Consider the following 57,671-nt stretch of genomic DNA (forward strand, 5'->3'; position numbering starts at 1 on the left):
ATTCTGCGCCGCAATAAAGCCTTGCTGGATAGCATCGGCAAAGACTTGTGCTGGGCCACTCAATGGCAGCAGCAGGGCAATCTTCGCGGTAGAGGCTTGGCTGAAGTTACTGATCTGGGTTAATGCTGTTGGCAGGTTTTTGGCTGCCGGATTTTGCGGATAACGGTTTTGCCAATCTTTAATGCCCGCTTTCAGCAGGTCGGGATCTTGCTTGTTATCCTGATACACATGTAGCAAATCCAGCCAGCCTTGCAGGACATTTTCGTCTGCATTAATCACTATGTTGTTCAATTCTTGTGGGGTGAGCTGGGCGAGAGCTTGCCAAGTGCCATCAATATTATCTTGATGTGCTTTATCTTTCAGCAAGGGTTCTTGAGCAATAAATGCCCGAATCAGCGGTAACGTTGCTTTACCCTGATTGGCGGCAATCTGTGCCTGATAGAAACGAACCTGTTGGTTGGCTGAGAGCTGAGTCGCATCCAGCTTGCTAAGAATATCGGCTGCGGCAGGATTATTTTTCTGTGCCACCAATAACTCAGCAGTCAACAATTGCTGTTCCTGGCGCTGGGTATCGCTCAGATTAGCGGGTAGCGTACCGAGCTGTTCTGCTGCCTGAGGGATTTTCCCTTCACGTAACAGGGCACGAATGGCAAGTAATTGCCAGTCAGCCTTGTTATCATCACCGCTCTGTTGCAACTGTTGCAGATAATAGTCAGAGTTAGCGCTTGCCTCATCCTGTATATTTACAGGTGGCGACGTCTGTGGTGCTCTGCTTGAACAAGCTGCCAGTATCAACGCAGCCAGAACAACAGGGACAAGCCCTGCTTTGGAACGAACGAATGTTGAGGAAAGCATACTGTATCCAGTGATGTTTTTTTCAAGATGCTCAATATTAAATCGGTAATTCGGATGAAACAATGAATCAACCAGATCGAGCAGTGATTTCTGCATCTACGCTTTATGTGGTACCTACCCCAATCGGCAATTTAGGGGATATTACCCACCGGGCGTTAGAGGTACTGAAAGGCGTTGATTTGATTGCGGCAGAAGATACACGTCATACAGGGTTGCTGTTACAACATTTCGCGATCAACGCCCGCCTATTTGCACTTCATGACCATAACGAACAACAAAAAGCCGAACATTTGCTGACAAAACTGCAAGAGGGCCAGAGTATTGCACTGGTTTCAGATGCAGGAACGCCACTAATCAACGATCCGGGCTACCATTTAGTGCGCCGTTGCCGTGAAGCTGGCATCAGAGTAGTGCCATTACCGGGTGCTTGTGCGGCGATTACTGCACTGTCTGCCGCCGGTATTGCCTCAGATCGTTTTTGCTACGAAGGCTTCCTGCCAGCGAAAACCAAAGGACGTAAGGATACTCTGCAAGCGCTGATTGAGGAACCTCGAACACTGATCTTCTACGAATCCACACATCGCTTATTGGAAAGTTTACAGGACATGGTAACCGTACTTGGCCCACAACGCTATGTGGTACTGGCCAGAGAGCTAACCAAAACCTGGGAGTCTATTCACGGCGCACCGGTGGGTGAGTTACTGGCTTGGGTTCAAGAAGAAGAAACCCGCCGCCGCGGTGAAATGGTATTAATTGTCGAAGGGCACAAAGTACAGGCCGATGATGCCTTGCCAGCCGCCGCACTGCGTACTTTAGCATTGTTGCAAAAAGAGTTGCCGCTGAAAAAAGCAGCGGCTCTGGCTGCAGAAATTCATGGTGTGAAAAAGAACGCACTCTATAAGTATGCTTTGGAACAAGACCTCCAAGAGCAGAGCGACGACGAAGAAGAAGAGTAAGCGGCTAACACCTGAGGCCGGATAGCCAGCCTCAGGTGAGTTTATCAGCCACGATGGTGCCAGCCATATTGTGGGTGGTACCAACCCCAATTATGCCCTTCACGATAGCGCCACTCATAACCCGGTCCGGGTCTTGGGTAATGCGGCGCCACATAGACGACTCCCGGTGGGATGATGACATCGGGCTCGATGACCACACCCGGTTCGACCACCATTCTTGGTTCCGCATATCGTGCCGGTTCAACGACACAACCACTTAATAATGCAACAGAAAGGAGAGGGATAATAAAACCAATGGAACGTTTCATGGTGGAACTCCCGAGCAAGAATAAAGCACGCCATTATTTTTGCTCTATTGGCAGTAACTATGTTTAATGCTAGTCAATGAATCTTATCTATGCATATGACTTAAAAGAAAATTATTGTAAATTTATTTACAATAAACTTTACATTCATCAAACTGCATTGAAGTGAAAATCAATAATTTTTCGGGCTAAATATTTGTTGTCGGTGAAAGATGACATTTAACTGTAATGTGACTATAATCCGCCGCGGAGTTGACTAGACAGTCGCCGCTTCGCTGCCGTCCCTTTCGGGGGAGACAGGTGAAGGGGAGGAAAGTCCGGGCTCCATAGGGCAGGGTGCCAGGTAACGCCTGGGAGGCGCAAGCCTACGACAAGTGCAACAGAGAGCAAACCGCCGATGGCCCGCGTAAGTGGGATCAGGTAAGGGTGAAAGGGTGCGGTAAGAGCGCACCGCGCGGCTGGCAACAGTCCGTGGCATGGTAAACTCCACCCGGAGCAAGGCCAAATAGGGGTTCACATGGTACGGCCCGTACTGAACCCGGGTAGGCTGCTTGAGCCAGTGAGCGATTGCTGGCCTAGAGGAATGACTGTCCACGACAGAACCCGGCTTACCGGTCAACTCCACTCCTCTTTAAAAACAACGAGTTGGTGTGTCCCGTCTGTATTTCACGTTAAGTGGGATACATGATGGGATACATCAACTTTTGTTCTCTTCCTTATACGCTCCGCCGCAATGGTATTTTCTACCTCTACTTTCGTTTATCGAATAACCGCTTTTTTAAGTCATCTTTGGCATGCACTGAGATAAAAAGGGCGAGATTTCTCACATCCAGACTGATGTTTTTCATTTCATTGCTGAAACTTGGTAGGATAGAAAATAGCCAGTTACAGACGATTGTGAGAAAAATGAGACAGTTAACACAAAGTGATATCGATGAATATCTACTCGAAGTTCAAACTGAAATCTATGACGAAGCCCGTAGGACTAAATTTGAGGCTAACGCAGTTAGATTCAAAGTTGGGGGCTTAGGCCCCAGCTTCCTCTTAGAACACTTCTAGCGAAAGTCTTTCATTGTGAACTTGTAAACTCCTGCTGCGGTGCCGCCACAAATTTCTCCCGTAGTTCCTAGGGTGAAACTACCAACTTCAGTATCTAAGACAGATGGTTAGTGATATTTGAGAAAGATCGGCGCTAGGTTTTGTACTCTATGGAAACGGCTAAGCGGCACTGAATAGCTATTGAAAATGAAAAGCCACTATGAGTGGCTGTTGTTGAGTGATGAAGAAATTACCCGAAATAGCATTTTTTCAAGCATAACTCTTCGTTGAGAGCATACTTGGTTGCCATACCGGGCATCCAGCCTGATGGTATGCCCTGACAAGCTACATATCCTCTTTTTTCAAATTCATTTATAAAATAAAATCTGAACCCTATCTGAAAAATAATAGACGTAAGAAAGCAGAAGACAATAAATCTAGATACAGGCTTTTGGATGGAATCGGGTGCTTGACGACCTAAAAAAATAGGGGGAATAGAAAGAAAGGTAAGAGGGGTAAGTATAAGAAAACACGTAATTCCATATATGATAAAAGATGAGAAAACGATAATGTCAGGAAATGATAAATACTCATTTATGGTATCTAAAGTCAGATATACACCTCCTACGCTTAAAGGTATAACTAAAAATAGCACACCCAAAAACATAGATACTCTTCTTTTTAATGTGAGTTCGTACATTAAAACCACCTAGTATTAAAGTTACTCAATACTTCTTTGATATAGTTTCTGACTTCATACTCAATAACGTCTTTACCTTTATCAAGCATCTTATCTGCATACATTACCCCCAAATCCCAAATCCCAAATCCCCTGTTCCACCTCGCGAGCTTTTTCTACAAATTCTTGCTGTGCACCTTCAATGCACTTAACAACTTGATCTGTAAAACCAAATTTATCATCTAAATAGTTTAAACCAATTGCAGAAACCAACCCAGCGACAACGACTACAACCAAAGGAACTGCAACGGTAGAAACAACGCCTAGAGCGATTGTCCCAATCCCCCAACTAACAGCCGACGCAATACCTATTTTCACCACATCCGTTGCCAAAGAACCGATAAACTCAGCCAGTGACGTGGCATCATTCAATATAAAATCAAGCGTTCGGTAAGCTGCCGCCACATAGAACGTTAATCGTGCACCACTGATAATAGAGTTTTTCAGCCCATATTTGCCGATACCCAAATCAACTACCTTCGGATTTTTTAATGCAAACACCGGTGCGGTTAATACTTTTCTGATACCCGCATAGCCCGTCAGTTTGATTAATTCAGTGCCTTTATGGTTAATGTAGACCGTGGCTCTAATTCCGAAGTCACCCAATCGAGCGATAATCATCGAGGTGGTGACAACATCCTTTCCATTCACACCGTAATTAACCATTACTTGCCCGACATCGGATTGAGTGGTTTCCACCCAAGCTGTTTTCGCGCCTTTCCAGCCCTATTCATTCTACAAAACCCCGCTTCGGCGGGGTTTTTGCTTTGTAGGGCCAAGAGGCTGCTAATCATTACCGAATAGTCTTTCCAAATGATAGCAATCATTATCTAACGTATAATAATAGCAACGCACTTAGGAATAACCCGACTAACCCAATAAATAAAAGATAGAATTTTATTTTTATCCATCGCGTAAATTGGGAGGGGAGGTTCCTTATAAAGTCGTAATGTTCATCGGGGATATTTCTTACAGGCCAAGAATGTTTTTTAAATGTCAGAATTACATGGAAGTATGTGTCTTTTTGAAAAGTAAACATAAAACCCCCATTTCTATAGGGCAAAATAGTTTCTGGTAAAGAACCGAACCTATCCGAGAACAGCTTGCATAACTTTATATGGCTATTCTTTTTAAGAAATGAATAGAAGAATGAAAAGTATATTAAAATTGCCGATAACACAGCAAATAGCAAAATCAGCTGTTTAATTAATTCTTCACTCATTGCTCAAATACCTTATATACTTCATCGCCAACCGCTTCGCCTAATGCTCCACCTGCCTCACCTCCAGCATAACCCATAGCTCCCCCCACAATTAGGCCACATAGTAGAACCCCTGCGCCCAGTGTTTGTGGCCCTATAGCTAGACTACAGGCCCACATCCCTGCAGCGCCACCACCTATTCCTCCCGCAGTACCTAAAGTGAAATTACCCGCTTCGGTATATTTTTTTCTGGTACATTCGTTTTCTCGCCCTACAGAGCAGGCTTCATTAACTTCATTTATTGAGTGTAGAGCGCTGAATCCAATAGCAGCATATCCTGTGTAGCGCATCGCCTTAATGAGTTTTGCAGAACGTTCAATATGGGTTGTGTAGCCTTCAATATCACCAACACCACTCTTACCCCATTCATGCATTATCGATGATGTTGATAGGCCAAGAGCATTTTTAATTTTGGTATATTCACCTAATTTCAAACTTTTCCCAAGAAATCCATTTTTAATGATTTTATCTAGCTCATTAAATAATTGGCGACGCTCAACAAAGAATTGTTCGCCAATTAATGTTCCTCTCGTTAAGTACTGGTTTTTATAGGTGGAATGAATTTTGTTTAAAATTTCTTCGATTTGTTGAAAATATTTACCGGCAGAGTCTGCGGCTAACCCAATGCCTTTATCAGCAATGCTCGAAAAGTTAGCGATTGTTGCATAATGCTTGTGCATGAAATTGGCTTCATCGTCAGTGAGACTGGATAAAGCGTCATCAACCCGTATTTTAGCTTTCTTTAACGATTCAATTTGGTTGGCATCTTGCTTATCTGGATCAACAACTATAACGATAGAGCCAGTTTTTAGGGGGTGGATACCGTTTAGCTGACTGTACAATTCTTTGCTGCCAGTAGGTGGTTGTCTAAACAGCCAATTCCCATAATCGCCAACCGATGAAGGGAGATGCACTACACAGAAGCCAGCATCTACCGCTTCTCTTTTAGTTTCTGTTACTACAGGTTGGGTCGGCGTTACCTGCTTTTTTGCTACTTGAGCGAACTGTTGTGGCTCAGCAACGGTAGAACGTGCTACTGCGACCGTTTGTGGTTGTCGCTCTATTATTGGATCAACCACCTGCCTCGCCATGCCGATAACAACATGATTTGGGCAGTTGCACATCACACGATCACCCGTTGCTACAAACGGTCGGTCTTCCGCCCAGTCTGACACGGTGCCAATAATTTGAAATGTACCCTTACACACCTCACACCACGCAAGATCGCCGGACTGTGCAACGGCTTTCAGACCTTCGAACCACGTCGATGACGCCGACCGAATCTCTCCGTGAGTCGTTTTGTCACCCAAACAAGCTAGCGAACGAGCCATAAACATCCCTTATTTATCCATTTGCCAATATCAATTTGGCAATCTGCCCAAAAGGTAAGGGATAATGATGGATCAGGCAAATAAAAACTGAAATTGTGTTTTATGTGTAGGAAGTGAAATAGGGCAGACAATAGGCCTCCCCCAGCAAGTGAGATACATCGTCGGGCTGCGCTAAGACAATTAGCCTGCTATGATGGGATACAAACCGAGATACACACTAACCTTTAACTACGTGTAAATGCAGCAGGAAACGGTCTTTCATTTGACTAGTTGCCTTACCGGTCAACTCCACTCATTCCATAAAAACCCCGCTTCGGCGGGGTTTTTGCTTTGTAGAATAAGCACGAGAGAATTATTGTTATCTCATTAATTAGAATTATCGCCCCATTTTAAAGATATTTCATACGCTCATGTATGAATTTTAATTTGTCCTCGTATGAATAATCTTAAATTTCATTCCATATTATTTAAAATAAAGCATATCTAATATTAATTATCTTCAATTTTTTGAAAGAAAATCATTTTAAAACATAATTTTGTATTTTCTCATCACCATTAATCGAACGGAATAGTCATTTATCATTAAAAACATTTTTATATTTTTTTAAATTATCGAAATGTATAGTGCTAGCAATAAGGAAAAATCTCTATTTAATTTAAATTCACGTATAGCTAATTTAATCTTATGTCAACGAAGTGTCTATATTTGTCAGTGAATACTTAACTCTATCTGTTTTGTTACAAGCAAATAACAGATTAATAAATATAACTAACCAAACAAAACTATTAAGTTCTACAAATAATAATAATTAGTCTTTTTTGTTAAGAAGTGGTTAATTTAATCAAATTCTGTATTTCTATATCAGAGCAGTCGATTTTAAATAAAAAAATAACTTTTGATTATTTATCACAACATTTAACTTCACCTAGGATTACAATTTTGAGCAATATTATGCCTTCCCGTCGTATGACAACCATTACATGGTTAACAGTTATATTTCAGTGTTTATTTCCACTGAGTATGGCAGTTAACCCGGTTGTTGCTGCTCAGAAAACAGCAACACCACCGCAATCATTCCCACCTTCTGAGGACAATGGGAAAATGTTGGCTGAGCAAGCCAAAATGGCTGGTTCATTGCTGAGTAGCGGCAATGCCGGTAATAGTGCCACAGGTCTGGTACGTTCAAAGGTTATTGGAGAGGCGAATACTTCAGCTCAGCAATGGCTCAATCAGTTTGGTACTGCCCGCGTACAATTAAATCTGGATTCCAATAGCAGCCTCAATGGTAGTGCACTTGATTTGCTGGTTCCTCTTTATGATGACAATAAGAATTTATTATTTACTCAATTAGGAGCCCGCCATCAGGATAAACGGCATACCGCTAATGTGGGGGTAGGTGTTCGTACCATTCAAGGTAATTGGATGTTTGGCGGAAACACCTTCTTTGATAATGATCTGACCGGCCATAATCGGCGTATTGGTGTTGGGGCTGAAATAGCAACCGACTTCCTGAAGTTATCGGCAAACAGCTATTTTGGTATTACTGATTGGCATCAATCTCGAGACTTTGCCGATTATAACGAGCGCCCTGCTAATGGATATGACATCCGGGCTGAAGCTTATTTGCCAGCATATCCGCAATTGGGTAGCAAACTGATGTTTGAGCAATATAAAGGGGATGATGTTGCTCTGTTTGGTAAAGACAATCGGCAAAAGAATCCACATGCAATCACTGCCGGTTTGAATTACACCCCTATTCCATTGTTGACTGTCGGCGCTGAACATCGGGCAGGTAAAGGGAGTAATAATGATTCCAGTATTAACTTCCAACTGAATTATCGTCTGGGAGAGTCTTGGCAGTCTCATATTGATCCTAATGCAGTCGCCGCATCTCGCATGCTGGCGGGGAGCCGATATGATTTAGTTGAACGTAATAATAATATTGTGTTGGATTACCAAAAACAGCAGTTGCTGAACTTGAGTCTGCCACCGCAATTGGCTGGCCCCGAAGGCCATGTCACGCCACTGACCGCACAAGTCACCGCAAAGTATGGTATCAGCCGAATTGACTGGGATACTGCCGCATTGACTGCTGCTGGGGGCGTGGTGACACAAACATCATTAACCACGGTTGCGGTGACTTTCCCTCCTTACCAAGTCGGCGGAAATAATAGCCATGTCATCAGCGCCGTCGCTCGTGATACTCAGGGCAATATCTCCAACCGGGCAGTGACCACCATTGATGTGGCTGGCATGGTCAATAACACCGCAACAGTGGCGATAACACTGTTGGATGACAATGCCTTGGCGGATGGGCTGGCTAACAACCGGGTACAAGTAAAAGTCACCTCGGCCAATGGGGGAGGCGTAGCGAATCAAGTGGTGAATTTTGTTGCCAGCAATGGCGCCAGCATTACCCCTTCTGCCACCACCAATGCGCAAGGGATTGCCACAGCGACTTTAACCAACCTGACCGCAGGGATTAGCTCAGTAACGTCAACTGTGAATGGCAATAGCCACAGTATCGATACTAACTTTGTGGCTAATAGCGGCAGTGCAGTGATTATCGCGGCGAATATGTCGGTGACAACAGACAATGCTGTCGCTAATGGTACAGCCACGAATGCTGTACAAGCTACTGTGACTGACAGCAATAACAACCTGCTGGCGGATGAAGTGGTGACATTCACTGCCACCAATGGTGCGTTAGTCACTACGGTGATTGGCACCACGGGAGCGGACGGTATTGCTACTGCAATGTTGACCAATACTGCGGCAGGAACATCGGCGGTAACGGCTACGCTGAGTAACAGTGCTAATCAAACAGTGAATACCAACTTTGTCGCTGATAGTAGCAATGCGACTATTTCCTCAGCGAATATGACAGTCACCACCAACAATGCTACCGCCAATGGTGTTGCTACCAATGCTGTACGCGCGATTGTGACTGACAGTTATAACAACCGCTTGGCGGATGAAGTCGTCACATTCACGGCGACTAATGGTGCGTTGGTTACCACGGTGATTGGCACCACGGGCGCGGACGGTATTGCTACCGCAACATTGACCAACACCGTGGCGGGAACCTCGTCGGTGACGGCGAAACTGAGTAACAATGCCTCTCGCTCAGTCAACACTACCTTTGTGGCTCAGGTGGCCGCGGTATTGGCTATCGCCGTAGACCAATCTACCACCAAGATTGGCGAGACTATCCAAACGACGGTCACAGCCAGAGATGCCGGTGGGGAGCTTCTCCCTGGGGTGGATGTCTCATTCACCATCGGCAATGTGATCAACCGCCAAGGTAATACTGCAAACAGTGGCACCCTGCAATTTAACGGTACGAATATCACGGCGGCGCGGAAATTCACCACAGGTGCCGATGGTACGGTAACCATTCCAGTGACGGACCCTTCAGGTACTGGTGTTCAGCGAACTATCACTGCAGTATCAGGTACTGCGACGGCTTCTACTGATGTGATTTACACGGTGGTCACCAGCCCGGATACGACGCAGGCCAATATGTGGGGCCATATGGCAGAAACCATCACTGTTGGCGGGAAAACCTTTAAGCGCCCAAGCCTTCATGTAGAAATTGCGGGCGATTTTACTCAAACCATGAGCAATGAAGTGTGGGGAACTTTTGATTATGCTTCAGCCATTGGGCGGGTTTGTGGCAGCCAGGCAAACTTGCCAGTCCGTGCTGATTTAGTTGCGCTTTACAATGCCTACCCATCAAACCAAATCAAGTCTATTTTTGGTTGGCAGACAAGCGGTGCCTACATTTCATCAACAGTATATGGTGCGACCAGCCACTCCAGCATATGGCTGGTTAATGGTAATGGCACTTCTACTGATGACTCAAATAAGAATGACTGGGTAACTTGCCTGCAGTAGATATTTGATGGTCATAACCGGCTGGGCGAATAAAACATATCATTCGTTCAGCCGGATTTAACCTTGTCTGTACCCCATCCTGTAGCTTGCCATCTTATGAATTGCTTCATTCACGCTGAAAACGTAAGGCTTCAATAAGCAGCGAGAATGCGGTGGTATGCTGTCTGCGGCTGGGGTAATAAAGGTAATAACCTGGAAATGGTTCACACCATTCAGTCAAAACTCTAACCAAACTGCCGTTGGCAATTTCAGCACTTACTGAATCCTCTGGTACGAATATCAAACCAAAGCCAATGGTCGCGGCATCAATACGTTGGCGTAAGCTGTTGAACGTTAACTGGCCATCAACTCGAACTTTTAGCTGACGCCCCTCTTTTTCAAACTCCCAAGCATAAAGGCCGCCCATAGTGGGCAAGCGCATATTGATGCAGCGATGGTTTTGTAAATCAGCGGGGGTGGTGGGCACACCATATTTAGCCAAATAAGAGGGCGAGCCAACCGTCGCCATACTCATATCCGGCCCGATTCGCACTGCGACCATATCCTTGGCAACCTGTTCTCCCAAGCGGATCCCCGCATCAAAGCGGCCTGCGACAATGTCGGTTAAGGCGTTATCAACGGTAATTTCTACATTGATATCGGGGTACTCGGCAAGGAATGACTTCAGTACCGGCCAGAGCACGGAATCAACCGCATGTTCGCCGGCGGTAATACGGATGTTCCCTGCGGGGCGATCGCGCATTTCGCTCAGTGCATCTAGCTCATGTTCAATCTCAGCAAAACGTGGCTCAAGGCTATTTGCCAGCCTTTCACCTGCTTGCGTTGGTGCAACACTGCGGGTGGTGCGAGTTAATAAACGCAGTTCAAGACGCTCTTCCAACCCGCGAATAGAGTGGCTTAATGCTGATTGAGAAACCCCCAATTTGGCCGCAGCTTTGGTAAAACTACGTTCTCTGGCAACCATAAGGAATGAAATTAAATCATTAAAGTTCTCTTTTAACATCAGGATTCCTGGCGGTGTAGCGGCGATTAACATCAAGTTTAGCTTAATTTATGAATTAAATTCATATACTCATGCGTATTTATCCATCTAATCCTCGGCTGAAGTATTTGCTACTTTCTCTGTAATCGATATTCAGTTAATGAATGTCATGTAGTGACAGACAGGAGTAGAGCAATGCAAAAACGTACACTCGGTCGCAGCAATCTGACGGTGTCAGCAATTGGTTTAGGGTGCATGGGCATGAGCTTTGGTTATGGCCCGGCAGCAGATAAGCAGGAGATGATTTCACTGCTGCATAAAGCGGTGGATCTGGGGGTGACATTCTTTGATACCGCTGAGGTTTACGGGCCTTATACCAATGAAGAACTGCTCGGCGAGGCGCTGGCACCGCTACGCGATAAAGTGGTGATTGCCACCAAATTTGGCTTTCAGGCCGATCCAAACGGCGGGCCAAAATGGGTAGGTTTAAACAGCCGGCCTGAGCATATCAAAAAGGTGGCGGAAGCTTCACTTAAGCGCCTGAAAACAGAGGTCATTGATCTGTTTTATCAGCATCGGGTTGATCCGAATGTGCCTATCGAAGACGTGGCCGGGGCAGTACAGGACTTAATTAAAGAAGGCAAAGTTAAGCACTTTGGGCTGTCCGAAGCCGGGGCTGCGACTATTCGTCGTGCTCATGCTATTCAGCCAGTAACTGCGTTACAGAGTGAATATTCACTATGGTGGCGCAAACCTGAGCAGGAAATTATTCCTACGCTAGAAGAGTTGGGGATTGGATTGGTGCCTTACAGCCCTCTGGGAAAAGGCTATCTGACCGGCCAATTCAATGAAACCACTCAGTTTGCCAGTGATGATTTTCGCCGTTCATTGCCACGATTCACTCCCGAGGCATTAAAGGCCAATCAGCTGTTGATTACCTTGATTCAGGATGTGGCGCAGCAGAAAGGCGCGACACCGGCGCAAATAGCGCTGGCTTGGTTATTGGCGAAGAAACCGTGGATCGTGCCGATCCCGGGCACTCGTAAACAGGATCGACTGGAAGAGAATATTGCTGCGGCCAATGTTGAGTTGACGGCGGCGGATCTGCAAGAAATGGATAATGCGGCAGCCAAAGTGAAATTAACGGGCGAGCGCTACCCTGAAGCACTGGAAAAACTCACCGGGCTTTGATCTCTCTTTGCCCTATCAGATACCGTCACCAGATGGCGGTATCTGATGTTTGCTTATTTGGCTATCAGCAAAAAATCCCTTGTTGCTGGATTAATGAATTTTACTCATAGCTCCTTGCACATTTTGCTATCTAGTCCTCCCCATTGATTAGCGGTAATTTTTTCCCATCGCAACTAAGCCGAGACTTATCGGGAGGGGAAAACCATGAAATGTTTAGCCACTACGGCACTTTCTTTATCGATGGCAATTTCTGGCGCGGCAATGGCAGAACCGGAGGATGTTCGGACTAGCAAAGCCGCTAGCACAGAGGCGCTGAGCCGAGTTTCTCCGGCTTTGGCTAATTATCAGCGCCAAAAGTTACAAGCGGATCTCTGGCAACGGCCAGCACTCTCACCACGCGATCGCAGCATGATTACCGTCGCGGCCATCATTGCCCGTAATCAGACGGCATTAATGACCGAGCAATTCAATCTGGCATTGGATAACGGCGTTAAGGCCAGTGAGTTGTCGGAAATCATTACACATCTGGCGTTTTATTCCGGTTGGGGGAATGCCATGTCAGCCGTGGCCGCGGCTCAGGATATCTTCCAACAGCGGGGTATTACGGCGGCCTCTTTGCCGACGGCGCAACCTGAGTTGCTGCCACTCAATCAAACGGCCGAGCAGTTGCGCCTCAATGCGGTGGAGCAGTCGGTAGGGAGTCAACAGTTCCCTGGGCTGGTGGCGTATACCACCGATGTACTGTTCCGTGATCTCTGGTTGCGCCCGGCACTGGCACCACGGGATCGTAGCCTAATCACTGTCAGTGCGCTGATTGCCGCAGGGCAGGTGGCACAAGTGACTTTCCACCTGAATAAAGCGATGGACAATGGTTTAACCCAAGAGCAGGCCGCCGAGGTGGTGACTCATCTGGCTTTTTATGTGGGCTGGCCTAATGCCATGTCTGCGGTACCCATGGTTAAAGCCGTTTTTGCCCAGCGAAATACTGATACTCCGGCCAAATCCTAGCTAAGGAATCACGATGAAATTACTCGCAGCGTCTACAGTTATCTTGTCCATGTTGAGTCCGACGGCTTGCGCCGACGTGGAGGAAAAAATGAACATTACCCAAAGTGGTTCCCAACCTTCCCGACCAGGCCCAGAAAATTACTTTACCGGTCAGGTGCGTATTGATGCGCCTTTCCAGGCGACACCTCCTGCTCGTGTCGGGGGCGCGACGGTGACATTTGAGCCCGGCGCTCGTACCGCCTGGCACACACACCCATTGGGGCAGACCTTGATTATCACCCAAGGACGCGGCTGGATTCAGGAGTGGGGCAAAGAGATTAAAGAGATGAATCAGGGCGATATCGTCTGGATCCCTGAGGGGGTTAAGCACTGGCACGGTGCGACACCGGATACCGCGATGACTCACATTGCTATCGCCGAATCGCTCAACGGCAGCCCGGTTGAGTGGCTGGAAAAAGTCAGCGATGAGCAGTATCAGAAGTAAAATATTGGAGGAGTTATGACTCAAGGCATTGAAAATAAAGTGGTAGTTATCGCCGGGGCCAGCAGTGGCCTTGGCGAGGCTCTGGCACGCCGTTTGACAAAGGATGGCGCAAAAGTGGTACTGGGTGCTCGCCGCCTTGACCGGCTAGAAAAACTGGCCGAAGAGTTATCACTGAATAAATCCGCGGTTGTCAAAACGGATGTGACTCATCCCGAGCAAGTTCAGGCGCTGGTGGATACGGCCGTCAGATTGTATGGCCGAATTGACGTGATGGTGAACAATGCGGGATTGATGCCACACTCGTTACTGGAGCGCTGCAAGATTAGCGACTGGAATGCCATGATTGACGTGAACCTCAAAGGGGTTCTTTATGGTATCGCTGCCGCACTTCCTTATATGAAAGATCAGAAAAGTGGGCATATTATCAATACGTCCTCGGTGGCGGGCCATAAAGTCAGGCCGGGCAGTGCCGTGTATGCGGCGACCAAAACTGCGGTTCGTGTGATTTCCGAAGGATTGCGTCAGGAAGTGAAGCCCTACAATATTCGTACGACGATTATTTCTCCCGGAGCCGTCAGTAGCGAGTTGGTCAATAGCATTACTGAAACCGATGTTGCCGCCGGTATTAAACAGTTTTATGACGAAGTCGCCATTTCTGCTGATGCTTTTGCCAGTGTGGTGGCTTTTGCCATCAGTCAGCCGGAGGATGTGGATATCAATGAAGTTTTATTCCGTCCGACTAAACAAGAGCTCTGAAGTTGCAGTAAGTTACCCTCTCTATTCTTGAATATTCAATCTGGCCGTTATGATTTATTGGGTTTAATGTCCTAATACCGGAGATACAACATGACAATCAAAGTTCTCGGTTATGCAGCCAAGTCAGCACAAGCTCCCCTCGCGCCACTCGAATTTACCCGCCGTGAACCGCGCCCGGATGATGTGGTGATGGAGGTGCTCTATTGCGGTGTTTGCCATTCTGACTTGCATCAGGCGCGAAATGATTGGGGATTCAGCACTTATCCGCTGGTTCCCGGCCATGAAGTGGTGGGTCGAGTCACGGCGGTTGGCAAAGATGTCACAAAATTCAAAGTGGGTGATTTTGCCGGGATTGGCTGCATGGTGGATTCTTGCCGCGTGTGCCAACCCTGTCAAAAGGGTTTGGAGCAGTATTGCGAAGAAGGCAATGTGCAAACCTACAATGGTGTTGACCGCCATGACCATACGCCAACCTTTGGGGGCTATTCGCAAGCGATTGTAGCATCACAAGATTTTGTGCTGAAAATGCCGGCTGGATTGGATCTCAAAGCTGCCGCGCCGCTGCTGTGTGCGGGTATCACCACTTGGTCACCGCTGCGCCACTGGAAAGTGGGCAAGGGGAGTAAAGTCGCGGTGGTAGGGCTGGGTGGCTTGGGCCATATGGCATTGAAACTGGCCAATGCGCTGGGGGCGGAAGTCACGCTGTTTACCCGTTCACCCAGTAAAGAAGCTGATGCCCGCCGTTTAGGGGCTCATCACATTGTGTTGTCCACCGAAAGTGCGCAAATGGCGGCAGTAAAAGGGCAGTTCGATTTGATTATCGATACCGTGCCTTATGTGCATGATATTAACCCGTATATGCCGACCTTGAATGTGGATGGCACGCTGGTGTTTGTTGGTTATCTTGGGGATCTTAGCCCGATGATCAATACCATGCCATTGATTCTGGCGCGGCGTTCGGTGGCGGGTTCCTGCATCGGCGGTATTGCTGAAACCCAGGAAATGCTAGATTTTTGCGCTAAACACGGCATTGCTTCAGATATCGAAATGATTAATATTCAGGATATTGAAAAGGCTTATGAGCGGATGCTGAAAAGCGATGTGAAATACCGCTTTGTCATTGATATGGCGTCACTGAAATAGTTAAAAATTAATATTAATCAGGGAGATAAAAAATATTTTATACTCCCTGAGTTTTATCAAGCTGGCAAATCAATCAGTAATGCTCGTAGTGGAGTTTCTGCTTTAATCACTAAATGCCGCTCTTCTTGCACAAAAGCGCCATCGCCGCATGTCAGGCTCTGGGTGTTGCTGTCCTGTGGGCCTTCCACTGCGACAGTCCCGTGAATCGATTGCAGATAAGCCCTTGGGCCATGCAAATCAATCGTATATTGCTCGCCCGCCGCTAAATCCAGATGATGTATCCACACTTGCTGGCGCAGCTTCAAGCTGCCCTGTTCACCGTCAGGGGACGCCAATAATCTTAATGGCTGGCTGCACAGTGACATGCGCTGGGCAGGTTGACTCTCCTGTTCAGGGCATGCATTGAGCCATAGCTGAATACGAGTTAACGGCTTGTCGGTACTCAGATTATGCTCGCTATAGCTGACGCCAGATTGTGTTGAAAATAACAACACATCGCCAGTTTTGCCGCGCACATGGTTACCCAGGCTGTCTCGATACTCCGCTTCACCTTGTAAAATCAGGTTCAGGATATCAACCCGTGGGTAGGTGCGTGGCTGGAATGATGCACCGGGGGCCAGTACTTCCTGATTTAAAACGCGCAGCGAAGCATAACCTAATAATTTCGGGTCAAAATAGTGGCCGAATGAAAAAGTATAACGCGCCTGAAGCCAACCAAAGTCAGCTTGCCCGCACTGTTTTGCTGTTCTGCATGTGATCATGACAATGGCCTCCTGCGGCTTGAAGTATGACGAGCATAATGTGTAAACAAATGGTAAGCGTCTGGACGTCAGATTGTTAGCCAGTTAATCTGGTCGCCATATTCAAATTTCCTGATTGAGAACATGATGGGTAAAGATCGGGCGCTAACGTTAGAAGCATTGAGAGTGATGGATGCCATCGACCGCCGTGGTAGTTTTGCTGCGGCTGCCGATGAATTGGGGCGGGTACCCTCGGCATTGAGTTACACCATGCAAAAGCTTGAAGAAGAGCTGGACGTGGTGCTATTCGATCGTTCCGGGCACCGGACCAAGTTTACCAATGTCGGCCGCATGTTATTGGATCGCGGGCGAGTGCTGCTGGAGGCCGCAGATAAGCTGACCACCGATGCCGAGGCTCTGGCCCGTGGTTGGGAAACCCATATCACCATCGTCAGTGAAGCATTGTCCCCGGCCTGGAAGCTATTCCCTCTGGTTGACAAGCTGGCGTTGAAAGCCAATACGCAGGTTTCTATTTTTACTGAAGTTTTGGCTGGAGCGTGGGAACGGCTGGAGCAGGGGCGGGCGGATATCGTGATTGCGCCAGATATGCATTTTCGCGCCTCATCGGAGATTAACAGCCGCAAACTGTACAAAGTCACCAGTGTTTATGTTGCCAGCCCAGACCATCCCATTCACTTGGAACCAGAGCCTCTTTCGGAGCTAACCCGCGTGAAATACCGCGGTGTGGCTGTTGCCGATACCGCCCGGGAGCGGCCAGTATTAACGGTGCAATTATTGGATAAACAGCAGCGGTTAACTGTCAGCACTATTGAAGATAAGCGGCGGGCGCTCTTAGCCGGTTTAGGTGTAGCGACGATGCCTTATGAGATGGTCGAAAAAGACATTGAAGCTGGGCGTTTGCGGGTTGTTGGGCCGGAATACAGTCGCGAAGCCGATATTATCATGGCGTGGCGTCGCGACAGTATGGGAGAGGCGAAGTCGTGGTGTCTGCGCGAAATCCCTAAGTTATTTGCCAATATGAATAAGTGATCGGCTACTGCGCCTTAGTTCGGCATCTAATTAAGCAAAGCGGATATCTCTACCATGTGGCTCCAGCAGGTCTTGCTGTGGGCCGATGGAGATAATCCCATAAGGATTAATTGTGCCGTGACTGCGGTAGTAATGGTTGCGGATATGAGCAAAATCCACCGTCGCGGCAATGCCCGGCATCTGATAAATATCCCGTAAAAAGCCATATAAATTGAGATAGTCGCTGATACGGCGCTTATCACACTTGAAATGCGTCACATATACCGGGTCAAAACGTACCAGTGTGGTCCATAAGCGCAAGTCAGCTTCTGTTAGTTGGTCGCCGGTCAGATAGCGCTGCTTAGCTAGAATCTGTTCCAGATTATCTAAGGCATCAAACAAGATGGTGACGGCTTCGTCGTAGGCTGCTTGCGTGGTCGCAAAACCGGCTTTATACACGCCATTATTGACCTGATCGTAAACCCACCCATTGATATCATCAATTTCATGGCGCAATGCGGGAGGATAATAATCGCCAGCTTTGGCCCCCACAGCATCAAAAGCGCTATTGAACATGCGAATAATATCGGCTGACTCATTGCTTACAACAGTTTGCTGCTGTTTATCCCATAACACCGGAACCGTCACGCGCCCGCTATAGTGAGGGTCGGCACGGAGATAGAGCTGATAAAGGTAATCGAGTTGATAGAGTGAATCGCCAGTGGCTGCTGGGAAATCATGACCGAACGTCCAGCCATTTTCCAACATCAGTGGATGCACCACCGAAACTGAGATAAGTGATTCCAGCCCTTTCAGAGTGCGCATAAGCAAAGTGCGGTGCGCCCACGGGCAGGCCAGAGAAACATATAAATGGTAACGATGGGCTTCGGCTTTAAAGCCCGCTTTGCCCTGTGGGCCAGCTTGACCATCAGCAGTTACCCAGTTGCGAAACTGTGAGGTGCTGCGCTTGAAATGACCCCCGGTAGATTTTGTGTCGTACCAAGTGTCTTTCCAGATGCCGTCAACAAGTTGCCCCATACAATCCCCTTCGTACTTGAAGTTGCAGCATTGATAGCTGCTCTCACTAGCCCGAATCACTGACCTGAGTCAGCTCATCGGGTTTTTCTCATTTGCTGCCTAGCTGCAATTCCAATGGCTTTGGGTATTTATAGTCGATATAAAAGGACTTACCACTTTTTACCCAGTAGACGGTCGATACTGAAACCGCCTGGGCCGGCGACAGCCAGTACAATAAAACCGCCAGCGATGGTCAGGTTTTTCATGAACATCAGTTGGTTAACGCCATCCGCAAAGTTAGTGTGGAAGATCAAGGCGGTCAAAATGGTGAAACCGGCAGTGAACAGCGCGGTAGTCCGGGTCAGGAAACCAAACAAAATTGCTAAACCGCCGCCAAATTCCAACAAAATAGTCAGTGGCAGGAAGAAGCCCGGGACACCCATTGTTTGCATATATTGTTGGGTACCGGCATAGGCATCACCCATTTTGCCGTAACCGGCAACAATAAACAGAATTGGCATCAGAATGCGTGCTACCAACAGGCCAGTATCTTGTAATTTGTTCATCGACGACTTCTCCAAAAAGTTGTTTGTATTAATGCCTGGCATCTGCGGGCGTTAATAGATAATAAAAATATCTGTATGTGGTTGTCTGTGGAGGTTTTTTCCACAAACGCCCTGAGTTGATGGGAGAATGTTAGTCGAGAAGTTGAGAAGTTGTTAGCAAGTAAAACTGTCGTTTTCCATCAAAAAAACTGAAATGACAGAAAATAAAAGCCTGCTTATAGCGGGAACCCGCAGAGAGCAGGCTGAGTGAAATTCTGCTGGTATTAAATATCAGTGTATAGCGGCGACCGGAACAGTCTTGGTGGGCATTAACGTAGTAAAAAAGTGCTTCTAAACAATCGGATAGTGCCCCATATACTGACAGCTCTACGTGACCAGCGGACTAACTTACTGGGGTGACGGATGCCATACAGCGCTACTATGCTCGAGCCAACCATCAAATATTTTCGCATACCGACGATTTTCGCCCAGCCACGATCATAAGGTGCGGTGACTTCAAGCCAATGCGCGGCGCTGTTAGCGAGATCCAGACGTTGCTGCTGGATCTCCTGTAACAATGCGGCTTTCTCCTGTGCTAATTGACGGCGGCTCAACGCTCTTTCTCCAATAATTCGCGGTCTATTTCCAGTTGCTTACGGGTAGAACCCAGCAAAGTGGAGCGGCGCGCTTTGGCGAGTGTCCAGATGAAACCAATTATCGCCAGTATTAATAGCACTGCCGTTGTCGATCCCAATGCCATTAAACGATAGGCAGGATCAATCGCCCATATCATTAATACTAACAGGCTCATTAAACCGAAAGCAGTGAGTAGCAGAGTAATCCCTGCCATCATCAGCAACTGAATCAGGGTTGCTTTTTCTTCTTCCAGTTCAATCGCGGCCAGACGGACACGGGTTTCAACCATGCCAACGACAATGGTGGCGATGCGCTGAACAGTATCGAGGACCCCTTTGCCGGGGCCCTGAGTTTGAGGAAGTTCAGCCATAATCAGCGGCGAGACAACAGAACGCCTAGCACCACGCCAACTGCGGCACCGATACCCACGCCATGCCACGGATTGTCATGGACATAATTGTCGGCTTTATCAGCAATTTCTTTGGTTTGGGCAGCGATTCTATCGCTAGTTTCACTCAGACGCTCGCGGGTGTCTTTCAACGCGCTTTCTGCCTTAGCCCGCAGCTTATCGAGCTCAGCTTTCGGCTTATCGGTCGAAGATTGCAATACTTCTTCCAAAGTATCCGCCAGGGACTTAAGTTCGGCGCGTAAATGTTCAGAGGTTTTATCTTGTGGCATGTAATAGCTCCTTAACATAGCTGAGGTGAATACCTAATCTAGTGAATTTCTCTGGTAGTTGATAGGTTAATAATCCTAATAAATTCCAAATAATTCACTGTTTGTGTATTTAACTGTATTTAAATATGGAGTCGCTACTTTTGCGCCTGAGCTTGTTTTAGCTCAGCTTGTGCTTGCGTTAATTTCTTCTGTTGCTTGGCAATTTTGTCAGCATCACCTTTTTGCTGAGCCTCTTTTAGCTCTTGTTTCCGCTCAGTGACTTTGCGCTGCTTTTCTTTGATTTTTTCCTGCCGCTCAGCTTTCAGGCTTTCAACAGTGCAATTATTTTTCACTTCTTTCAAGGCTGTTTCAAGACCTGCGGCGCGGCGGGTGTTGCCATGTTGTTTGGCATAATCAATCTGCTGTTGGATTTCTTTGGCTTTGGTGTCGCATTCATTCGTCTGGGCAACACTACCAAACGCGATAACAGGTAACACCAACAGGAGAAAGGCCCGTAGCGAAAAAACGGTACGTAACAACATAGTATTGCTTCCTTTTACAGCAAGAATCAGGGTGAAATAGGCTGCCGTGAATGACTAAGCATAGCGCTGAATGATGTGATACCCAAGTTTACTACGGGATTTTTTATAGATTAATCATATATCAGCAGAATAAAAGGGTAATAAAGAAAGGATGAATGCGGGAAGTTAACTCCCCGCAATGGAAATTACCCTACGTTTTGTAGGTTATTTCTGAACGCCGGCAATAAGCGCTGACGTTTTTTTGACTCGCTCGAGACAATAACATAGCCACTTGGCAGGATATCCTGCAAAACTTCAATGGCTTCTGTTTGTTGCTCCGGAGACTCCAGGCTCACCACCAGACTGTTATTCTCTGGGGTGATGCTTTTGATGCGAATCCCACGTTGGTCGAGATGTTGATAGAGATAAAACCCATCGGGTAAAGACAGCCCCTGCTGATTAGGTCGAATTTTCAGGGCACTTTCTGTGCGCATGATGATCGGCGTAAACAACAGCGCTGCCAGCAACAAAACCGTAACTGGCAGAATAAGATAGTGCCAGACCGGGCGGCCAAAACGGCCCCTGAGGTTGATCACTCTGGCTTACCTTTGTTTTTGTCTTCAACCGGGGCTGCGTTTTTCTTGCGCCAAAGCACATATAAAGAACCAAACAGGCCGATCACCAAGAGTGCCAAAGGCAGCAACATTAAGACGAACATGACTTCATCTTCGTATTTCAGGAATACTGGGGTCTTACCAAAGGCAAAGCCCATGGTGGTCAGGATCAAGACCCACAGCAGGCCACTCATCCAGTTGAAGAATTGAAAACGGGCATTGCTCAGGCCGGAAAGCCCAGCAATTGTTGGTAACAAGGTGCGCACGAATGCCAGGAAACGGCCAACTAACAACGCGGATAACCCGTGGCGATGGAACAGGTTATGGGCGCGTTGATGGTAATGAGCTGGCAGATGGGATAGCCACCCCTGCACGATTTTTGTATTCCCCAGCCATCGCCCCTGAATATAACTGACCCAGCACCCAAGACTGGCTGCGGTGGTTAATACCACCAGTGTTATCGGGAAACTCATGGCACCTTTTGCAATCAGCACGCCAACTAAAATCAGCAAGCTATCGCCAGGTAAAAAGGCTGCTGGAAGCAAGCCATTTTCCAGAAAAAGTATCACAAACAGCAGGATGTAAATGGCCCAGACCAGAGATGGGTTCGCCAGCGTCTCATAGTCTTGTGCCCATAAAGCATGTAAGAGTTCTTTCATGATATCCATCTGGTATTCCTAAAACGTCATTGTTTGTTGTATGCATCGTTATGGATATAAACACGATTATAACGGTATCTGATGGTTTTTCGTGTTTAAGCGATGGTTTTGATAAAGGTACCAACAGGCACGTAGAACAAACCAATTCGCTGATATCTAGCAGTAAATTTACTTCTTGTTGCGTGACTTCAGCAATGACTCAACCAAGAAGTTCTCATGCCAAACGGTGGTAGGTAAGCATCCCGCTATATTGAGTATTACTCTCTTTCCAGCCACCCACACGATTTTGCTGTGCCGATACATGGAATATCCAGTTGGAGTACTTCAGCAGTGGCAATGATTGCCGCGGCTGTTTGTAGATTTCATCCGCCCTGCTACTGCGAGACATTGCCAGATGGGGGTTACCAAGCCAGTTGTTATTGGCGAGGGAAGGATTAGCAGAACCGCTAAAGTTTGTCGCACCCAGTCGGTTTTTTATGGCGGTCTTTTTGACGGGGACACCCATCAGACGCAATTGCGAATAGAGGCTTTTCTTTTGTAGATGCAGGTATGACGAAAACCCATTTACGGATGACGATGTGTGGCTGGAATAGTGGCAGTCAAGCGCAGATAAGGTTACGGGTGAATGCGTAGGCGATAGCAGGCTGCCGGAAACGGAACCGACCCAGCACGACACTGCAATAAACAGAGCAAACAACCAGCGCATGTATTTGCGTTTCGCTCCCCAAGCATACAAATAAAAAAGTGCTGCCACTTTAGCAAAATAGCGAGATATGAAACAGGGAAATATAGCGGCTAATTGAGTGTTTTTTAAGCGGTAGTTTAAAAAAAGGCCTAATGCTGACATTTGCTGACAGAAGCCAACATTTACTGACCACAACGCGGCATAAATTTGCAGGGAAGAGAAAGAATAGTGCTGGTTTCTCTCCCCTGTGAACTACCGCAGTAGAGGGTAAGTATCGGCCTTGCTGTTGTCGTCCGCTTGCTGTTTGTTTGTCGCGCTAAGTTCTTTAGGGATATCGAGATTAACAACCGGATTTTCTGTGAATAGATAGCGGTCCACATTAAACTCAAAATCATCTGTAGTGGCACGGAACAGCATCTGTTTGGTATTTTCCAGATGTTGCCACATAGCCAGTTTACTGGCATAGGGATCTTTACGCATCAGTGCTTCAAGGATCCTATCGTGATCTTCGCACCAGCTCTCCATCGACTTATCATCGATATGCTCGTGCAGCTTGATCCAGTAAGGGTTATGTACCCGCTGGCTCCACATCTTTTCGACAATCGTGGCCATGGCAGTATTTTGCGTCGCCAGAGCAACTTGTACATGAAATTTCAGATCCCATTGTGAGTCGCGGAAACGATCTTCTTGCCGCGCATGTTTTTGGATCTCGATTAATTGCACAATATCTTGCCGAGTCACTTGTGTAGCAGCAAATTCCGCAATATTACTCTCGATCAACTGACGCGCTTGCAATAGCTCAAAAGGACCAGCAGTGGCGAACTCAATGCCCTGGTTGGGCATCACCAAGTGCTTTTGCTTATTCGACATCACATGGATGCCGGAGCCTTTGCGCACTTCGACGTAACCTTCCACTTCCAACATGATAATCGCTTCACGGACCACGGTTCGGCTGACATTCATTTCTTCGGAAATGTAGCGTTCTGCAGGCAATTTATCGCCTACCGGGTAAACACCCGCTTCGATGCGCTGCTTTAACTCTGCGGCTAACTGCTGGTACAACCGTCTGGTTTCTGTGAATTCCATGATTAAGGCTCTTGGGATCAATTGAGATCGTAGATTTAGCGACTCATTTTGTCTGGAAGGCATTATATCCCGAAGGAGATACAATTGGACTTGTTATACCACTTATCCCAATTGGGTTCTAGTCATTGCTATCACAGTTGTGATGGAAAAAGTGCGGTAAATAAGGTGCAAAGAGGGTATATAAAAAAAGCCCGGCAAATCATTGCCGGGCCATATCTCCGTTATCTTGCAAGTTGCAGCAGTATTGATGAATCTTATTAACCCAGTTAATTGATTTATATCAACTAATTTGGATTTTTCAGCCATCAACCTGCAATTTGAAATCTATCGGATACAGACATGGTGATTAATTCTGTCCGGCCGGAGATTGTTGAATCGGGTCGATAGCCGGTTCTGCGGCTGGACGGTTTTGTAGCACTGTCCAGATAACCACAACGGCCAACACATCAAATACAGCCAGTGCAGCGAATAGCGGGCTGAAGCCCATGGTATCTGCCAAAGCACCCACCACCAGGGCGAACATGGTACTGGCAGTCCAGGCCGCCATACCCGTCAAGCCATTGGCGGTTGCCACTTCGTTACGACCGAAGACGTCGGATGACAAGGTAATCAGTGCCCCAGACAGTGATTGGTGCGCAAAACCACCCACACAAAGCAGTGCGATAGCGGCATAAGGGCTGGTGAACAGACCAATGGTTCCCGGAGCAATCATCAACAGGCCACCCATAGTTACCACTAACTTACGGGAAACAATCAGGTTAACTTTGAAGTATTTCTGGAATAACGGCGGCAGGTAACCACCCAAGATGCAGCCTAAGTCGGCAAACAGCATTGGCATCCAGGCAAACATGGCGATCTCTTTCAGGTTAAAGCCATAAGCTTTAAACATGAACAGTGGGATCCAGGCGTTGAATGTCCCCCAGGCCGGTTCAGCCAAGAAACGTGGGATAGCAATCCCCCAGAACTGACGGTTACGGATAATCTGCATTGCAGACATCTTTTTAGCGTTAGCGGTGGAGTGCTGTGCTTCTTGACCACTGAGGATGTATTCACGTTCTTCATCAGTCAGTTTTTTCTGGTCTTTCGGGTGTTTGTAGAGGATTAACCAGGCAATTGCCCAAATCAGGCTAAGCACACCGGTGATGATAAATGCCATCTGCCAGCTGTGCATCACAATAGCCCATACCACTAATGGTGGAGCAATCATGCCGCCGATAGAGGAACCAACGTTGAAATAACCCACGGCAATAGAACGCTCTTTCGCAGGGAACCATTCACTACTGGCTTTCAGACCCGCAGGGATCATAGCAGCCTCTGCCATACCTACCGCGCCACGGGCGATAGCTAGACCACCCCAGCTACTGGCCAATGCGGTGCTCATACAGAATATGGCCCACATAACGGCAAACATGGCATAACCCACTTTTGTGCCCATGACATCCAGAACATAACCAGCTACCGGTTGCATAATGGTGTAAGCAGCAGAATAAGCGGCAATAATATAAGAATATTGTTGTGTGGTGATATGTAACTGCTCTTGCAACGTCGGTGCTGCAACAGCAATAGCGTTACGTGTTAAGTAACCTAATATGGTGCCGACGGTGACCAAAGCGATCATGTACCAGCGTAAGCCTTTAATTTTACGCATCATTTATAACTTTCTCCCAGTCTAAGATTACTGCCATGAAACGTAGCCTGTCGTCACGTTTCATGGCGCAATTTGGTCCATCCGACATCGCTGTGCATGCGGTGGCCATGACCCTTATTAATTGACGTTGCAGCGTTGTTAGCTGCTCTCATTCACCCGAGTCACTGACTAAAGTCAGCTCCCCGGGATTCAGTCGTTTGCTGCCTACCTGCAACACCAATTACTTTGGGTCGTGTCTTCATAATTGAGTTGAGGCTGAAATTCCGTCGGTAGCTTCAACTGCTTTGGGTTACCTTGCTATTTGAGGCCGTAGTGCTGGTACGGCCTCATTTTGATATCCCATTTGGGCCAAATCAGCGCGTTTATTTAAATCGTGCGGATGAGATGACTGATGGCGACGCAACAATAACTTGTCATACAGATTTAAAAGTTGAGTGATATCACAAAAACCACTTTTCAATTAGGGAATAATAGAACCCGACAGACTTAGTGCCGCAAGGGGCTAAATAGACTATAAATGTTGAGTATTTGTTCTTTTTGTTAGGTTTTTGCGATCTCTATCTATAAAAAATGCTGGACGATAGATGAAATTGGTGTGATAACTTCGCGATAACAGAAAGCAGTACTCTAAGATGTACTCAAGTGAGGAACCTAATATGGCGCAGTTTTTGACCGAAGACTTTTTGCTCGACACCGAATTCGCCCGTCGTCTGTATCATGACTATGCAAAAGATCAGCCGATCTTTGATTATCACTGCCATTTACCCCCTGAGCAGATCGCAGAAAACTACCGCTTTAAGAACTTGTATGACATCTGGCTGAAAGGTGACCACTACAAATGGCGTGCTATGCGGACTAATGGTGTAGCAGAACGTCTGTGTACTGGCGATGCCAGTGACCGCGAGAAGTTTGAAGCTTGGGCGGCCACGGTTCCTCATACTATCGGCAACCCGCTGTATCACTGGACGCATCTTGAATTACGCCGCCCATTTGGTATTACAGGCAAGCTGCTATCCCCGGCAACATCAGAAGAAATCTGGCAGCGCGGTAACGAATTACTGGCTCAGGACAACTTCTCGGCGCGCGGCATCATGCAGCAGATGAATGTCAAAATGGTCGGTACCACAGACGATCCTATTGATGACCTGCGTCACCACAAAGCCATTGCCGCTGACGGCAGCTTTAACATTAAAGTATTGCCAAGCTGGCGCCCGGACAAAGCTTTCAATATTGAAGCTGCGGGTTTCAACGACTATATGCAACGTCTGGAAGCGGCCGCCGATACATCCATCAGCCGCTTTGCTGATCTCTGTACTGCCCTGAACAAACGTATGGATCACTTTGCCGCCCACGGTTGTAAAGTTTCTGACCATGCATTGGATGTGGTGGTTTACGGTGAAGCTGACGAAGCCACTCTGGATACCATTCTGGCACGTCGTCTGGCCGGTAATCAGCCAAGCGCTGAAGAGGCCGCTCAGTTTAAAACCGCGGTATTGCTCTTCCTGTCTGGTGAATATCACCGCCGTGAATGGGTGCAGCAGTATCACATCGGCGCACTGCGGAATAACAACAGCCGCATGTTCAATCTGGTAGGGCCGGATATTGGCTTTGACTCTATCAATGACCAGCCATTGGCACAGCCTCTGTCTCGTCTGCTGGATGCGCAGGGTCTGCGTAATGCTCTGCCAAAAACTATTCTTTACTGCTTGAATCCACGTGATAACGAAGTGATCGGCACCATGGTCGGTAACTTCCAGGGTGAAGGTGCTGCTGGGAAAATGCAGTTTGGTTCCGGCTGGTGGTTCAACGACCAAAAAGATGGCATGCAACGTCAAATGACCCAGTTGGCACAGTTGGGCTTATTGAGCCGTTTTGTCGGCATGCTGACTGATAGCCGCAGCTTCTTGTCCTATACCCGCCATGAATACTTCCGCCGCATTCTGTGCCAGATGATTGGTCGCTGGGTCGAAGATGGCGAGGCTCCAGCAGATATTGAGTTGTTGGGGTCAATGGTGAAAAACATCTGTTTTGATAATGCCAAGCAGTATTTCGCCATCGAGCTGTAATAGCCCAAACCGATTTAGCGATATATCCAAAGAACGAATAACAGGGCCGGTTACCGGCTCTGTGTAACTTTAACTTATTGTTTATTAACGCCTGGCTGCGCTGCGGTAAAACCTCTCTGCAAAGAAAGGATTGTCTGCAAAGCACGGACTGTCAGTAATGATAGGTCCACGGCTGTATGCGTTATGAGGTGAACCCTGATGCAAACCCTGAACCGTCGTGACTTTCCTGGCCGTAGCCACCCTGACAAAATCATCCAATTTGGTGAAGGTAACTTCCTGCGTGCTTTTGTCGACTGGCAGATTGATTTACTCAATGAGCATACCGATCTGAATGCCGGGATCGTGGTGATCCGCCCGATAGACACAGATTTCCCTCCTTCACTCAGTACTCAGGATGGCCTGTATACTGCGGTGATCCGCGGTTTGAATGAGCAGGGTGAAGCAGTGCGTGAATCTCGCCTGATCCGCTCGGTTAACCGCGAAATCAATATCTACCGCCAGTTTGATGAATATCTGGCGCTGGCACGTGATGCCAATATTCGCTTTATGTTCTCGAACACCACTGAAGCGGGGATTGCCTGGAATGAAGCGGACCAATTCAATGATGCGCCGCCAAGCTCCTTCCCAGCTAAATTGACACGTTTGCTGTTCGAACGTTTTGAGCATTTTAATGGTGCTGCGGATAAAGGCTGGGTGCTGCTACCGTGTGAATTGATTGATTATAACGGCGAAGCACTGCGTGAACTGGTGCTGCGTTATGCCAGCCATTGGCAACTGCCAGCTGCATTCACTCAATGGTTGACTGAAAACAACAGGTTCTGTTCAACATTGGTTGACCGCATCGTGACGGGTTACCCTCGTGATGAGGTTGCTGCGCTGCAAACTGAGCTGGGTTATCAAGACAGCTTCCTGGATACCGCCGAATATTTCTATCTGTTTGTTATCCAAGGGCCAAAAGAATTGGCACAAGAGCTTCGTCTGGATAAATTAGATCTGAATGTCCGTATTGTTGATGACATCAAACCTTATAAAGAACGCAAAGTTGCCATTCTGAATGGCGCGCACACCGCGTTAGTGCCGGTCGCTTACCTCTCTGGGTTAGATACTGTCGGCCAGACCATGGACGATGCGCAAATCAGCAGTTTCGTAGAGAAAACCATTACTGAAGAGATTGTTCCGGTATTGGACTTACCTGAAGACGAGCTGTTGTCATTCTCTCAGGCGGTATTAAGTCGCTTCCGCAACCCGTTCATTCAGCACCAATTGCTGTCTATTGCCTTGAATGGTATGACAAAATTCCGCACTCGCATTTTGCCTCAGTTGCTGACTTATCAGCAGCAGCAAGGCAAGTTGCCGCCGCGTCTGACCTTTGCACTGGCTGCGCTGATCGCCTTTTATCGTGGTGAGCGTGATGGTCAAACCTATCCACTACAGGATGATGCCCATTGGCTGGAGCGTTTTTCAACCCTGTGGAGTGGTGTAAAGCACGGTGATATCGCGCTGGCTGAGTTGGTTAACAGCGTACTGTCTGATGCGGCCCATTGGGGGCAGGATCTGACAGCTGTGCCGCAACTGGCAAATCAAGTAACAGAACAACTGCAAACTATCATAGATCGCGGTATGAGAGCGGCAGTCGTGGCATACAGCTAAAGGTTTAACTATGCAAAGTATTATAAAAATTCACCCGTTGGATAATGTCGCTGTCGCACTGCAAGACTTGGCCGCCGATGACGTTCTGGAAATCGGCGAGTTTAGCGTTAAGTTGGCTCAGCCGGTGGCGCGTGGTCATAAATTTGCGTTAACGGCTATCGAGCCTGGGCAAATGATCGTTAAGTATGGTTTGCCGATCGGCCATGCACTAACCTTGATCCAGCCTGGCGAACATATCCATTCGCAAAATGCCAAAACCAATCTTAGTGATCTGGATGAGTATCAGTATCAGCCGGAATTTAGCGATTTGCCGCCGCAAATGGCTGATCGCGAAGTCCAAATCTATCGTCGCGCCAATGGAGATGTCGGGATCCGTAATGAATTGTGGATCATTCCGACTGTCGGTTGCGTCAATGGTATTGCCCGGCAGATCCAGCAGCGTTTCCTGAAAGAAACACAAGATGCTGAAGGTATTGATGGCGTCTATCTGTTCAGCCACCCATTTGGCTGTTCACAGCTGGGTCAGGATCATGAAAATACCCGCACCATGCTGCAAAATATGGTGCGCCACCCTAATGCTGGCGCGGTGCTGGTGATTGGGCTGGGATGTGAAAACAATCAGGTCGACGTTTTCCAAACCACGTTGGGCAAAGTTGATGAAGATCGCGTGCACTTTATGGTGTGCCAGCAGCAGGATGATGAAGTTGAAGCGGGTCTGGAGCATCTGCGCGCGCTGTATCAGGTGATGCGCAATGATAAACGGACTGCGGGCAAGTTGAGTGAACTGAAGTTTGGTTTGGAATGTGGCGGCTCTGATGGTTTATCAGGGATTACCGCTAACCCGCTGCTGGGGCGTTTCTCCGACTATGTTATTTCCAATGGTGGGACTTCGGTTCTGACGGAAGTGCCGGAAATGTTCGGCGCGGAAAGGATCCTGATGAGCCGCTGCCGTGATGAAGCGACTTTTGAAAAGACCGTCAGTATGGTCAATGATTTCAAACAGTATTTTATTGCCCACAATCAGCCGATTTATGAAAACCCATCACCGGGCAATAAAGCGGGGGGGATCACCACATTGGAAGAAAAATCCTTGGGCTGCACCCAAAAAGCGGGTCAGAGCAAAGTGGTCGATGTGTTGAAATATGGCGAGCGCTTGCAACGCCCTGGCCTGAATTTACTCAGTGCGCCGGGTAATGATGCCGTGGCAACCAGTGCTTTAGCGGGTGCAGGTTGCCATATGGTGTTGTTCAGTACTGGGCGCGGCACACCTTATGGCGGCTTTGTACCCACAGTGAAACTGGCAACCAACAGTGAACTGGCGGCTAAAAAGCCGCATTGGATTGATTTCGATGCCGGTAAACTGATTCACGGCACCTCAATGGACACATTGCTGACTGAGTTTGTCGAGCTGATCGTCGAGATTGCTAATGGTAAACCGGCGCGCAATGAAGTGAATGACTTCCGCGAGCTGGCTATCTTTAAAAGTGGCGTCACCTTGTAAAAGTCATACTTTTTGATTAATATGAAACGGTGTTTTATTTTTTATGAATAAAACACCGTTTGTGTTATTAATCATGTAAGACTCAGTACGTATCAGGACCCACCATGACTTTCTATTGGTTTGCTCAATCTATTGGTGTATTGGCATTTTTTGTCGGTATCACCATGTTCTTCAACCGTGATGAGCGTCGTTTTAGACTGCAACTTTCTGCCTACAGCGCCATTATTGGCTGCCATTTCTTCCTCATGGGAGCCAGTGCCGCCGGCAGCAGTGCCATGCTGAATGCGCTGCGCAATCTGGTGGCCTCCAAAACCCGCAGTAACATCGCAATGATGGTATTCATCATTCTGACGCTGGCTTTTGGGCTCTGGCGTATGCAACACGGGGTGGAAATATTGCCGATTTTTGGCACGATAATCAGTACCTGGGCACTGTTTCGCACTACTGGGCTGACGACTCGCTGTGTGATGTGGATATCCACCGTATGCTGGGTTATCCATAACGTTTGGTTGGGGTCTATTGGTGGTTCATTGATTGAGGGTAGTTTCTTGCTGCTCAACGGTTTTAATATTATTCGCTTCCGCCGCCTGCAATTAAAAGGGATAGACCCTTTCCGGGTTGAAAAGAAAGTCGCGAAAGAAGATATCACTCAATGAAAACGGGGGCCATAAGCCCCCGTATGTCAGACTTATCTATAAATTTAGGCGCTTTTACGGCTTGCTAGCGGATCAGGATTTGCTAATCGCGCATCGTCGGCCTGACAGGCTGCGGCGGTGAACAGCACGTCGGTTGAGGAGTTCAGCGCGGTTTCGGCAGAATCCTGCAACACACCAATAATGAAACCAACAGCAACGACCTGCATTGCCACTTCGTTTGGAATACCGAACATACCGCAAGCCAGCGGAATCAACAGCAGCGAACCACCAGCAACACCAGATGCGCCACAAGCACAGACTGCGGCAACCACACTTAACAGCAGGGCAGTTGGCAGATCCACCGCAATACCTAAGGTATGAACCGCCGCCAGTGTCAGCACGGTAATGGTTATCGCGGCACCGGCCATGTTAATGGTGGCACCCAACGGAATAGAAACGGAGTAAGTATCTTCGTGCAAGTTCATCTTCTTGCACATTTCCATATTAACCGGGATGTTCGCGGCTGAGCTGCGGGTGAAGAAGGCGGTAACGCCGCTTTCACGCAAGCAAGCAAATACCAACGGGTAAGGATTGCGACGGATTTTCCAGAAAACAATCAGTGGGTTAACCACTAATGCGACTAATAACATACAGCCAATCAGCACCACCAGCAGTTGCGCATAGCCCAGCAATACGCCAAAGCCCGTTTCTGCCATGGTGGATGATACTAGGCCGAAAATACCCAGCGGTGCGAAGCGGATAACCACACGAACTACTTTGGTGACGGCATCTGACATATCAGTAATCAATGCTTTGGTGGTATCTGCTGCATGACGCAAGGCAATACCCAGCCCCACAGCCCAAGCTAGAATCCCGATATAGTTGGCATTAAGCAGAGCATTAATCGGGTTTGCTATCACGCTGTTCAGCAAGCCTTTTAGTACTTCAACAATCCCTGTTGGCGGAGTGATGTCCGCATTGAGGGTGGCTAATACCAAGGTTGATGGAAACATAAAGCTGACCACCACGGCAACCAGCGCCGCAGAGAATGTCCCCAACAGATACAAGAACAGAATAGGACGGATACTGGTTTTTTGGCCTTGCTTATGGTTAGCAATTGAGGACATCACCAGCATCAAAACCAAAACCGGCGCGACGGCTTTCAATGCGCCAACGAATAGCGAGCCCAACAAACCGACAGCCAGTGCCGCTTGGGTTGATACCAAGGCTAAAATAATCCCGGCAATCAAGCCGACCAGAATCTGTTTAACCAAACTGCCGCGGATAATAAATCCGATAAAACCAGATTGTGTCTTTTCCATAGTTTTCTAGTGATGCCTCTTCCCAAGTTAAACTTGTTTTATTTTTAGCCGATCAATGCATGAGCCGGAACGTGGCTCAGTGTTTAGTCTCACACCGGTAACTTAATATTATTTGTAACTGTGTGTGTTTGCTTTAACAGTATAAGGGAATCTATTGAGCAGGAAAGAGTCAATCAGCAAAATACAATGTGGATCAAATTTGCATAACATTTTGTTTACATTTATGTGATCGCAATAACATTTGGCTGAGAGTAAAGATGGCGAGATAAATACGGGGTAATGGTTACCCCGTATACTATATTATCTCGTTATCCGTACTATTTATGTGGGGTTTTATCTGCTACTGAGCGACGGTCTGCACGATGATTTGCCCAAGCATTAATAATCAATGTCAGAGCCAGAATGCTCGCGACCACACCTAATGAGATGCCGATAGGGATATGGAACAGGTCGATAATCATCATTTTGATACCAATAAAGACCAAAATAACCGATAGACCGTACTTCAACATTGAGAAACGCTCAGCGACGTTCGCTAACAAGAAGTACATAGCGCGCAGACCTAAAATGGCAAACAGGTTAGAGGTCAACACGATAAAGGGATCGGTCGTCACCGCGAAGATGGCCGGAATGCTATCCACGGCAAAAATTACATCGCTCAATTCAACCAAGATTAATACTAATACCAGCGGAGTGGCATAGAGCAGGCCGTTTTTACGCACCGTAAAACGGTCGCCATGCAACTCGTCGGTCATGCGCAGATGATTACGAATCCAGCGTACCAGCGGCTTGTCGCCAATCGGCGTGTTGTCCTCTTTTGCCATTGCCATTTTGATACCAGTAAACAGCAGGAAGGCACCAAAAAGGTACAGGATCCAGCTGAACTGCGACACCAACCAGCTGCCAGCGAAAATCATAATGGTACGCAGCACAATCGCGCCCAGCACACCGTAAATCAGTACCCGGCGCTGCAAGTTGGCAGGAACAGCAAAATAGCTAAATAGCATCAGCCAGACGAAGACGTTATCGACGGCGAGTGCTTTCTCAATTAGATAGCCGGTGAGGAAGGCCAATGCTTGCTTGTCGGCAATTTCACGCCCCATAGTTTCGGCCAGATACCACCAGAAACCGGCGTTAAACAGCAAAGATAAACTCACCCACACCAGTGACCAGCAGGCCGCCTGACGCAGTGTCATGGTTTGTGAGCCACGACGCCCCTGCAACAGCAAGTCGATGGCGAGCATAATTGTCACCACAACAGCAAAACACCCCCACAGTAAAGGAGTACCCACGGTATTCATCATTAAGGAACCTCATAAAAACAAAACGGCCAACGTCGGAAGACGCTAGCCGCTATGATTGAGCTGCAAGCAAACCTCGCCTTCCGGCAAGGTCTCACTTACAACTCTATTGATGTAAAAGCCCGAACAGGTGCTAATACATTAATGAGGTTGCCCGGTAACCGGGTGCTTTCGCACCGTAATGACGGCAGACCGGCAATGAAGTTACTCCCCTTTGCCGCGCAAAAATAATTGAAAACGGCCTGCGGGTCAATCACTGAAACAAAATATTAACTATTCCCTCGAACTTTAAGCCATACAGGGGATTAGCCGTGTTCAGATAGTCTCCCGGCAGACTCAATACCCGCATGACTTATTGGGTTGGTTTGTCGGGATTTGCTCACTTGCTGCCGACCTGCAACACCAATTACTTTGAGTATATTGCCAGTGGCTGGGTATCTGCCGGGAAGATAACGCCGGTCTGACGACGAATTTCCGTCTGAATACGTGATGTCAGCAAGGAGAGCTGTAAACCATCGTGTTCCACCTGTTTATTTTCCACCAGATTGGCAAAAACCTCAGCTTCATACAGCATAGTATTGATGTGCTGAGGTTGCGTCAGGTCTTGTGAATGGCTACCGCGTGGCGTAAAGGCCACAGAGAGACATTCAGAGATACTTTCAATCACCAGTGAGCCATCCTCTCCCTGAATTTCGCTAGGGATATCAGACTGGCTGACTTTCGAGTGGATAATAACCACATCAAAATCGCCATAATTCAGGCAAACCGTACCGTGCGCGTCAACACCACTCGGCAGTAAACTCGCGCTTGCCAGCACGGATTTTGGCTCTCCCCATAAAGCCAAGGCACTGGCCAGACAGTAGTAACCGATATCCATTATCGAGCCATTAGAAAATGCCGGATTAAACGTATTGGGATTTTCACCATTCAGATAGCGCTGATAACGCGAAGAGTACTGGCAGAAATTGATAAAGGCTTTACGTAATTTACCCACGCGCGGCAGTGACTGCTTTATTTGCATAAAGTTAGGTAGGTAGGCAGTTTTAAAGGCTTCGAACAGCACCACTTGGTGTTCGCGGGCGCAGGCCACCAAGGCTGCGACTTCTGCCAAGTTGGAAGCTAATGATTTTTCGCAAATAACGTGTTTTTTATGGCTGAGGAACAGTTTAGCTTGAGGATAATGTAGGGAGTTCGGGCTGGCGATATACACCGCATCAATCTGATCACTTGCTGCCATTGCTTCAAGATTATCAAAGCATTCAGTAACGTTATAATCCTCGCCAAACTGTTCCGCTTGCTCCAATTTGCGAGAGTAAACAGCCACTAGTTTCATTTTGCCACTTTCGTGGGCAGCATCGACAAAGCGCGCGGTGATCCAATTGGTGCCAATGACAGCGAAGCGAATCATAGTGAACTCCATTCCCAGAAGAAAAACACGTTGTACTACCAGATTATCACGCCCCGCAGAGCCATGGATTGATTTCTTACCCGGCAGATTGGTTACCCGAATCACTCACTTAACGAGGTTTATCGGGACTTTCTCGTTTGTCGCCTTACTGCCAGATGAAATCTATTAGCTAGACAAATTGAATGCTAGTAAATGGTGCCGAACAGATCCAAATGTGTCAGATAGAGGCGTGTATCAAACTCTAGCTGATGATATTGCGGCTCCATATGACAGCACAAACTGTAGAACGCTTTGTTGTGATCTTTCTCTTTCAAATGCGCCAATTCATGTACCACAATCATTTTTAAAAAGGCTTCGGGGGCATTTTTAAATACCGTAGCGACTCGAATCTCTGCTTTAGCTTTCAATTTGCCGCCCTGCACTCTGGAAATTGCAGTGTGCAGCCCGAGTGCATGCTTCATCACTTGGATTTTGCTGTCATAGGCCACTTTACTGAGTGGCTGAGCATTGCGCAGATACTGATTCTTCAGATCAATCGTATATTGATACAGCATCTTATCTGTATTGTAATCATGGGGTTGAGGATAGCGCTGACGCAGTACATTCCCCAGTCTTTGCTCGGTAATCAGTTGTTGTACTTGAGACTGTAGGTGTTCGGGATAACCTTGTAAGTAGGTCAGTTCCGGCATGGATATTTGCCCTAGGTAAATTGACTATCGTACTTGAGGATATCAGGTGATTCAAATAAACCCCTAATGTCGGTATTGCTACTGACACCGGGGTTTTAATTTAATGTGGGAAGGTAGCTGAAGTCATCACTTGCTTAGAAGCGATAATTGGCCCCCAGAGTGGCTTGAGTATCACTGTAGTTATGGCTGCCAAATTGATGGCCTAAATGAGTCCATACCAGTAGATTTTTATTAATATTAGCTTCAATACCCACTTTGAGGTCAGCAATATTGCGGGTTCCTTGCGGCGTAACATGGATACTGGCTAATTCTGTTTTGTTTTGTAGTTTTGCTGGGGTGGTATAGATATCTGATAATTGTACCCCCGGGTTCATACGGCTATAAATCCAGTTAGCTTCAAAAGAGGGGCTGATTTGCAGGGTTCTGGTCGATGATAAGGTGTCAATATCGAACTCCCATGCTGTACGCATCCCCAACTTGGTCGTCACTGCGTTGTTCTCGTCAACTTTAATCTGTGTGTCAGATTCATTATGTAGCAGCCCGCTGGTACGCTGCCACGACACCTTTGCCTTAGGTTGAATAAAGAATCGGGTATCTGCTGTTTCGATCAACTGAAGTTTGTAGCCTGTTTCCAAGGCGGTGGTAAACAGATAGGACCTGTAATTTGCCCCCGTAGCGACTTTTGGCGCTGTGATGTGGTTATTGAACCAGCTGTGCTGTGCCAGTAAGTCAATATAAGGCCCGGTTTTACTGTGGTTGTCGGCATACCAAATGCTATATAAACCAAGGTTATAACCATCAACTGAACCTTGCGCCTGATGATGAGATGATGTAGAGCGACTATGGTTTGTCGATTTACCTACACCCGCAGTCAGCCCCAAAAGCCCTTGATCATTGCCGCCACTGCTCCACTTACTTAATGTGCCTCCGAGCTGGACTGCGTAGCGGTTGCTTTTGGTATGCAACTGACCATGACCCGAGCTAAAGCGACTTTTTGAGCCAGTGGTATTGAGCCACAAGCTACTGACGTCGGTTTCTCCCGTGATGGGATCGGTATACAGTGTTTCTCCCTGGCGATATTGCAAGTCATCAGTCATAAACATCTGCTGAGTAGCGAGTTGGTTGGCAATATAGCTGCCCGCTTGCGGATTATGGCTAATGATCGGAGCCGGTTTAGGGGGCGGGGCTAGTTTAAGCACCGGCGCTTGAGCAACTTTGGAAGGGCTGATAGGGGCTTTTTCAGCCGTTTTGGGTTCAACTACGGCCTTTGCGGTACTCTCAGGTTCAGCGGCGAGTATATTATCCACTATTGAGTATATTGTTTTAGATACATCGGTAGCTTCTGTATAAAGATTATTTAGCCCAGAGAGTAAAGCATCTTCTCTATCATCGTCTTTTGTTGAAGAATATCTAGATGGTTTTCCATCTAATATATCTTTAACTATATTTGCAAATTTTTGAGTGTTTTTCTCTGTTAATTTCAGTTGTTGTTGTTGTGTAGCGTAATCTTCTTTAAGTATTAGCAGGTGAGATATTGCTTCAGGTAGGTTAAAGACTATTTCAGATAGTCTTGCCCCAATATCTTTTGGGTGCATTGTCTTAGTGTTAAATGGTAAAACATTATCTATTGGCCCTGGGGGCTTGAAGAGATATGTTCCATATAGGTTTTTTATCTGTAATGCATTTCGTTGTGGTTGGCGTGAGTATTCTCCAACAAAATCTGTAATGTGGGGCGCTGCAGCTATCAATGCTACTCCTGCTTCTTCCAGTGCATATATCCGAAGCCGTGCCTGTTGTCGTACCTGTTCCTGTTCTTGTTCCTGTCGCAGTTCCTGTACCCGTTCCTGTGCCAGTCGCAGTGTTTCTGCATGTTCCAAACGATCCTGATCCTGTTGTAGCCATTTCTTATTTTCTGCTTCTATCTGGTCCAAGGTTCTTTCGTTCCAAATATCGGCATCTGGGTTTTTTAGTTGCTGTTGTGCTAACTTTTCATTTTCTCTTGTATCAGCCAACCCCGTCGGATCGGGTTCATTCCAAGAATACTCATATGGGCTTGGTTTTTGCTCCACTGGGCTTGGATATAGGCTTGATTGTTGCTCCACTCTCTGTTGGCTTTTGTCATGAATATCTGCCCACACCATTGGGCTACTGAATACCAAAAACAATACACTGATAGCTTTGGCGCAAGGTGCCAGACGATAAGGTAATGAGGGGGACTCAACAGAGTGTTGCATAAGATTTGATATAGACATTCTTGGTTTACCTTCCTGGTAATTGATATCTAAGTTTTTATAATTACGGATTATTATTACTTCCAGCTATAAAATGCAGACTTGATATCAAGATAATATATTGGTGGTTTTGACATTCCTGAGCAAAATATAAATAACATACTGTTTGTTATTTAATTTGTTTTGCGAATACGTAATAATAAAGGATTAATAAATGCCGAGATTTATCGGGCGAGTTATTCTATGTTGGGTTAACCAAAATAGAGATTATTCATAATGAGTTAACATGAAAATAATGCTTGATAAGGATTGGTGCAGGGGAAAAGAGGCAATTCATAAAGCGCGCCTAAGCTGTTCATCAGGGCGTTTTCCCTGCCGTGTTTCAGGCATTTCTCACTTTTTATCAGCTTTGGTTGCGATAAAACGGCATTTAAGTAAAAAAACATTTTACTGAGCGCCCGTTTTAGGGGATAAACAGCCCAAATTTATTATTCAGGAGCGGTGATGAGCCAACTCTTACTGGGGACACAAAGCCTTGAGCTTGAGCGTTTCCCCCCGCAAGAAAATTCCAATACCTTACAGGCATGGGAAGCGGCAGATGAATATCTGCTACAAAACATTGACTTAAGCCAAATCGACGGTCGCCCAGTGCTGGTGTTTAATGATCAGTTTGGTACGCTGGCTTGTGCGTTACACGCTCATCGTCCATTTAGTGTCAGTGATTCCTATATGAGCCAATTGGCGACAGCGCACAATTTGCGTTTAAACCATTTGGATGAAGATGCAGTGACATTGCTAAGCAGTATGGATGCCTTGCCGCAAGCGCCTAAGCTGGTGGTGATTAAAATCCCTAAAGCATTAGCGCTGTTAGAGCATCAATTACATGCTTTGCGCCGGGTCGTTGCGCCGGACACGGTGATTATTGCCGGTGCAAAATCTCGTGATGTGCATAACTCAACCCTGCAATTGTTCGAAAAAATTCTCGGGCCGACCAAAACCACGCTGGCATGGAAGAAAGCGCGTCTGATTCACTGTGAAGTGGCCGATATTCCACCGGCAGAGGCTCCGCAAACCACTGACTGGCCACTAGCTAATACCGAGTATGTTATCCATAACCACGCGAACGTATTTTCCCGCAATAATCTGGATATCGGCGCGCGTTTCTTTATGGAAATCCTGCCCTATGATGTGACCGGTAAAATAGCTGATTTGGGCTGTGGTAATGGTGTGGTGGGTTTAATTGCGCTGGAGCAAAACCCATTGGCAGAAATGCTGTTTGTCGATGAATCATATATGGCAGTCGCATCTAGTGAGCTGAATATCACTTATAACCGCCCACAAGATTTGTCGCGCTGTGAGTTCATGGTAAGTCATGGTTTGGCCGGTGTAGAACGTGAGAGCCTGCAATTGGTGCTGTGTAACCCGCCATTCCATCAACAGCATGCGGTCAGTGACCATGTGGCCTGGCAGATGTTTTGCGATGCCAAGCGCTGCCTGAAAGTGGGTGGCGAGCTGATGATTGTCGGGAACCGCCATTTGGATTACTTCCACAAACTGAAGCGCCTGTTTGGCAATTGCGAGACATTGGATTCTAACCAGAAGTTTATGGTGCTGAAAGCCGTGAAGACCGCGTCATCCCGCTCTGAGGGTGGTGGTTCGGGTAGTTTGGATATGTCGTACAGCGATTTCTAATTATCCTTTGGCGTTGCAGCGGTGTTTACTTGCCGCAACGCCAAGGAATCACAGGGCGTGATTTCTGCCACCCCTGCCTCTCTCCACCGGTTATATGGCTAATGCCAGCCGCGTCCCTTGATCAATTGCCCGACGCGCATCTAGCTCGGCTGCAATATCAGCGCCACCAATCAAATGCACGGTTTTGCCCATATCCAGTAGTGGCTGATGCAGTTCTCTACGTGGCTCCTGACCGGCACAGATAATAATAGTATCGACGGGTAGACAGCTGACCTGCTCTGCGCGAGTGATATGTAACCCTTCATCATCAATGGCATCATAGCTGACGCTATTGAGCATTTTCACGCCGCGCATTGCCAAACTGGTACGGTGGATCCAGCCGGTGGTTTTCCCCAAACCTTCACCGACTTTGCTGGTTTTCCGCTGTAATAGAAAAATCTGCCGGGGTGAAGGATGCACTTTTGGCCCCTCTGGCGATAAACCGCCGCGGTGGACAAGGTTTTGATCAATGCCCCATTCACTGCTGAATGCACTGCTGTCCAGACTGCTGGAATCACCGGATTGACTGAGATATTCCGCTGTATCAAAGCCAATTCCACCGGCACCAATAATGGCGACCCGCTCACCCACTGGTTTTTTATCACGCAAGACATCCAGATAAGTCAGCACTTTCGGATGCTCAATACCTTTGATATTCGGCAACCGGGGCTGAATGCCACATGCCAGAATCACTTCATCAAAATCAGCCAGTTGCGATGCCTGCACAAAGGTATTGAGCTGCTGGGTAACACCATGAAGCACTAATTGGCGGCGGAAATAGCGCAACGTTTCGTAGAACTCTTCTTTGCCGGGGATCTGTTTCGCAATATTAAATTGGCCGCCAATCTCTGCGGCGGCATCAAATAGTGTCACCTGATGGCCGCGGCTGGCGGCGGTCACAGCAAAAGCCAACCCGGCAGGGCCAGAGCCGACCACCGCTAAGCGCTTGGGGAACTCAGTCGGCAATACCGGCATTTCAGTTTCACGGCAAGCCCGCGGATTAACCAAACATGAGGTTAATTTGCCATCGAAAATCTGGTCCAGACAAGCTTGATTACAACCAATGCAGGTGTTGATTTCATCAGCTCGGTTCTGGGTGGCCTTTTGCACAAAAGCTGCATCAGCGAGAAACGGACGAGCCATGGATACCATATCCGCACAGCCGTCAGCCAATACTTGCTCGGCAACTGTGGGGTCATTAATCCGGTTAGTCGTAATCAATGGAATGCGAACTTTCCCCATCAATTTGCGGGTCACCCAGCTGAATCCGGCGCGTGGCACCATAGTGGCGATAGTAGGGATTCGCGCCTCATGCCAGCCAATGCCGGTGTTAATTAAGGTGGCTCCGGCTTGTTCTATGGCCAGCGCCAACTGTTCGATTTCATCCCAATTTGAGCCTTCTTCCACCAGATCAAGCATAGAAAGGCGGTAAATCAAGATGAAATCGGCCCCAGTCGCCTGACGAACCGCTCGGACAATTTCTACGGCAAAGCGCATGCGGTGAGTAAAATCACCGCCCCATTCGTCCTGGCGCTGATTGGTTCGGGCCGCGAGAAACTGATTAATCAGATAGCCTTCTGAGCCCATGATCTCGACACCATCATAGCCAGCAAGTTTTGCCAGTTGGGCACAGTGGGCAAAGTCGGCAATGGTTTGCAGCACTTCATCGCCGCTTAGTGCCTGTGGAGCAAAGGGGTTGATGGGGGCTTGTAGCGCGGAAGGGGCGACGGGCTGTTTTTGGTAGCTGTAGCGGCCAGCATGCAGAATTTGCAGCGCGATTTTCCCGCCTGCGCGATGTACCGCGTCTGTGACTATCTGATGGTGCGGCACCGACGCCACGTCGTTTAGCACCGATGCGCCTTGATATACCACGCCTTTTTTATTGGGCGCGATACCCCCGGTGACAATCAGGCCGACGCCGCCTGCCGCTCTTTCGGCATAGAAAGCCGCCAGACGCTGTGGGCCATCGGGCAACTCTTCCAATCCAGTATGCATTGACCCCATTAAGACGCGATTTTTCAGGGTGGTAAAGCCAAGATCAAGGGGGGCGAGCAGGTGAGGGTAAGCTAACATTGCAGTCTCCAATATTGTTATTTCTCTGCCGCCCTGACAGGATTAAGCCAAGTGGTCGGATGAGATTTTTTATTCAAATTTAGACGGTGCAGTGCAGCTTGGGAAATCACAATGTGCTGATTGTGATAGCCGTCATGAATATGACATTGGCAGAGGGAGAGAGATTTTGCAGTATTGAACGAAGAGAATAGCCATGCAGGACATATTCCCTTCGTTTATCAGAATGATGGGCTATTAATTACCAAATACCCGCAGGCGGTGACCATCAGGGTCTAATGCCACAAAGGTAAAGCCAAAATCCATCTGTAAAGGCATTTGTAGGATAGGTAGCCCGCGCTGTTGCCAGTCATCATATAAAGATTGCACCGCTGCTTTGTTTGCCAAAGCAAAAGCCACTTCAGCACCGCCCCCCGTGGCTGTCGCGGCCGGTTCGACGGTATGTTTGGACCAGAGCCCCAGCATCACGCCAGAATCCAGTGCGAACATGGCAAAAGTGGGGTGCAACTCCACCGGTTCTTTGGCGAGAAGGTCAGCATAAAATGCCGCGCTGTTGGTTGGGCTATCAACGTATAAGATGATGAAATTTGGATCTGTCATAGTTTTACCCCATATAATCAAATGGATACTCAGTGTGTTAGCCTAATATCGCTTAGCTGAGTTCTATCCTAGCGGGGCATACTGACAGTTTCTGTCAGTAGTGATTAGTCAGTGATTGAAAGTTTCTAAGATGTCGATGGTTTTGGTGAGGTTGGGCGCAGCGATTGATCCTCGATACCCTCGGCTTCACGCCACTGCTTTAATAGCAACTGTCGGCGTTGGGGATAGCGCAGCTCAGTCAGTGAGATGGCACTGATGCGGTCGGCACGAAAATTACGGATGGTTTGGCGCAGTTCACACCAGGCGACCACCACGCGCACCTGTTCAAAAAAACCAATGGCAAATGGCCAGATACGGCGGCTAGATTCAGTACCTTTCAGATCGCGATAAGTGATATCGACTTTTCGTTCGCTGCGGATAGCGCGGCGCAATGTTGGCAGTGCCAGCTCACTATTAGGCATATGACCTACTGGGCCGATCAACAATGTCGAGGCATCCAGCTCATCACGTAAATCCGCAGGTAACACCGCGGCAATTTTGGCCAAAGCATTATGTGCCGCTGCACTTAACTGTGAATCACCACGATGGCTGACCCAACGTGAACCCAGAACCAGAGCTTCAATTTCCTCTTCGGAAAACATCAATGGCGGCAGCATAAAGCCAGGGCGCAGTACATATCCCAAGCCGGGTTCGCCTGTAATATCAGCACCTTGTTGTTGTAGGGTTGCGATATCGCGATAAAGTGTCCGCACACTGATAGCCAACTCATCCGCCAACGCCGCACCGGTAACCGGATAACGATGGCGGCGTAGAATTTGAATCAAATCAAGCAGACGCTGGCTACGGGACATAAAGTATCTCGTCGAAGTATAAAACCTGACTATATACCTTTCACATTATTTCCAGAACAGCGGTATCACTATTCATGATACCGCTTGCGGAAGGGGATTATGAATTACGTTTATATAAGCTCGCGACCATAAAGCAGCCAAATGAGCTGAATAACATTTCAATCCCGACCAAGGTTGTCACCATCGTGATTGACATTAATGGCCCGGCACTGACCAGCAGATAGGTAATGATCAGATCAAGCACGCCCAGTAAAATTTGTAGCCATGCGCCCGGCAATCCCCACATTCTAAAGCCGGTTATCAGCCGCATTACCCCACCAAAGGCAAACAATACGCCGAGCACGATAGCCAGACTTATCATTCCAACAGTAGGATTGGTAATGAATACATACCCCATCACAATATATGCCACACCCAGCAAAATACCAGTGACCATCGGCCAGAGATTATGAGAGCGGTTGCTTATCATCCCGATTACCATCGCAATACCACTGAGCAGCAGCAGAATACCGATGATCATACTGAGGGCCGCACCGGAGGCCAGCGGATTAATCAGGCAAAAAATCCCACCTAACAGCAGTAAAATAGCAATGACTTGCATGATAAGTCGTTGTTTTTTTAAGGTCCCTTTATCAAGGCTGATAAGGTATTTCCGATCTATATTCAGCATAACTATGACTCCTGTATTGTCTGAACTCAGTTATCGATAACTCTCATGAGTATAGGCCGCGTCATTAATATATAAATAAAATTTATGATATTCAAATGATTAGGCAGTGGAATGTTTCTTGTACATTAGATGGAAAAACAGCATGGTAATAGGGCGAAGAATACTTATTAAAATATCAATGGAAGCTGAATTATAGGAGAAATGAAATGGACTATCGCGTACTGGAAATCCTGCAATATACCTTGAAGCCGGGGAGTGGTGCTGAATTCCATCGAATCATGCGAGAAATTAGCATCCCACTGCATGCCAGAGAGGGGATGGACGTTGTGGCTTATGGAAATTCGCTCCACGATCCAGATGCTTATTACCTGATGCGTGCTTTTGATAGCCAAGAAGCAATGGCCAATGCTGAGGCGCGTTTTTACAGCTCTGATGGGTGGCTTTCTGGGCCACGAATGACCATCATTGAACGGATTGAAAATAGCTTAAAATCAGTGATACCGATGCCAACTGCCACTATTGATGCTTTAAGGCAACGTGAGTGAGATTATCCCCCCCTTTTCTGAATACGTTATCGGTGGATAACGTATTTAATCACAGTCACTTATATTAATAATCTTTCCAATTAATAAAGTCCGCACAAGAAAATCATCTGCCAATGACTGAATAAAAAATAGGATTTATATAGTATTGAATAAATAGACTTAGTAGATAAATAATATGAAAAGCATCTATTCATAAAATGGACATATTTATATTTATGGTGGCACAATTTTTTTTCAGTGCTAACTTTTTAACATCAGGTGAAATCATAATGGTTCTGTGTCTGCATTTTTTTTTAAATGGCTAAATAAATTCAATAATAATCTTACCTTTTATAGTTGTTTGATTTCACTGACTTTTAATTGAATTTTTCCTCAATTAGGATAGGGGTTGGAAATGACTAGAAAATCTATAGATGAATACCGCTCGACGTTACTGGATTCTCGCTTTGGCTCCCAAGCAATTCGTAATATGACGGAAGATAAAAAATTTCCTAAAGAAGAGATGCGCGAAGATATCGCTTTTCAAATCATCAGTGACGAGCTATTTCTTGATGGCAATGCGCGGCAAAACCTCGCTACATTCTGTCAGACGTGGGATGACGATAATGTCCACAAACTGATGGATCTGTCGATAAACAAAAACTGGATTGATAAAGAGGAATATCCGCAGTCGGCGGCGATAGATATGCGCTGCGTGAATATGATGGCGGATCTCTGGAATGCACCTAAGTCAAAGGATGGGCAAGGGGTTGGAACCAATACCATTGGTTCTTCCGAAGCTTGCATGCTGGGTGGCATGGCGATGAAATGGCGCTGGCGCAAGAAAATGGCAGCCGCAGGAAAACCCACGAATAAACCTAATTTTGTCTGTGGGCCGGTACAAGTCTGCTGGCATAAATTTGCTCGCTACTGGGATGTAGAAATGCGTGAAATCCCAATGGCTCCGGGGCAATTATTTATGGACCCGCAACGCATGGTGGAGGCCTGTGACGAAAACACCATTGGCGTGGTGCCCACTTTCGGTGTGACTTATACCGGCAACTATGAGTTTCCTAAACCACTGCATGATGCATTGGACAAGCTGCACAAAGAGAAAGGTCTTGATATTGATATGCATATCGATGCGGCGAGTGGCGGCTTCTTAGCTCCCTTTGTTGCGCCTGATATCGAATGGGACTTCCGTTTACCGCGAGTAAAATCAATCAGTACGTCGGGGCACAAATTCGGTTTGGCCCCATTAGGTTGTGGCTGGGTTATTTGGCGTGATGCCGCAGCCTTACCTGAAGAACTGATATTCAATGTTGATTATCTTGGTGGCCAAGTTGGTACTTTTGCCATCAACTTCTCGCGTCCGGCGGGGCAGGTTATTTCTCAATATTACGAATTTATTCGTCTAGGCCGCGAAGGCTATACCAAAGTACAAAGTGCCTGTTATCAGGTCGCCGAATTCTTGGCAAAAGAAATTGCTCCGCTAGGACCGTATGAATTCTATTGCAGTGGCGGCCCCTATGAGGGAATTCCTGCAATATGTTTCCGTGTCAAAGACGGGGCAAAACCGGGCTATACCCTCTATGACCTTTCTGAACGTTTAAGATTACGTGGTTGGCAAGTCCCGGCATTTACCCTGAGTGGCGGCATGTCCGATGTGGTAGTGATGCGCATCATGTGCCGCCGCGGATTCGAAATGGACTTCGCTGCACTGCTATTAGACGATTTTAAATCTTCACTGAAATATCTCAGTGAACATCCATCCCTTGGCGGCGAGGCCAGTCAGAATAGTTTTAACCATACCTAAAACGGGTTTTTCTTATTCTGATTATGAGCCTTTAAAACAAGGCGGCGTCATGCCGTGAATAAGGTGGATAAATTATGTCAAATACTGTCTCAAATACCGCCAAGTCAGCGGTCCCGGTAAAAAAACTGGGCATCGCGACTTTGGCGATTATGAATATCGTGGCTGTCGTTAGTCTCAGGGGATTACCCGCTGAGGCTGAATATGGCTTGAGTTCAATTTTCTACTACCTCTTTGCTGCTGTATTTTTCTTAATTCCTGTGTCATTGGTCGCGGCTGAATTAGCCACGGGTTGGCCTGAAAAAGGCGGGGTATTTCGCTGGGTTGGTGAAGCCTTTGGCCCACGATTGGCCTTTCTAGCCATGTTTATGCTGTGGATTGAAGTCACAGTTTGGTTCCCCACCGCGCTGACATTTGCCGCAGTATCACTGGCCTTTATTGGCCCCGAACAACGCTGGGACGAGGCCCTGTCTGCCAATAAATTCTTTGTGTTAGGAATAGTGCTATTTATTTATTGGCTCGCCACCTTTATTGCCTTTAAAGGGGTGGCGACATTTGCCAAAGTTTCAAAATGGGGCGGTATCATCGGTACCATTATTCCGGCGATCATTTTGATTGTTTTGGGCTTTGCTTACCTATTGGGCGGTGGAGCACCACAAATTGAATTAGCTTGGGATCAGGTGATTCCCGACTTTACCAACTTCGATAACGTCGTGCTGGCAGCGAGTATTTTCTTGTTCTATGCCGGTATGGAGATGAATGCCATCCATGTTAAGGACGTGGATAATCCCAACAGAAATTACCCCATTGCCATCATGCTGTCAGCCGTGGGGACGGTGCTTATTTTCGTATTAGGGACTCTGGCCATCGCCTTTATTATTCCTAAGTCGGATATTAGCCTGACACAAAGTTTGTTGGTCGCTTATGACGCGATGTTTAAGTGGGCTGGTCTGGAATGGTTAGGGCCGATTGTCGCCTTTGCCTTGGCTATTGGGGTATTAGCCGGGGTAGTGACCTGGGTTGCTGGCCCATCCTCTGGTTTGCTGGTGGTGGCTAAAGCGGGTTATTTGCCGCGCTGGTGGCAACATACAAACCAAAATGGCATGGCGACACATATTCTGCTGTTACAGGCATTATTGGTGACCTTACTGGCTATTCTGTTTGTGGTATTACCTTCAGTGCAGGCTGCGTACCAAATAATGAGTCAAATGACCGTAATCTTGTATCTCATTATGTATATGCTGATGTTTGGCTCGGCAATTTATCTGCGTTATAGCCAGCCGAATCGCCCGCGGCCATATCATATTCCCGGTGGCACTATCGGTATGTGGATAATTGGTGGGGCTGGGTTGCTTGGCTCTATTCTGGCTTTCGTCTTTAGTTTTATTCCACCCAGCCAAATATCAGTCGGTAGCCCAACGGAATACGTTGGCATTTTGATTGCCACCACCTTGTTCTTTGTCGTGCTGCCATTCTTGATTTATTTGGTGCGCAAACCTCACTGGCGTGATGAAAACAGTGATTTTGCCCCATTTACCTGGCAAGCCGAGAACGGGCATCCGGGGTTACAAAACTTATCGGCAGCCCATACCAGTGATGTGACGGCATCTGTCGCCACGAAATCCCCAGCGGCGAGCACGCCAAAAAGTTAATTTCCCTCCTCTCTAAGCAGGGCGGCATTGGCCCCCTGCTCAATGACATTAAGTGTTGGAGTCAGTGTTATGACTATTAACCTGGATCATTTAAATCAAGCGGTTAAGAATGCTTATTCGCAATATTCCACTCTTTCTGGGGGTGAGAATGCCAGTTATATTCCCTATCTGGCCAGTGTTCCCAGCCAACTTGCTGCGGTGGCAATTGTTACCGTCGATGGCCATATTATCGCGCAAGGCGAGGCTGATTTTCGCTTTGCTTTAGAGTCTATTTCGAAAGTGTGTTCCCTCGCCTTGGCCTTAGAAGACATTGGCCCGCAGGAGGTGCAGGACAAGATTGGTGCCGACCCTACCGGTTTGCCTTTTAACTCGGTCATTGCGTTGGAGTTGCACAATGGCAAACCCCTGTCGCCATTGGTTAATGCTGGCGCCATGTCTACGGTCAGTGTGATTAAGGCCAGTGATCGTGAAAACCGCTGGGCACGTATTCTGGATATTCAACAGAAACTTGCCGGGGCACCCATTTCACTTTCAGATGAAGTTAATCATTCAGAGCAAACCACTAATTTTCATAATCGTGCCATTGCCTGGTTACTCTATTCTGCGCAGGCGATGTATTGCGATCCAATGGAAGCTTGCGACGTTTATACCCGCCAGTGTTCAACCTTGTTTAATACCATTGAATTGGCAACCATGGGGGCAACCTTTGCAGCCAATGGCATGAACCCGGTGACTAAAAAACAGGTACTGACGGCCTCAAACATGCCATTTATTCTGGCGGAAATGACAATGGAAGGGATGTATGGTAGCTCGGGCGATTGGGCATATACCGTGGGTTTACCGGGCAAAAGTGGCGTCGGTGGCGGTATTTTAGCGGTAGTCCCTGGGGTTATGGGAATTGCCGCATTCTCACCACCACTTGATCCGGTCGGCAATAGCGTGCGCGGGCAGAAAATGGTGGCTTCGGTTGCCCAACAATTGGGATATAACCTGTATAAAAGCCGCTAACCACGGATTTTAGCTCACTAGATAAATAGAATGGCCCTGTGATACAGGGCCAGATTATCTGGATATTGCGATAAAAAATCAGCTTAAATCGATATTTTTGTGGCCAAAAAACCAGGTCAGAATAAAGCCAGCAATATACGAAATCAGTAGGCCAGCAATATAAACCAGCATTCCGGCAAAAATCCCCTGTGCTGATGTCATTAGTGGAATCGACACTATGCCCGATGGACCAAATACCGTATTCAAGCCAACCGGAAGCCCCAGCCAAGCGACGAGCCCAATAAAGAAGCCGCCGACCGCACCACCCACACAGGCGGTAACAAAGGGCTTCAAGCGCGGTAACGTCACACCATAGATAAGTGGCTCGCCAATCCCCAATAGCCCGGGGAAGATGGCCCCTTTAATTTGCGTACGCAGGACAGAGCCTTTGGGCGAACGCGCATAAAGAGCCAGCGCGGCGCCCACTTGACCGGCACCCGCCATCGCCAGAATAGGGAATAATGAGTTAAATCCTTGCGCATCCATTAAGGCAAAATAGACTGGAACAAACCCTTGATGGATACCAAAAACTACGGCAATCAGGAATAGCCCCGCCAGAATTGCGGTGCCGAAAGGGTTACCATTCAAGTGCATAAATAGCCAAGACATGCCCTTAAATAGCTCGCCACCCAAAGGCATAATAACCACAAAGGTAATCGCACCAGTAATCAGCAACGTGATAGTTGATGTTAGGATCATATCCAGATTATCAGGGATAAAACGACGTACTTGTCGCTCAATCCATGCCCCTGCCATACAGGCCAGCAGCACGCCAATAATATTACCGCGCGGATCAATGACCAGGCCGAAGAAGTTTTCCATCCCGGCGTAATAGCCGACAGTGCCCTCCGGCACATAGCGTAAAATAAATAACGACGCGATAATTGCGCCGTTGACTCCGGTCCCGCCAAAGGCTTTCTGTGTATTAAAGCCAATTAGGATGCTCAGGAAAGTAAATAAGCCGATGCTGAACACTTTCATGTAAGCAATCAGCCCCACTAACCACGAGGACGGAGTGACGCCTTCTAATACCAATGTTTGCTGAAGCAGAGTTGCTATCCCTAGCAGTAGCCCTGCGGCAATGAAGCCCGGAATTAATGGGGTAAAGATGGTCGCAAATTTAGTCAGAAAATTATGAACTGCACTCTTCTGTTTCGCTTTCATCTGTTGTTTTGTTTGGCTTGCCAGTACTTGCAGATCAATTTCATCAGCATTGTCATGGCCCTGCTGTGGTTCAGCACTTAGAACCTTATTCATCATTTCGCTGGCGGTTTGAGATTTACCCGGCCCTAGGATGATTTGCAATTGGTCGTCGCCATTGACCACTCCCATGACTCCGGGAATTTTCTTCAGATCTTCGTGTTGTATTAGCTGGCGATCTCTTAAGGTGAGACGCAGCCTCGTCATGCAGTTTCCACAGACGATGATATTTTTACTCCCACCAATGAAGAGTAAAATCTGTTCAATCGTAGAATCCGTTATTTTCGCCATAGTTATACTTTAATCTCCTGCCGTGCTTTACGGATAAACCCTTTATTCTTGCTTAGGATCGCACCCGCGTCCTCGGCAGACATACCACTTAGTATCATCATAATGGCTGTTTTGCAGTGGCGGTTGCATTCATTGAGCGCGTCTTGCGCCTCATCGGGGGAACACTCTGTCGCCTGGACAACAATATCGACCTGGCGCTGTACTAGCTTGGCATTTGTCGCTTCGACATCCACCATCAAATTGCTATAAACCTTGCCACTGCGGATCATGGCGCCGGTTGTCAGCATGTTCAGAATTAATTTCTGCGCAGTGCCGGCCTTCATTCGTGATGAGCCAGTGACGACTTCCGGGCCAACCAGCGGCTCGATGGCAATATCTGCCGCTTTGCTCATTTCGCTATTCTGATTGCAGGAAATAGCGGCAACGGTAGCGCCTACCCCACGAGCATAAGCCATTGCCCCGAGCACATAAGGTGTGCGGCCACTTGCTGCAATACCAACGAGCACATCACGGGCATTAAAATTAAGGTTACGTAAGTCTTGCTCACCCATTTCACGGCTATCTTCAGCATTTTCAACTGCTTGTAGGATGGCGGTATTTCCGCCAGCAATTAGGCCGACGACCATTTCTCGTGGCGTGCCATAAGTTGGTGGGCACTCACTGGCATCCAAAATCCCCAGCCGCCCAGAGGTACCCGCGCCGCAGTAAATTAATCTGCCGCCATTTGCGAAAGCCTCTGCAATAAGATCAACCGTCTTGGCTATTTCAGGAAGCTTCTCTCCCACCGCAAAAGGGACCTTTTTATCCTCGTTATTGATCACCGTGAGCATATCCAGAGTTGCAAGGGTGTCAATTTGAGAACTAGCGGGGTTTCGGCTTTCTGTAACCATTGAGCTTAGATTGATCTTCATTAGGACTTCCTTTTATTTAAATTATCGGCGATGTTAAGGAATTATTTATTTATTAAACGTGATGTTTGTCACGGTAAAATCTATTCTAAGCATGGCTGGTTAGAGGAATAAGCAGCGATAAAAATCAATAAATAAAAAAATTATTCTCATTATATTTATGCAGTTACGCCTGATTCATAAAGATGCGGGTGCTGGAATAATCTATTATCTTTTACGGGAAAACTTTTAATGTCGATTCTGAATGAAATAACCTGGTTACTGCCTGAACTGGCAGAAAACCAACAAAAAATAGCGAAATATATTCTTGATAATCCGGAATCTATACTCAGTATATCTTCTTCTCAGTTTGCAGAAAATGCGGGCGTCAGCCAATCAGCAATCGTAAAATTTAGTCAAAAGATAGGAATGAAAGGTTTTCCTGCATTGAAACTTGCTATCAGTGAGGAATTAGGCCGGAATAACTTATTTAAATCTTATCCACATAAAGCCCTGCATAATTCTATTTCATCAGAAGATTCACTGATGGTCATGGCACAAAAGCTTGCGCATGAGAAGACGGCATCAATCATGGAGACAACCCGCAAGATAAATTTCTCAGTTTTCCAACATATTGTGTCTCTTATTAATACTGCTCAGCGTGTGCAAATAGTCGGGATATGGGGGTCAGGACTTACAGCCAAAGACCTGAGTTACAAACTACAAAAGATAGGTATAGTGACGCTGGTTGAAGCCGACCTCCATGTCCAGATAGCAGCTGCGCTCACTCTGACACCCAAAGATGTACAGATTGTTCTTTCATTCACTGGTAGAAGGAAGGATATGAGAATTGCTGCAACAATGGCTAAAGCGCAAGGGGCAACCGTCATTGCTATCACGGGCAGTAAAGTCTCGCCGCTGGCTAAAATTGCAGATTATGTCCTTGAAAGTATTTCTGATGAGAATGAGTGGCGCAGCTCCTCGATCTCTTCACGTACGGCTCAAAATACCCTGACAGATCTGATTTTTTTGGCATTGATGCAATTGCGGCAAGAAATGGCTAAGCCATTAATTTTAAATGCAAATATGACTATCAATAATTTGGATGACTGATGCAGACAGCGAGTGGTTAATCTGATTTCAGGCAATGAAGTAAGATATTTTGATTATCTCATTGCCATATTCCATTTACATGGTGTTCATTTTGTAAGACATTGCCTACAATATCGGGAGGCGGGAGATATTAAATGATTACATTTGGAAAAATTTAATAATAAATATTCCTGATACTGAGACGTTATTCCTTTCCTCATCGCCTTATGCATCAGGCTTCGGGAAATGAACGTAAAAAAAAGGAATAATAATATTCCTTTTAGCGGAAAATAACGAATCAATCAACTGTGATAATTATCACTTTATTACGTAAACTAAAAAGTAAAATCCCCCCGGCAAACATAAATAACGGAGGAATTAATGAAAGTAATAATACCCGCGATTCTCTTGTTTAGTAGCTGCGCTTACGCAGATGTTATTCCAGACCCACAACTTAAAGAAATGTGGTTATCACCTCAAACATCTGCTGAAAAAATAATCTCTAACATGAGCTTTGAAGAAAAGCTTGGGCAAATATTGATGGTTGATATTCGTTCGTGGAGCAATGATAACAACGATGATAAAAAGCCCTTTATCGCAATCAATGACACCGTCAGTAAAATGATTCGAGACTATCATTTAGGATCGATTATTCTTTTTAGAGAAAACTTAATTGACACTCCGCAGACAGTTGAATTAATTAATAATCTACAGCGCGCACGGAGTAATTTCCCACTATTTATTAGCACTGATCAGGAAGGGGGATATGTTACCCGCTTACGAGTTGGTACTGAAATGCCCGGAAATATGGCGTTAGGCGCGACAGGATCATCAAAATTAGCTGAGCAAGCTGGAAGTATTCATGGCTACGAATTATCCAGTCTTGGTTTTAATTTTAATTTTGGTCCTGTAGTTGATGTTAATAATAACCAAAATAATCCTGTTATTGGTGTTCGTTCTTACTCCGACGATCCGGTGCTGGTGGGGGAATTAGCACGCAGTTATATCAATGGTATTCATAAATCCAATGTGCTGACTTCACTAAAACATTTTCCCGGCCATGGTAATGTCAGCTCAGATACCCATTTTGCGCTACCTACTGTCAATATTGATAAAGCATCATGGCAGCAGGTAGAACTGAAACCATTTGTTGAAGTCATGCCCGTTACTGATGCAATTATGACGGCTCATATTGTGGTACCCGCACTTGATAACGCCATGCTGACGAATATTAAGGGCGAGAAAATCGGCACTCCGGCTACATTATCGAAGCCGATCTTGACCGGTATTTTGCGTAACCAACTTAAATTTAATGGTTTAATTCTGACTGACGCGATGGATATGGGCGCTATCACCGGTAATTTTGATCGTAACTGGTCAATCAAACAAGCCATTATGGCAGGAAATGATATTGTATTAATGCCCATGGAAATAAAGAATAGCGCCAGTGTTGAGCAACTCAAGGGGCTTTACCACTATTTAAAAGCCGAGGCAGTAAAAGATCCTGTGCTTAAACAACGCATTGAAGATGCTGCACAGCGAGTTATTTATACCAAACTTAGTAAGCGCATTTCTGCGGACCCGCACGACGTTGCTACCGCTGAAAGAGTTGTAGCATCGAAAAATCATAAAGATATTGAAAATTTCATTTCTGAACAGGCGATCACGCTAATTAAAAATGACAATGTTTTGCCTTATCACCTCAAGCCGCAAAACAATATCATGGTATTTTCTGATGAAAAACCACGTAACGAACTAATCACCAAGCATCTCTATGATATTGCAGATCAGTTTCGTGTCACTTTCGACGTTAAAAATGAAGTCATCAAGCTGGATAAAGATGATATTAGACCTGAAGAGATAGCCAGGCAGATTAAAGGCCAGAATCTTATTATTCTCGCTACTTATAATCTTAAGCTCAACCCTGTCAATGCACAGCGGATTATCGATGTAGCAAATAAAGAAAACATTCCTCTGGTTGTTATCTCCAGCAGAAACCCTTACGACATTGCCTATTTGTCTAATGTTAAAGCCAATATTGCGATTTATGGCATCACTGGATTTGATGTCACTAATAATGTGCGTAATAGCTTGGAAACCAACATCCGCAGCGGGCTACAAACGCTATTTCAGGGGACGAAAGGGAAATTAGATGTACTGGCCAAGCCGCATGGGAAATTACCGGTAGATATTAGAACGCCTGATAATAGCCAAATACTCTATCCACGTGGTTATGGATTAACACTGTTATAAACATCGCGGAAGGTAAAAATGAATATAGTAAAAGGACTTATGGTCTTCAGCGCCATAACGATGTGTATGCCTGTATTTGCGGATGAGTTTGAAACTGATTATGACCAGGAAATCATTAAATTAAATAAAAGAATCCAGCAAATAGAACAAGAGAAAAAAGAAGCACAAGATAAACTAAAACAAAAAGCCTGGAATTTTGATACCTATATAGGTGCTGAGCAAGAAATAGACAGTGATGAAAGTTGGAAGTTTATTAAAGGAAGTATGGCAACCTCACCTTATGTCGGTGCCTATGTTTACCAGAATGATTCATTATGGCTATATGATGTTCAGTTCTTAAAAACATATTTGGATAATAACCCAGAGTATGATCGTACACGTTGGCAGGCAGGGGTAACCAGAACCTTTCCTTTCACCTATGACGGTAAGAACGGTAATACAAAATTACGTCTCGGATATCGTAATGATAACTGGCATTTCCCTTCAATCAAAAGTCCTGCTCTGGCTGACCCAGAATATAAGGGAGATGTCCGCAAAGGGGAAGAACGGCATGAAATTTGGATACGTCCACAGGCATACTATAAATACTCAGAAACCCTGAGTTTTAATGCTAGCCTCTCATTTCGTTTGATAGACCGTAAGCTAGATTATGCTCGTGCAAAAGGGAACTATGGCGTATATAAGCGGGATTGGAGCCAAATTAATGAACACTTTGCCGGGACAAATATCACCTTTAACCAGAAGAATTCACTCTGGCTAAACTATTTATACATTGATGAGCAATTGGTCAATACGCTGTATAACAAAGAGCACTTCTTATGGGGCATTTACCGTTATAAGTTCGATAATGACTTACTATTGATGCCCTATACCCGTCTGGCATTGACGAAAGGCACACAGAGTTTCCGTGATTCGAACAACCATGAAACGCTATATAAAGAAAAGAATCGGAGTCGTTATGGCTTACAGGTGCTTTATCCACTAACGAAACAAACTTCAATATTTGCAGATACCTATTACCGGCCAGAACAAACCTGGACTAATAACAATAAGACCAGCAATAATTTTTGGTTCTGGGCGGTGGAGTTAAGGCATAATTTCTGATATTAAGTAAGTAACATCATAATATTCATTCATTAATAGCGAGAGATAAGGAATGAGATATTTCCTGCAAAAATTATTATGCCTGTGTTTATTATTTATGATAAATGCCAGCTATGCTGACGTGTCGCAAAAAATTATTTTAGGTGTCGATCAGGAAAATGTTTATGGGCCACTGCTTAAAAATAAGCGAGTTGGCTTAATGGTAAATCAGAGCTCTATTAACAGAGAAGGGCGTCATACCATCGACAAGCTGTTATCTGAGCAGAATAAATTCCACTTTACCGTAACAACGTTATTTTCTGTTGAGCATGGTATACGTGGAAATGCAGATGCTGGGTTAGGTGATGATAACCATATTGATAAGCAGAGCGGCCTCCCTATTATTTCTTTGTACGGACGAGATAAAGATGGTCGGGTGCGGGCTCATCCGTCCGAGGCGCAGTTATCTGATATCGACGTCGTTATTTATGATTTGCAGGATGTTGGTGTTCGCTATTTTACCTATACCATCTCCATGCATCATATGCTGGAAAGTCTGCAAAAGTACCATAAACAATTTATGGTGTTCGACAGACCTAACCCTCTCGGTAATTATGTTTACGGACCTATTCTCGAAGAAGAGAATATCTCAGGTATAGGGATGCATCCTGTACCTATGGTGCACGGGCTGACGTCGGGAGAATTTGCTCGGATGATAGTCAATGAGGGTTGGTTAACACATTTCGATGATGCTAGCTGGAAAGCTTTTGGTATCAAAGCTTATCAGTTTCCCCCAAAAGATTTAACGGTTATTGCTATGGGGAATTATACACATGAATCACCTTATTCATTGCCGGTAAGACCTTCGCCAAATTTACGCAGTGATTTGGCTATTCATCTTTATCCTTCTTTAGGAATATTTGAAGCCACCAGTGTCAATATGGGCAGAGGGTCTGATCATCCTTTTGAACAATTAGGTTTTCCATCCAAGAAATTTTATATCAATACCTGCTATGACGTTGATATTAATCAACAGAAAACAGGGTGGCCACATGCAGGTAAAGAGGTCTGTGGCGAGAGATTTACGGCAACCGATATGGCCAATATACCACTGACAATACGTTATTTTGTCGAGTGGTGGTTCAAATTTAAAGATGCAGGTTATTCAATGGTTATCCCGCCACAGATGGAGGCAAATTATCTGGATTATCAGGATGAGTATTTTTTAATCCGCCCGCTATGGCTCGCTAAATTAACGGGTACACGTAATCTGGTTAAATTAATGGAAGCAGCAACAGAGAGGAAGTTGACCATTGATGA

51 protein-coding genes and 1 other RNA gene (2 of these 52 running past the window's edge) are annotated in these 57,671 nt (G+C 46.6%); 23 read left to right on the plus strand and 29 right to left on the minus strand.

Annotation, left to right across the window (positions count from 1 at the left end):
• A protein-coding gene (locus FTA96_RS22160) for a penicillin-binding protein activator (protein WP_050134149.1) crosses the window boundary here: on the minus strand, nt 1-855 show its 5' end (the start). 1,128 nt of this gene lie to the left of the window's left edge; the window shows 855 of its 1,983 coding nt (coding positions 1-855); its start codon is at nt 853-855; its stop codon lies off the left edge, out of view.
• Between the two features lie 62 nt (nt 856-917).
• On the opposite strand from FTA96_RS22160, the gene rsmI reads away from it, so the two are divergent.
• Nucleotides 918-1,811 carry a 16S rRNA (cytidine(1402)-2'-O)-methyltransferase gene (gene rsmI / locus FTA96_RS22165; protein WP_050134151.1) on the plus strand — a complete coding sequence of 298 codons (894 nt, stop codon included), beginning with the start codon at nt 918-920 and terminating at the stop codon, nt 1,809-1,811.
• A 44-nt stretch (nt 1,812-1,855) separates the two neighbouring features.
• Here rsmI and FTA96_RS22170 read toward each other — a convergent pair whose 3' ends face one another.
• Nucleotides 1,856-2,119 carry a hypothetical protein gene (locus FTA96_RS22170; protein ID WP_072077427.1) on the minus strand — a complete coding sequence of 88 codons (264 nt, stop codon included), beginning with the start codon at nt 2,117-2,119 and terminating at the stop codon, nt 1,856-1,858.
• Between the two features lie 245 nt (nt 2,120-2,364).
• Here FTA96_RS22170 and rnpB point away from each other — a divergent pair.
• Nucleotides 2,365-2,743, plus strand: an RNA gene (gene rnpB, locus FTA96_RS22175) — RNase P RNA component class A.
• Nucleotides 2,744-3,404: 661 nt separating this feature from the next.
• On the opposite strand, the gene FTA96_RS22185 is transcribed toward rnpB, so the two are convergent.
• The 3 genes from FTA96_RS22185 to FTA96_RS22195 form a co-directional block, all read right to left on the minus strand.
• Nucleotides 3,405-3,854: a hypothetical protein gene (locus tag FTA96_RS22185; RefSeq protein ID WP_050123246.1), complete on the minus strand. Its 450-nt coding sequence runs from the start codon at nt 3,852-3,854 to the stop codon at nt 3,405-3,407.
• 90 nt (nt 3,855-3,944) lie between these two features.
• Nucleotides 3,945-4,592 (minus strand): hypothetical protein, encoded by a 648-nt coding sequence (locus FTA96_RS23630; protein ID WP_235897564.1) that lies wholly within the window; start codon nt 4,590-4,592, stop codon nt 3,945-3,947.
• A 519-nt stretch (nt 4,593-5,111) separates the two neighbouring features.
• Entirely contained in the window at nt 5,112-6,485 is a 1,374-nt protein-coding gene (locus FTA96_RS22195) for a PAAR domain-containing protein (protein ID WP_050145790.1), read from the minus strand.
• 1,021 nt (nt 6,486-7,506) lie between these two features.
• Between FTA96_RS22195 and FTA96_RS22200 the strand changes: the two genes are divergently transcribed.
• A complete protein-coding gene (locus FTA96_RS22200) occupies nt 7,507-10,383 on the plus strand; it encodes an inverse autotransporter beta domain-containing protein (RefSeq protein WP_186372914.1) in 2,877 nt (958 codons plus the stop codon).
• A gap of 106 nt (nt 10,384-10,489) precedes the next feature.
• Here the strand turns inward: FTA96_RS22200 and FTA96_RS22205 are convergent, their stop codons facing one another.
• A complete protein-coding gene (locus tag FTA96_RS22205; protein ID WP_050110367.1) occupies nt 10,490-11,386 on the minus strand; it encodes a LysR family transcriptional regulator in 897 nt (298 codons plus the stop codon).
• Nucleotides 11,387-11,560: 174 nt separating this feature from the next.
• Here FTA96_RS22205 and FTA96_RS22210 point away from each other — a divergent pair, with 174 nt between their 5' ends.
• The 5 genes from FTA96_RS22210 to FTA96_RS22230 all read left to right on the plus strand — a co-directional run bounded on the left by FTA96_RS22210 (nt 11,561) and on the right by FTA96_RS22230 (nt 15,947).
• Entirely contained in the window at nt 11,561-12,556 is a 996-nt protein-coding gene (locus tag FTA96_RS22210; protein WP_145574898.1) for an aldo/keto reductase, read from the plus strand.
• A 204-nt stretch (nt 12,557-12,760) separates the two neighbouring features.
• The gene (locus tag FTA96_RS22215) at nt 12,761-13,564 is read left to right on the plus strand and encodes a carboxymuconolactone decarboxylase family protein (protein WP_050134156.1); all 804 of its coding nucleotides are present in this window, start codon (nt 12,761-12,763) and stop codon (nt 13,562-13,564) included.
• 13 nt (nt 13,565-13,577) lie between these two features.
• Nucleotides 13,578-14,048 (plus strand): (R)-mandelonitrile lyase, encoded by a 471-nt coding sequence (locus tag FTA96_RS22220; RefSeq protein ID WP_186372915.1) that lies wholly within the window; start codon nt 13,578-13,580, stop codon nt 14,046-14,048.
• 15 nt (nt 14,049-14,063) lie between these two features.
• The gene (locus FTA96_RS22225) at nt 14,064-14,804 is read left to right on the plus strand and encodes an SDR family oxidoreductase (RefSeq protein WP_050110364.1); all 741 of its coding nucleotides are present in this window, start codon (nt 14,064-14,066) and stop codon (nt 14,802-14,804) included.
• A gap of 90 nt (nt 14,805-14,894) precedes the next feature.
• Complete coding sequence (locus tag FTA96_RS22230; protein ID WP_050123256.1) at nt 14,895-15,947, plus strand: NAD(P)-dependent alcohol dehydrogenase; 1,053 nt, start codon at nt 14,895-14,897, stop codon at nt 15,945-15,947.
• Nucleotides 15,948-16,003: 56 nt separating this feature from the next.
• Here the strand turns inward: FTA96_RS22230 and FTA96_RS22235 are convergent, their stop codons facing one another.
• On the minus strand, nt 16,004-16,708 hold the full coding sequence (locus FTA96_RS22235; RefSeq protein ID WP_050134159.1) for a pirin family protein: 705 nt from the start codon (nt 16,706-16,708) through the stop codon (nt 16,004-16,006).
• A gap of 126 nt (nt 16,709-16,834) precedes the next feature.
• On the opposite strand from FTA96_RS22235, the gene FTA96_RS22240 reads away from it, so the two are divergent.
• A complete protein-coding gene (locus tag FTA96_RS22240) occupies nt 16,835-17,737 on the plus strand; it encodes a LysR family transcriptional regulator (RefSeq protein WP_004709860.1) in 903 nt (300 codons plus the stop codon).
• Nucleotides 17,738-17,767: 30 nt separating this feature from the next.
• Here the strand turns inward: FTA96_RS22240 and FTA96_RS22245 are convergent, their stop codons facing one another.
• From FTA96_RS22245 to FTA96_RS22295, 11 genes are all read right to left on the minus strand, one after another.
• Nucleotides 17,768-18,754 carry a glutathione S-transferase family protein gene (locus tag FTA96_RS22245; protein WP_134957286.1) on the minus strand — a complete coding sequence of 329 codons (987 nt, stop codon included), beginning with the start codon at nt 18,752-18,754 and terminating at the stop codon, nt 17,768-17,770.
• Nucleotides 18,755-18,903: 149 nt separating this feature from the next.
• The gene (locus FTA96_RS22250; protein ID WP_050123259.1) at nt 18,904-19,299 is read right to left on the minus strand and encodes a DoxX family protein; all 396 of its coding nucleotides are present in this window, start codon (nt 19,297-19,299) and stop codon (nt 18,904-18,906) included.
• Nucleotides 19,300-19,607: 308 nt separating this feature from the next.
• Complete coding sequence (locus FTA96_RS22255) at nt 19,608-19,892, minus strand: YqjK-like family protein (protein WP_050110359.1); 285 nt, start codon at nt 19,890-19,892, stop codon at nt 19,608-19,610.
• Nucleotides 19,889-20,284 (minus strand): phage holin family protein, encoded by a 396-nt coding sequence (locus FTA96_RS22260; protein WP_050123265.1) that lies wholly within the window; start codon nt 20,282-20,284, stop codon nt 19,889-19,891. The genes FTA96_RS22255 and FTA96_RS22260 overlap by 4 nt, the downstream gene beginning before the upstream one ends.
• A 2-nt stretch (nt 20,285-20,286) precedes the next feature.
• Nucleotides 20,287-20,592, minus strand: a complete 306-nt coding sequence (locus tag FTA96_RS22265; RefSeq protein WP_050110357.1) for a DUF883 family protein — start codon at nt 20,590-20,592, stop codon at nt 20,287-20,289.
• A 134-nt stretch (nt 20,593-20,726) separates the two neighbouring features.
• Entirely contained in the window at nt 20,727-21,113 is a 387-nt protein-coding gene (locus FTA96_RS22270) for a DUF1090 domain-containing protein (protein ID WP_050110356.1), read from the minus strand.
• Between the two features lie 185 nt (nt 21,114-21,298).
• Complete coding sequence (gene mzrA / locus FTA96_RS22275) at nt 21,299-21,688, minus strand: EnvZ/OmpR regulon moderator MzrA (RefSeq protein ID WP_050110355.1); 390 nt, start codon at nt 21,686-21,688, stop codon at nt 21,299-21,301.
• The gene (locus tag FTA96_RS22280; protein ID WP_050110354.1) at nt 21,685-22,374 is read right to left on the minus strand and encodes a DedA family protein; all 690 of its coding nucleotides are present in this window, start codon (nt 22,372-22,374) and stop codon (nt 21,685-21,687) included. Before FTA96_RS22280 ends, mzrA begins: the two co-directional genes overlap by 4 nt.
• A 205-nt stretch (nt 22,375-22,579) precedes the next feature.
• A complete protein-coding gene (locus tag FTA96_RS22285) occupies nt 22,580-23,071 on the minus strand; it encodes a hypothetical protein (protein ID WP_145574901.1) in 492 nt (163 codons plus the stop codon).
• Nucleotides 23,072-23,302: 231 nt separating this feature from the next.
• Nucleotides 23,303-24,136 carry a transcriptional regulator ExuR gene (exuR, locus tag FTA96_RS22290; RefSeq protein ID WP_050110353.1) on the minus strand — a complete coding sequence of 278 codons (834 nt, stop codon included), beginning with the start codon at nt 24,134-24,136 and terminating at the stop codon, nt 23,303-23,305.
• A gap of 346 nt (nt 24,137-24,482) precedes the next feature.
• On the minus strand, nt 24,483-25,787 hold the full coding sequence (locus FTA96_RS22295) for an MFS transporter (protein ID WP_072077428.1): 1,305 nt from the start codon (nt 25,785-25,787) through the stop codon (nt 24,483-24,485).
• A gap of 653 nt (nt 25,788-26,440) precedes the next feature.
• On the opposite strand from FTA96_RS22295, the gene uxaC reads away from it, so the two are divergent.
• From uxaC to FTA96_RS22315, 4 genes are all read left to right on the plus strand, one after another.
• Entirely contained in the window at nt 26,441-27,850 is a 1,410-nt protein-coding gene (uxaC, locus tag FTA96_RS22300) for a glucuronate isomerase (RefSeq protein ID WP_050110352.1), read from the plus strand.
• 198 nt (nt 27,851-28,048) lie between these two features.
• Nucleotides 28,049-29,500: a tagaturonate reductase gene (locus FTA96_RS22305; protein ID WP_050134167.1), complete on the plus strand. Its 1,452-nt coding sequence runs from the start codon at nt 28,049-28,051 to the stop codon at nt 29,498-29,500.
• A gap of 10 nt (nt 29,501-29,510) precedes the next feature.
• Entirely contained in the window at nt 29,511-31,001 is a 1,491-nt protein-coding gene (locus tag FTA96_RS22310) for a UxaA family hydrolase (protein WP_050110350.1), read from the plus strand.
• Nucleotides 31,002-31,105: 104 nt separating this feature from the next.
• On the plus strand, nt 31,106-31,657 hold the full coding sequence (locus tag FTA96_RS22315; protein ID WP_145574903.1) for a YgjV family protein: 552 nt from the start codon (nt 31,106-31,108) through the stop codon (nt 31,655-31,657).
• 44 nt (nt 31,658-31,701) lie between these two features.
• On the opposite strand, the gene sstT is transcribed toward FTA96_RS22315, so the two are convergent.
• Entirely contained in the window at nt 31,702-32,958 is a 1,257-nt protein-coding gene (sstT, locus tag FTA96_RS22320) for a serine/threonine transporter SstT (protein WP_050134171.1), read from the minus strand.
• Nucleotides 32,959-33,275: 317 nt separating this feature from the next.
• The gene (locus FTA96_RS22325) at nt 33,276-34,262 is read right to left on the minus strand and encodes a TerC family protein (protein WP_050110347.1); all 987 of its coding nucleotides are present in this window, start codon (nt 34,260-34,262) and stop codon (nt 33,276-33,278) included.
• Nucleotides 34,263-34,313: 51 nt separating this feature from the next.
• Between FTA96_RS22325 and FTA96_RS23360 the strand changes: the two genes are divergently transcribed.
• The gene (locus FTA96_RS23360) at nt 34,314-34,490 is read left to right on the plus strand and encodes a hypothetical protein (protein ID WP_155410784.1); all 177 of its coding nucleotides are present in this window, start codon (nt 34,314-34,316) and stop codon (nt 34,488-34,490) included.
• Between the two features lie 175 nt (nt 34,491-34,665).
• On the opposite strand, the gene FTA96_RS22330 is transcribed toward FTA96_RS23360, so the two are convergent.
• From FTA96_RS22330 to FTA96_RS22340, 3 genes are all read right to left on the minus strand, one after another.
• The gene (locus FTA96_RS22330; RefSeq protein WP_050110346.1) at nt 34,666-35,667 is read right to left on the minus strand and encodes a Gfo/Idh/MocA family protein; all 1,002 of its coding nucleotides are present in this window, start codon (nt 35,665-35,667) and stop codon (nt 34,666-34,668) included.
• Between the two features lie 185 nt (nt 35,668-35,852).
• A complete protein-coding gene (locus FTA96_RS22335) occupies nt 35,853-36,356 on the minus strand; it encodes a M48 metallopeptidase family protein (protein WP_050110345.1) in 504 nt (167 codons plus the stop codon).
• 134 nt (nt 36,357-36,490) lie between these two features.
• Nucleotides 36,491-38,521, minus strand: coding sequence for an autotransporter family protein (locus tag FTA96_RS22340; protein WP_235896064.1), 2,031 nt, complete (start codon nt 38,519-38,521; stop codon nt 36,491-36,493).
• A gap of 570 nt (nt 38,522-39,091) precedes the next feature.
• Between FTA96_RS22340 and rlmG the strand changes: the two genes are divergently transcribed.
• Nucleotides 39,092-40,279: a 23S rRNA (guanine(1835)-N(2))-methyltransferase RlmG gene (gene rlmG / locus FTA96_RS22350; protein ID WP_050110344.1), complete on the plus strand. Its 1,188-nt coding sequence runs from the start codon at nt 39,092-39,094 to the stop codon at nt 40,277-40,279.
• A 90-nt stretch (nt 40,280-40,369) separates the two neighbouring features.
• Here rlmG and FTA96_RS22355 read toward each other — a convergent pair whose 3' ends face one another.
• The 4 genes from FTA96_RS22355 to FTA96_RS22370 all read right to left on the minus strand — a co-directional run bounded on the left by FTA96_RS22355 (nt 40,370) and on the right by FTA96_RS22370 (nt 44,509).
• The gene (locus FTA96_RS22355; protein ID WP_145574906.1) at nt 40,370-42,391 is read right to left on the minus strand and encodes an NADPH-dependent 2,4-dienoyl-CoA reductase; all 2,022 of its coding nucleotides are present in this window, start codon (nt 42,389-42,391) and stop codon (nt 40,370-40,372) included.
• A gap of 234 nt (nt 42,392-42,625) precedes the next feature.
• Complete coding sequence (locus tag FTA96_RS22360; RefSeq protein WP_050110342.1) at nt 42,626-42,988, minus strand: VOC family protein; 363 nt, start codon at nt 42,986-42,988, stop codon at nt 42,626-42,628.
• Nucleotides 42,989-43,113: 125 nt separating this feature from the next.
• Nucleotides 43,114-43,839, minus strand: a complete 726-nt coding sequence (locus tag FTA96_RS22365; RefSeq protein WP_050110341.1) for a helix-turn-helix transcriptional regulator — start codon at nt 43,837-43,839, stop codon at nt 43,114-43,116.
• 97 nt (nt 43,840-43,936) lie between these two features.
• Complete coding sequence (locus FTA96_RS22370; protein ID WP_050134181.1) at nt 43,937-44,509, minus strand: HdeD family acid-resistance protein; 573 nt, start codon at nt 44,507-44,509, stop codon at nt 43,937-43,939.
• Between the two features lie 206 nt (nt 44,510-44,715).
• Here FTA96_RS22370 and FTA96_RS22375 point away from each other — a divergent pair, with 206 nt between their 5' ends.
• The 4 genes from FTA96_RS22375 to glsA all read left to right on the plus strand — a co-directional run bounded on the left by FTA96_RS22375 (nt 44,716) and on the right by glsA (nt 49,506).
• Entirely contained in the window at nt 44,716-45,054 is a 339-nt protein-coding gene (locus FTA96_RS22375; protein WP_050145776.1) for an NIPSNAP family protein, read from the plus strand.
• Between the two features lie 394 nt (nt 45,055-45,448).
• Nucleotides 45,449-46,849: a glutamate decarboxylase gene (locus FTA96_RS22380; RefSeq protein ID WP_145507522.1), complete on the plus strand. Its 1,401-nt coding sequence runs from the start codon at nt 45,449-45,451 to the stop codon at nt 46,847-46,849.
• A 74-nt stretch (nt 46,850-46,923) separates the two neighbouring features.
• Complete coding sequence (gadC, locus tag FTA96_RS22385; protein WP_050134186.1) at nt 46,924-48,498, plus strand: putative glutamine/gamma-aminobutyrate antiporter GadC; 1,575 nt, start codon at nt 46,924-46,926, stop codon at nt 48,496-48,498.
• 69 nt (nt 48,499-48,567) lie between these two features.
• Entirely contained in the window at nt 48,568-49,506 is a 939-nt protein-coding gene (glsA, locus tag FTA96_RS22390; protein WP_050134188.1) for a glutaminase A, read from the plus strand.
• A gap of 78 nt (nt 49,507-49,584) precedes the next feature.
• Here the strand turns inward: glsA and murP are convergent, their stop codons facing one another.
• Both murP and murQ read right to left on the minus strand, forming a co-directional pair.
• On the minus strand, nt 49,585-51,036 hold the full coding sequence (gene murP, locus FTA96_RS22395; protein WP_145574908.1) for a PTS N-acetylmuramic acid transporter subunit IIBC: 1,452 nt from the start codon (nt 51,034-51,036) through the stop codon (nt 49,585-49,587).
• 2 nt (nt 51,037-51,038) lie between these two features.
• Entirely contained in the window at nt 51,039-51,947 is a 909-nt protein-coding gene (gene murQ / locus FTA96_RS22400; protein WP_050134192.1) for an N-acetylmuramic acid 6-phosphate etherase, read from the minus strand.
• A gap of 228 nt (nt 51,948-52,175) precedes the next feature.
• On the opposite strand from murQ, the gene FTA96_RS22405 reads away from it, so the two are divergent.
• The 4 genes from FTA96_RS22405 to FTA96_RS22420 all read left to right on the plus strand — a co-directional run.
• Nucleotides 52,176-53,036 carry an SIS domain-containing protein gene (locus tag FTA96_RS22405; protein ID WP_050110333.1) on the plus strand — a complete coding sequence of 287 codons (861 nt, stop codon included), beginning with the start codon at nt 52,176-52,178 and terminating at the stop codon, nt 53,034-53,036.
• Between the two features lie 360 nt (nt 53,037-53,396).
• Nucleotides 53,397-55,268: a glycoside hydrolase family 3 protein gene (locus FTA96_RS22410; protein WP_145574911.1), complete on the plus strand. Its 1,872-nt coding sequence runs from the start codon at nt 53,397-53,399 to the stop codon at nt 55,266-55,268.
• An 18-nt stretch (nt 55,269-55,286) separates the two neighbouring features.
• Entirely contained in the window at nt 55,287-56,372 is a 1,086-nt protein-coding gene (locus FTA96_RS22415) for a hypothetical protein (RefSeq protein ID WP_145535254.1), read from the plus strand.
• A gap of 52 nt (nt 56,373-56,424) precedes the next feature.
• Nucleotides 56,425-57,671 carry the 5' portion of an exo-beta-N-acetylmuramidase NamZ family protein gene (locus FTA96_RS22420; RefSeq protein WP_145535250.1) on the plus strand. 85 nt of this gene lie beyond the right edge of the window, so only the first 1,247 of its 1,332 coding nucleotides appear in the window; its start codon is at nt 56,425-56,427; its stop codon lies beyond the right edge, outside the window.

Origin of the sequence: Yersinia alsatica (genome assembly GCF_902170305.1) — a bacterium.
Lineage (GTDB): Bacteria > Pseudomonadota > Gammaproteobacteria > Enterobacterales > Enterobacteriaceae > Yersinia > Yersinia alsatica.

Coding starts and splice junctions, on each gene's coding strand:
- rsmI (WP_050134151.1), top strand. CDS start 918: ATGAATCAACCAGATCGAGCAGTGATTTCTGCATCTACGCTTTATGTG.
- FTA96_RS22170 (WP_072077427.1), bottom strand. CDS start 2,119: ATGAAACGTTCCATTGGTTTTATTATCCCTCTCCTTTCTGTTGCATTA.
- FTA96_RS22185 (WP_050123246.1), bottom strand. CDS start 3,854: ATGTACGAACTCACATTAAAAAGAAGAGTATCTATGTTTTTGGGTGTG.
- FTA96_RS22195 (WP_050145790.1), bottom strand. CDS start 6,485: ATGGCTCGTTCGCTAGCTTGTTTGGGTGACAAAACGACTCACGGAGAG.
- FTA96_RS22200 (WP_186372914.1), top strand. CDS start 7,507: ATGGCAGTTAACCCGGTTGTTGCTGCTCAGAAAACAGCAACACCACCG.
- FTA96_RS22205 (WP_050110367.1), bottom strand. CDS start 11,386: ATGTTAAAAGAGAACTTTAATGATTTAATTTCATTCCTTATGGTTGCC.
- FTA96_RS22210 (WP_145574898.1), top strand. CDS start 11,561: ATGCAAAAACGTACACTCGGTCGCAGCAATCTGACGGTGTCAGCAATT.
- FTA96_RS22215 (WP_050134156.1), top strand. CDS start 12,761: ATGAAATGTTTAGCCACTACGGCACTTTCTTTATCGATGGCAATTTCT.
- FTA96_RS22220 (WP_186372915.1), top strand. CDS start 13,578: ATGAAATTACTCGCAGCGTCTACAGTTATCTTGTCCATGTTGAGTCCG.
- FTA96_RS22225 (WP_050110364.1), top strand. CDS start 14,064: ATGACTCAAGGCATTGAAAATAAAGTGGTAGTTATCGCCGGGGCCAGC.
- FTA96_RS22230 (WP_050123256.1), top strand. CDS start 14,895: ATGACAATCAAAGTTCTCGGTTATGCAGCCAAGTCAGCACAAGCTCCC.
- FTA96_RS22235 (WP_050134159.1), bottom strand. CDS start 16,708: ATGATCACATGCAGAACAGCAAAACAGTGCGGGCAAGCTGACTTTGGT.
- FTA96_RS22240 (WP_004709860.1), top strand. CDS start 16,835: ATGGGTAAAGATCGGGCGCTAACGTTAGAAGCATTGAGAGTGATGGAT.
- FTA96_RS22245 (WP_134957286.1), bottom strand. CDS start 18,754: ATGGGGCAACTTGTTGACGGCATCTGGAAAGACACTTGGTACGACACA.
- FTA96_RS22250 (WP_050123259.1), bottom strand. CDS start 19,299: ATGAACAAATTACAAGATACTGGCCTGTTGGTAGCACGCATTCTGATG.
- FTA96_RS22260 (WP_050123265.1), bottom strand. CDS start 20,284: ATGGCTGAACTTCCTCAAACTCAGGGCCCCGGCAAAGGGGTCCTCGAT.
- FTA96_RS22265 (WP_050110357.1), bottom strand. CDS start 20,592: ATGCCACAAGATAAAACCTCTGAACATTTACGCGCCGAACTTAAGTCC.
- FTA96_RS22270 (WP_050110356.1), bottom strand. CDS start 21,113: ATGTTGTTACGTACCGTTTTTTCGCTACGGGCCTTTCTCCTGTTGGTG.
- FTA96_RS22280 (WP_050110354.1), bottom strand. CDS start 22,374: ATGGATATCATGAAAGAACTCTTACATGCTTTATGGGCACAAGACTAT.
- FTA96_RS22285 (WP_145574901.1), bottom strand. CDS start 23,071: ATGCGCTGGTTGTTTGCTCTGTTTATTGCAGTGTCGTGCTGGGTCGGT.
- exuR (WP_050110353.1), bottom strand. CDS start 24,136: ATGGAATTCACAGAAACCAGACGGTTGTACCAGCAGTTAGCCGCAGAG.
- FTA96_RS22295 (WP_072077428.1), bottom strand. CDS start 25,787: ATGATGCGTAAAATTAAAGGCTTACGCTGGTACATGATCGCTTTGGTC.
- uxaC (WP_050110352.1), top strand. CDS start 26,441: ATGGCGCAGTTTTTGACCGAAGACTTTTTGCTCGACACCGAATTCGCC.
- FTA96_RS22305 (WP_050134167.1), top strand. CDS start 28,049: ATGCAAACCCTGAACCGTCGTGACTTTCCTGGCCGTAGCCACCCTGAC.
- FTA96_RS22310 (WP_050110350.1), top strand. CDS start 29,511: ATGCAAAGTATTATAAAAATTCACCCGTTGGATAATGTCGCTGTCGCA.
- FTA96_RS22315 (WP_145574903.1), top strand. CDS start 31,106: ATGACTTTCTATTGGTTTGCTCAATCTATTGGTGTATTGGCATTTTTT.
- sstT (WP_050134171.1), bottom strand. CDS start 32,958: ATGGAAAAGACACAATCTGGTTTTATCGGATTTATTATCCGCGGCAGT.
- FTA96_RS22325 (WP_050110347.1), bottom strand. CDS start 34,262: ATGATGAATACCGTGGGTACTCCTTTACTGTGGGGGTGTTTTGCTGTT.
- FTA96_RS23360 (WP_155410784.1), top strand. CDS start 34,314: ATGATTGAGCTGCAAGCAAACCTCGCCTTCCGGCAAGGTCTCACTTAC.
- FTA96_RS22330 (WP_050110346.1), bottom strand. CDS start 35,667: ATGATTCGCTTCGCTGTCATTGGCACCAATTGGATCACCGCGCGCTTT.
- FTA96_RS22335 (WP_050110345.1), bottom strand. CDS start 36,356: ATGCCGGAACTGACCTACTTACAAGGTTATCCCGAACACCTACAGTCT.
- rlmG (WP_050110344.1), top strand. CDS start 39,092: ATGAGCCAACTCTTACTGGGGACACAAAGCCTTGAGCTTGAGCGTTTC.
- FTA96_RS22355 (WP_145574906.1), bottom strand. CDS start 42,391: ATGTTAGCTTACCCTCACCTGCTCGCCCCCCTTGATCTTGGCTTTACC.
- FTA96_RS22360 (WP_050110342.1), bottom strand. CDS start 42,988: ATGACAGATCCAAATTTCATCATCTTATACGTTGATAGCCCAACCAAC.
- FTA96_RS22365 (WP_050110341.1), bottom strand. CDS start 43,839: ATGTCCCGTAGCCAGCGTCTGCTTGATTTGATTCAAATTCTACGCCGC.
- FTA96_RS22370 (WP_050134181.1), bottom strand. CDS start 44,509: ATGCTGAATATAGATCGGAAATACCTTATCAGCCTTGATAAAGGGACC.
- FTA96_RS22375 (WP_050145776.1), top strand. CDS start 44,716: ATGGACTATCGCGTACTGGAAATCCTGCAATATACCTTGAAGCCGGGG.
- FTA96_RS22380 (WP_145507522.1), top strand. CDS start 45,449: ATGACTAGAAAATCTATAGATGAATACCGCTCGACGTTACTGGATTCT.
- gadC (WP_050134186.1), top strand. CDS start 46,924: ATGTCAAATACTGTCTCAAATACCGCCAAGTCAGCGGTCCCGGTAAAA.
- glsA (WP_050134188.1), top strand. CDS start 48,568: ATGACTATTAACCTGGATCATTTAAATCAAGCGGTTAAGAATGCTTAT.
- murP (WP_145574908.1), bottom strand. CDS start 51,036: ATGGCGAAAATAACGGATTCTACGATTGAACAGATTTTACTCTTCATT.
- murQ (WP_050134192.1), bottom strand. CDS start 51,947: ATGAAGATCAATCTAAGCTCAATGGTTACAGAAAGCCGAAACCCCGCT.
- FTA96_RS22405 (WP_050110333.1), top strand. CDS start 52,176: ATGTCGATTCTGAATGAAATAACCTGGTTACTGCCTGAACTGGCAGAA.
- FTA96_RS22410 (WP_145574911.1), top strand. CDS start 53,397: ATGAAAGTAATAATACCCGCGATTCTCTTGTTTAGTAGCTGCGCTTAC.
- FTA96_RS22415 (WP_145535254.1), top strand. CDS start 55,287: ATGAATATAGTAAAAGGACTTATGGTCTTCAGCGCCATAACGATGTGT.